The organism is Zhenpiania hominis, assembly GCF_014333425.1.
Classification (GTDB): domain Bacteria; phylum Bacillota; class Clostridia; order Peptostreptococcales; family Anaerovoracaceae; genus Hominibacterium; species Hominibacterium hominis.
The window spans coordinates 57,672-115,342 of record NZ_JACRYT010000003.1; the positions used below are offsets into that span (position 1 = coordinate 57,672).

Sequence of the window (57,671 nt, forward strand, 5' to 3'; positions counted from 1 at the left end):
CTTTACCGGGATAATGTGGAAACGATCTTTTTAATGACGAATCCCCAGTATTCGTTTATCAGTTCCAGTATGATTAAGGAAGTACATTCTCTGAACGGGTGCGTGGACGGACTGATCCCGGAAATCATTTTAGAATATATGGATAAGAAAAGAAAGGTTTAGGGGAGGACACGAATGAAGGTATTAGATCTGTTAGAAGAAATTGAAGAAATCGTAGATACCGCGTCAGGATTTCCGTTGACAGGAAAAATCATGGTCGATGCGCAGGAACTTTTGGAAATCGTAAGGGAAATCCGGCTGGAGCTGCCGGATGAAATTCAGCAGGCCCAGTGGATTAAAAACGAGAGAGAACGGATTATCGCGGAAGCGAAGAAGGAATATGAGGCGGTTATCGCCGATGCCAAGCGGCAGGCGGAAGCCCTGGTGGAAAATGACGATATCACCGTTAAGGCAAAGCTGAGAGCGGACGAGCTGATGCGGGTAACCGAGGAAACCGCCAAACAGCTTAAGATGAGTACCTATGATTATGTGGACAGCATCCTCTATAATTTCCAGGAAAAGATGGAGCATCTCAACGCTTTGTATTTCGGGGACATGTTCGGAACCATTGAGAAAACGTTCAACGATATTAACGAAACTCTTGCCAGCAATCGAAATGAAATTAAAGAAATGGCTTACCGCACCGAGAGTGGACAGGATGAGATCCTGCCGTCGGAAAATGAAGAGGATCCGGATTCGGAACGTGACTGAGCGGAAATCGTGAAAGGGTAAAAAAATAAAGATAGAGAAAAAAGGACATCGCTAATGATGTCCTTTTGCGCGTGGGGAATGGGAAAATGGGGAATTTGATTAACCTTAGTAAATAATTGCGGAAGAGGGATTTTATGAGGAAAAAAACAAGAAGAATATTGCTCATCATCATGGCAGCGATTTTAGCATTCGTATGCTTTTTTCTATACTCCACGACAGGAAAGAGAAGTGATATAAAAGAGAGAAATGAGATAAAAGCAACGGTAGAAAAAGCTTTGCGGATCAAGTATGGGTGGATGAGAAATGAAAATATAAAAGATATTGCCACAATACAATGCCAGAAACAGCTTAAAGAAGATGATTTTTATGAAAGATTGACCTTTTATATGATAAATAGAGATTTCATGGATACCTACTATGAGGAAGGCCCGAATAAAGTAAGAGTATGTGTGGAACTTTATGATCCGGATCTTTTATTCGCAATCTTTACGCTGGAAAAGACGAAAGAGGGGAAATATTTAATAACCCGTTATGAGTGTGATGTGTAAAATTTAATCTGTATATGGTCCTGATTTTGAAATAAAGCCCGGGGATTATATTTGATGAAGAAAACGCGGGCAAACATTCTGCCTTTTCCCCCGGCGCTGTTTGCCCGAAAGTCGTCTGAAGCTGATCTGCGGGCGAACATCCTCTGTTTTTTTCACGACTTGTTTGCCCACTTGCTTCCAATAAGGTGAATTTCGCGGAGAAAAGAGGGAGATTTTAAGTCTCCGGGCAAACAACCCACCTGTGTTTACACCAATGTTTGCCCCCAGACCTTCCTGCCAGAAGCCGTGGGCAACCATCTCCCTGATTTGGGCAGCAATGTTCGCCCGCGGTAGGGGCTTTCCAACAAAGGGGAGGGTAAATATGAAGCGTGAAATGAAGTATTATGTCTACAGGATTAAATCACTTTAAAAAGTCGGAAGGGTTCCTGGTAGAAGATGATGGGATGATTGTTGTCATTAAAGAAACATTTCTTGCAGAAGAAGAGATTGACTGCAACTACTTTTTAGAACTGTGGAATTTAGCAGAGGATGTTTGCGCATCTTTTGGACAGGAATTGAGAGAACTGAAAAATAATCAGAGAAAAAAACTTTAGGGGTTGCCAAATTAACGGAATTATCAGATAATATAAATGTGAAGAAAGTGAAAAGAATTTATGAAGTGAATGTGAAGCGATAGCAAAATAGGTACATAAAATATTGTAAGCAACAATATAAGCCCCTTTGCGAAATGAGAGGAGTGGCTTAATGAAAGCATGCTTGTTTTGGGGAATTCCGACAATAAATATAATTTTTATGAATATTTTTAAATATGCTGAAAATATATGCAGCTTCAGCGGAGCCTATAATTGGTGGGGCCAATTTTTATTGATTATTGTTGAGCTGATTTGCTATGGATTGCATTACCTTTTAGCCTTTTTAATGCCTGTTTTATTGTACAAACGCAAAAAAGAGCTTTGTTTTAAAAGTTGGTTGTTTGTTGTAATAGCTGTTTTAGCGGCGAATGTTATTATGTTGATTTTCGAGTTGCTTCAAGCAGGGATTGATCGTTTTCCTCAATACATGGTTGCGCCTGTGTGTATTACTATGGGTACAGTAATAATTGTATCCACCCTTGTCTGTAAAATGAGCAAAAGACAATTTACAGGAAAGGAAAGAGAAAATGAGAGTAAATAACTTTAGATTGGTAGGTATATCCTTATTGATAGGCAGCCTGCTGTCATTTGGGTTAACCTATTGGGAATTGGAACCTGTAATAATATATATGGAAGATCCGGCAATGTTGCCATTGTCAGCCTTATTCATTTCATGGTTTTGTAAGCTGATAGCAATTACAATGATGATACTCGCAATATTCCTAATAGGCGGAAAGATAAAAGAGTATAGAAAAGAGGGCGTCAAAATAAAGGCAGGAGAAAAAGCAGGGATTTTTCTCCAAATCCTTTCGATTCCTGTCATACTATTGACAGCCGGCGGAGTTTTGCCAAACTATATACTGACAGGAACAGGGATATTTCTGTTAGGCTTTGGGTTATTCCATTCTTTTCGACTAAAAAACAGGCTGGGAGGCCCCTTTATTATTGGGGGGATTGCGCTGATTGTATCAGCTATTAGTATTCCGTTGTCAGTTCAATCTGAAATGAGATGGGTAGGCGTATTTCAATTGATTCAGTGGTGCTAGAAGAATGCAATGGTGTTTATCATAAAGGGCAGATTGGCTGTAAGGGATATTAACTATAAATATATTGTAGTATGAGGAAAGAAGATGTACATTGAATTAAACATTGAGTTGAGAACGAAACAGGAGGAAGACTGGGAGGATGAAGAGTGGTATAGAACCGATCGATTTTCAAGCGAGGAAAGAAAAATCGTAGAACTTTTTGAAGGGAGTTTTCAGAAATATCATGTTCGCAGGAGACGGCAATACAGTTACAAGCTCACAACGAAAGATGAGGATTATGAGGAATTTTGGAACTTTCATGAGAAACATAAAAAGAAACTGAATATTGTTATCACAGGATATATCCTATATGAGCAGGAAGATTTGGAGGCTGCTGATGCATTTTTACTGACTTTTAAAAAAGGATGTTACTATTATGATGATTGGGATGAGGAAAAATACGATTGTATGGAGACGGTCAGTCCGGCACTGGGACAATGGCATCCGAAACCTCCCATTTATCTCAAGCTTCCAATAAAAACGAAAAGGTTATTTGTCCAAGGTATGGCTGGAGCAGATACTCCGGATGGAGAAAATTATATTTCACCGGCCTTACGCCAGTATCTGCTTTCCTGCGGTGTTGACAAAGAATTTTTCCGGCCGGCTTTTGCGAAAAGTAATCTGAATGAACCGATTGCGTGGCGGCTGTGGGGAGCGGATCATGTTTTACCGCAAGAAAGCTTCATGCCCTTTGAAAATCCGGAGGAAAAGATATGGCTACAGGATGCGGACACCGGTTATGTGAAGTGGATATGGAATGAATTGGATGAGAACGTGGATGAGGAGATACCGGATTGGGAGTTTTACATGAATGGAGACTTTAAACTATATAAAATGACATTGAATAAAGAGGGGATGGAAAGGCTTACTTATGTAAACGAAGCATACGAGTGTATAGGAAATATACGTCCTACGATTATTAACAAAGAGCTTTTCTGGATGATTGCCAAGCAGGTTCCTGAGATTAAAAAGTATTCAGAACCGATCTTTTTCTCTGAACATCCAAAAGGTGGATATAAAAAACTCCAGATTAGAGGGAAGTGTCATTGCTGCGACTAGAGGTGAAAGAAAAATGAGGTCGTGATAACATATATGTGGGCAATACCCATGATAGGTTAACGGAGAAACGGTGACAACCATAAAGGAAAACAAGGACGGAAAAGTGAAAGAATCCTATGGCTATACCTATGACAAGAACAGCAACATCCTTCAGGAGCGGCTTATCAGCCATTACGCGACAGCGGGCGGAAAGGAGCTGGACTGCACAAAAACTACACTTACGATAAGAACGGAAGGCTGACAAAAGCGGAAGTGATCAATCATACGGAAGGAGGGGCAGGCAGCGAAACGACTGAGTACACCTATGATTTGGCAGGGAACCGTGACAAGGAATTGACACCGGAAGGCCTGTTGTTGGATTACCATTATAACGGGCTGAATCAGCTGTTCCTGATAGAAACGGAGGAACAGGATGATACGGGAGAATGGCAGGTGCGCGCTACGGAAACCTATACCTATGACCGGAACGGCAATCAGACCGGAAAAACGAGCAGTGCGAGTGGAGAAACGATCTCCATGACCTATGACGCGGCGAATCGTTTGGCCGGCTACGAGAAGAAGAAAGACGGAGCCGCCCTCCTGAATCAGAAGAACCGATATAATGGAGAGGGACATCGGATTCGGAAAGAAGAGACGAAAGGGAAGGAAAGCAGCGTTCGGAACTACTATTATCAGGACGGCAAGGTGCTGTATACTACAGATGGAGAGAACCAGCGAAACAGTTTCAACCTGTTTGGCCGGGAAGGTAATGTAATCGCGACAGCCAGAGGCGCCGGAAGCAGTGAAACATGGTATCTGTATAACAAGGATGTTCGCGGGAGCACGTCCAGCCTGATCGATGATGGCGGAATTGCTGCTGCAGCTTATACATATGATGAATTCGGGAATACGACGATACGGGCTGGAGAGGATTTTGACAATGCCTTTTTGTCCAGCGCTTTAGCGGTGCCGACAAAACGGACAGCGTAGCAGACGAAGTCTGCGGAGGAGAGAGCGGAGCGAACGTTGAGATTTGCTATACCGGACAGGTGTATGACAAAGAGACGGGATTGTACTACTACAATGCCAGGTTTTATGATCCGGAAGACGGAAGATTTTTGGCACAGGATACGTATCGCGGGGAAAATATGGAACCGGATACGCTGCATCTGTATGCGTATTGTGCGAATAATCCGGTGAACTATGTGGATCCGAGTGGGCATAGTTCGGTTCCCACATGGCACAAAAAAACTATAACTTATAAAGTAAGAGGCAAAGGAACTTTAAAAGTAAAGTTTGAATGGTGGAAAAGTAAAAAAAGAAAGCAAGTAATTGTATATAAAGATGCCAAAGTTTCAAAAAAGAGTGCCTTTCTTCGAATTACTAAGATTTTTCGAAATGAAACAAAGCCACAGAGTAAGTATGTGAATGTGGTAAATATACAAGCTGCTTTAGCCATTTGGAAATGGCAGATTACGGGAGTTTCTAGTGGAATGTATCCATGGAGCGTTATGATATTGGATATAAATATTAGGGGGAATAAAAAACCTATGGTTAAGTATAGGAAAAAATCTGTAAGCTACAAGAAGTATAAAAAATGGAAATGGGGAGATTTTAACTAACCGACTTGCTGGGAAAAGAAGAAGGGCAGGTGTTGTATAGCATGAGTACGCCTAAAATTAACGGATGGAAAAGAATCATAACAATTAGAAGTATTGTAGGGGTAGCGGTTGGCTATCTTTGCATTGAATTGATATCCGAATATCTCCATTGGATACAGAGGTTGATAACGGTTCCGTATTTACTTGATATCATGAATGTAGTTGTGTACATTGTTTTATGTCTTATGATGTTTACAAATCTTTTGTTTGTGTTAACGGATCGGACGATAAGCGGAAAGAAGAAAGTACTGCAAGTTTTTTGTATAATTATAGTATTTGTGGTAACAGCATATATACCCGATATTATAACTAGAAACTTTATTTCTGCGGAAATCGTCTTAAGTTAAAATTGTAGGAAGGGAATAGATCTGTCGGAGAGCAAAAAAAATGTTCCTAGCTCAAACGAAGATTTCCATAATCTACGACGCGGCGAACCGTCTGACCGACTACGAGAAGGAGAAAGACGGAGCCACCCTCCTGAATCAGAAGAATCGGTATAACGGAGAGGGACATCGGATTCGGAAAGAAGAGACGAAAGGGAAGGAAAGCAGCGTTCGGAACTACTATTATCAGGACGGCAAGGTGTTGTATACGACAGATGGAGCGAACCAGCGAGACAGTTTCAACCTGCTGGGACTGGAAGACAATGTAATCGCGACAGCCAGAGGCACAGGAAGCAGCGAAGCCTGGTATCTATACAACAAGGATGTTCGCGGAAGTACGTCCAGTCTGATTGATGATAGCGGAACAGTCGTTGCGGCTTATGAATATGATGAATTCGGGAATACGACCGCTCGGATAGGGGAAAGCTTTGATAATGAGATTTGCTATACCGGACAGGTGTATGATAAAGAGACGGGGCTGTATTACTATAACGCCAGGTTCTATGATCCGGAAGATGGTCGATTCCTGACGCAAGATACATATCGCGGGGAACAGATGGAACCGGATACGCTGCATCTGTATGCGTACTGTGCGAATAATCCGGTGAATTATGTGGATCCGAGTGGACATGCATTTATTAGAACGTATACGAGAAATCAATGTAGAAACACATACTTTCTATTATTAGGAATTGACAAAACATTATCTGCCTTAGGGTGGATAAGCACGGGAAAAGCTTTTTGGAAAGTAAGAAAAAAAGGCAAGAAACAACTGATAAAAGTCCTTAAGAAGGAAATTAGAAGTGCGGGGCTATCCTATTTTATCAATACAATTATTAACTATCCCACATGGTTATACGGAAAATTGAAAAGGGGGTTTAAACTAGGAGGAACATCTTATATTAGAAATAGATATTATACGAAAAAAGGAAAATTTAGGGAAAGGTATGAAAAAATACTAAAAACTAAATTAGTTGGGTATGGCCCATCCAATTTTAATTTTTACTATTCAAGTAAACGAAAGAAGAACATTCCAATGGCAATAATTTAGATAGTAATGTCCGGGGGACGTATACTTTTCAAGAATACTTTCCCCCGGAGATGAAGAAAAGAATGTCTGAATTAAGAAAATGAGCCTTTTAGGAGGTACGCATGAAAGACATTAAAAAAGCATTTAACAGGAAACATGTATGTGCCTATTTATCAGCCGTGTCTGCATATATGGGAGTGTATATAGCCTTGTGCGTAATTGAATACTTTATTTCTAAAATACCAGAGATAGGTTCGTTTTTGTTTTACCCCTACTATGGGTATTCTGAAATAGGTTATCAAGGCTATATTTTTCCACCTATGTTTGCAACAGTGGCATCATACAGAGTGATATTCTTTTTTAAAAATATTAACTACGCAGGAGTTATAAGCGCGGTAGCAGCAACGGTTATAATCGTTGGCCTGATAAATTTACGTTTCCCTTTCAGACCGGAAGATGACGCTTTCCTGAGTGTACTTCTTATTTTGTCAGGGGTGGTGTTCTGGTGTTTAATCGATCTTGTGCCTACCCTGAAAAGAATCTTTGTCCATAGTAAGGAGAACGGCAAGAAACGATGACGAGAAAGAAATATCAAATGAATATCCCGGGACTGTCAGGTATAATTTCGTATAAGAGAAATTATCTGATTGTTGCAGAGGAATATAAAGTAGTGGTCTATGATTTGGAGACGCTAGAGCCAATCACAAAACTGAGTATAAGACATGTTCTGGGAATGGATCTGAATCTTTCAGAAGATATGGTATACTGCTACACAGTGGACGCAATTAAGATCTTTAGCCTGGAGACCTTTCGAGTTTTGAAGGTATTGGAACCGGAATTAACAGACGAGGAAGAGTGGGAAATCAAACAGTGTTATTCGGTAGGAATAAATTTACTTTTATTGGTCGTGCTGCTGTTCGGGGGTGATTATTTAGTAGTATTATGTGATACGGAAAATGGTGCGACAGAGACTATAATTACAGTAGAAGAGGACGATGCAATCCTTTTTGATAAAAAGCATGGGTTACAAATTGTAAAAGGAGATTTTTACCAACCGAGGAGCGAATCAAATGATTTGCAGATTGAACAGCGGCACTATCAGTCAGAACAATTTTTATTTAATACGGATATTGAAATTTTAAAATTATCAGCGGCTGAGACCAAAAAGTCGGGAAATTTATGCTATGGCGAACCGGAAGGGAAGTTCTTTCTGGCAATAGAATATGGGTTTTTTCAATCTTATTATCTTTTCCTGGATCAAGACTTCAGATTAATCGAAAGAATAAAGGCACCCATGAAAGACTACCCATCTGAAATTTGTTATTATGAGGACTACAACTTATTAATTTTGTTCTACGTTGATAAAAAAATTGTGGTCCTTGATACAAAAAATAACCGGTTTCAAATATGTACAATTTTGGATGCCGTACTCCCTTTTGGACATGTCCTGTTTAAAGAGACAAAGCAGCTGCTGATCTTTGAAGCAGAAAAGATCCAATGGGTAGATCTGGATCGATTTTCTTGAACCCGTAGAACCGGTATAATGGAGATGGACAGCGGAGCCGGGGGCGCTGCATCTGTATGCGTACTGTGCGAATGATCCGAGGATAGTATAGCATGCTTACATTACACGAAGAAAGGCACACAGAAAAGAAGCTATGAAAACAAAGTCGAGAAGCAACTCATCTGAGCGGATTTTCAAAAAATGGAATCCACTGACAATTATGCAATTTGTTTGGCTGTTTGGATGTAACAATATATTTTTCTGTAAAATTTTTGACGTGGGATTAATGACGGTAGAAGGAGATTACTGGGTATTTATTTTATGTGGAATACTTCCACCATTTTTACAGTTTAAAAGTATTGAGCGTGTAAAAGCAAGAGCTAAGAGGGAAAGCACTATGATAGCGGAACTTTACACAAGCAATCTGATTTGCATGGCGGCTCTTGTGGTGGGGGAACTTTTTCTATTGGGAGGGGAACTTAATATGGCAGAGTTCTTCCTGCGGGAAACGACAGTTCTGGTGTTTTGGTTCCTCTCCTTGTCATTGGTTTTGATTTACAATTATTTATGGTGGGCGGTTTGTGCGATTAATATTTTTATGGTTACGTTTTTATACAACCGGTTATGGAGTTGGTATCTGCAATCAGGAGGAGGGCAGAATTTGAACGCACGGTATGTTATGATAGGGGCCTTTCTTTGTGCTGCCGGACTGAGTTTTGTTTTCATAAGATACCGTATAAAAAAACTGTTTTGTGAAAAAGCAGACACAGGTAAGCAGAAATGAAGATGATAATTGAAAGTATAGTCTTATTGCTGTTAATTTCTTATTTGATGATTGATTTTATTTTAGAAGTCAAAAAGGTTAAAAAAGAAAAATATTCAGGGGACAAAAAGAATTTGATACGTTATATTTTAAAACGTGTGTTTGAGTTAAGTATACAAAATCCCCTGTTGACATGCCTATTGATCTTAGCGATTGTATTTTTTGTTATGCCTGATTGAGAATGAAAAAACGTACCAAACCGTCTGAACGGCTACGAGAAGAAGAAAGGCAGAACCGCCATTCTGAACCAGAAGAACCGATATGACGGAGGTAGACAGCGGAGCAGACGTGTCAGGACCCTATGTAGTAAAAAAGTAAAGAGAACTTCCCTGGGAGTTCACACTGAGAGGAGATGCGATGCATATTTGTCTTGATATTGAAATAAGACCCAGAGGCGTACTGGATGATGAAGAAATGGAAAATTTCTCACAATCGGATAGAAGAATTGTGGATGCATTTGATGAAGAATTTCAGAAATACCATGTATGGAGGAAACGGCCGCATGGTTATAAAATCACAAGCAAGGATGGGAAATATGAGGACTTCTGGCGATTCCATGAGAGGTATAAGGAACAGTTTGATATTGTAGTATATGGAAATATAGAATACGATGAGGAAGACTTTTTTAAAGCGGAGGCATTTATTCTGACGTTTATGAAACAGTGCTATTATTATGATGGATGGAATGAAGAAAAGTATGACTGTCTGGAAACGGTCAGTTCGGTATTGGGTCAATGGCATCCAAAAGCCCCTATTTATATCAAACTCCCGGCGAATACAGGGAAAGAATTTGCGATGCGGCCGGCCGGAGCGAATACGCCGGATTTTGAAAGCTATCTGTCACCACAACTATATGAGTATCTGATTTCCTGCGGAATAGAAAAAGAATTTTTTCGCCCGGCCTATGCAAAAAATAACCCTGACGATCCGATTGCCTGGAGATTATGGGGTGCGGATCATGTTCTGCCGCCGGAAAGCTTTATGCCTTTTGGCAACCCCGAGGAACATATATGGCTGCAGGATGCGGATACCGGCTATGTAAAGTGGGTGTGGGATGAGCCAGAAGACAGTGATATTGATGATGAGGAGGATGATGATGAGGGTGAAGATTACATGCCGGACTGGGAGTTTTATCTGAATGGAGACTTCGAAGTTTACCAGATGACATTAAATAAAGAGGGGATTGAACAACTTGCCTGGGTGAACGAAGCTTATGAATGTATTGGAAATATTCGACCAACATTGATAAAAAAAGAACTGTTTTGGCTGATCGAAGAAAAAGTTCCAAACATTAAACGACGCTCAACGCCTGTTTTTTTCTCAGAACATCCGAAAGGCGGATATAAAAAGCTCAGAATCCGGGAATAGTGCGTCTGTAATGGCTATAGAGAAAAGGCGTAATCAGGGCATGGAAGCATATGAATAGGATATGAGAAAAAATAATTTCTCATAGAAACAGACAGCTGCAAAGCATTATGAAGAGGAAAAGAAATGAAACGTTTGATAACAATTGCTCTTTCTGGAAGTGTGCTCCTTTTGTCCCTTACAAGCTGCGGGTTTCTGCAAAAAGAGGGACAAAAGTGGAAGATGTATGTAGCGGTAACGGGAAACAATCTGCAAGGTGTGCGGGAAGTGCTTCGTCAGGAGCCGGATTTGGATCTGGGAAAACTCGGTTATTCTGAAAGCACGCCTTTCAGAATCAAAGATGAGCGCGCTCTGGCGATTGCCTTCAGTGGCAGCGATGATCGGGTGATTCAAGAACTGCTGGAAAAGGGAAACGTGGAGATAGAGCAGGAAAAGGAGGAAGATTGGTTCTATCTGACAGAAGCAGTATGCAATCGAAGCCTGAGCGTAACAGAAGCACTGATAAAACGGGGAAGTAGCGCGAATATGGGGGAAGAGCCAGCGCTGGAAGAGTTTCTTGCTTTTGTACATCCCGGTGTGGCGGACGCGAAGCGCCGGGCTCAGTGTCTGCTTGCGGCCGGCGCGGAAGTCTCAGACAAGCTTATGCATGCTGTTTTAAACAATGAATGGAGGTACTGGTATGCTCCGCCGATGCTGGAATGGCTGACGAGTCAAAAGATATCAAGCGGGGAGAGTTCCGCGCTGGAAGCAGCGATTCGCGGTGAAGATCAAATCCTGCGGAAATCAGTTCAGGAGGGAAGGGTACCTGAGAAAGATAAAAAGGATGTAACCTTGTTTGCCGCCGCGTTTTGTAATGTGAAAACTTTAGAAACCATGCGAAAAGAAGGCTATTCGTTTCATATTCGAGATGATTATGGCATGACTCCGCTGCATATCGCGGCTCTTTGCAACTCAAAGGAAGCGGTGGAATTTTTTCTGGAACAGGGACTGGATCCGGAAAAAAAGGCTACAGAATCCAGATATAAGGCAGTAACCTATGCCGCGATTGGAGGAAAACAGGAGAACCTGAATCTTCTGATGCAGGGGAGAGAACGCCTTCCAAAATGGACCTGGAGCGCGGCCTGCAGTTTTGGAAGTCGGGAATCTGTGCAGTGTCTTCTCGCGGAAGGCTATCAGCCGACAGAATGGGATTGTTATTCAGCCTATACGGATTGTACCGAGAGTGTGTTTCAGGAATTATTGAAAAGAGACATACCCTATGATGTGAAAAATCAGGGAGACGGCGTTCTGGAAGAGGCATCCGAAGCGCATGTGGAGCGGCTGCTTGCGGAGGGGGCAAAACCGACTGTAACGACTCTGGAACGAGCCATTGAATGGAGGAATGACGCGTTAATCCGGCAGATTGTGAAGGAATTAAAAACACAGAAGGTGGATCTGAGCACGAAAGGATGTTCTGCTTTGGAAAATGCGATTGCGATTGGTGACTTGAAAAGTGTGCGGTATTTGGTAAAGCAGGGGGTTGCGATTAACGCTATTATAGCGGATGTGGATTGTGATTATACGCCTATGCATGTTGCCGCGCAAAGTCCAAGCGTTGATATTCTGAAATTTTTGATTGAAAATGGCGGAGACATTCAAATCAAGGATGGGGATGGAAAAACACCATATGATTATGCGAAAGAAATGGAACTGAAAGATAACATGGAGCTGTTGAAACCATAACCAACCTGATTACGAAAAAAGAGGATGCGAAAAAAATCCAGAATGCCTGTGAAAAATGGATTCAAACATGTCTGCCATAGAATGATAAAGCGTGAGGAGCCTGTAAAAATGTTAAAAAGAAAATTATTTTGTTGCATGGTGATTCTTGTCCTTCTGAGCGTAACTGCCTGTGCGGGAGGAGATACCAATGACGTTTGCAAAGGGATTCATATTTCCGCTACAGAACAGGAAGATTCCTGGGAAGAAGATGGACATCGCATTCTTATAAAAAAGGATGGCGTAATTCTATCACTTGTCGCCGAATCCGGAATCGAAAGAATTTCAAATCACAGTTCGTGGGGAAAACCGATTGCGGGAAATTGCAAGTGCCGGGAGCGTATTAATAAAGGGCGCAGATGCCGCAGCATCTTTAAACCTGGATGATGGAGTGAGAACCCATGAGGATCTTGTTATGCAAGATGTAGTTGTGAGAGGAGGATATTTTAAATCCTTTCGTAATATGGAAATCGTGGGGGATTCGCGATTATACGCGGAAAACAGCACAGAAGGAACGGATATTTCATTAACAGCAAAAATACAGGCAAGAAAAAAGCTTTCCATCAATCTGGCGGGCGAAGGCACGATTATTATTAACAACGCGGAAGGTCTGCTTCCCATTCATGCGTGTCCGATTGAACTCGGCAAAGACAATAATATTGTAGAACCTCGGAATGTAGTTTTAAAAAAGGAAGATTCCATTGACGGAGCTGATTCCTGTACTATTCAGAATAAGGATGGAAGCTTTGCGGAAGAAGTAAAAATTGTGCATCAGCAGAAGAAGTAGATGTGGACCTTATAGAGGAGGAAAAGCTGCGATGAAAAATAAATCTGTTGTTTTTAAGGAGTATTCTACGGCATTGCTTACAATCGGCAGTGTTATTGCCGGTACATTCAATTGCTTATTTTATTATGTATATGACATATGGATGTATGTTTACTTTCTCATGAACATTTTAATAATAAGCGCGTTGATTTATTTGTGCTGGCGTATACATGATAAATTCATGAAAGAAGATGGGCTTGGCATTCTTTACCTGGTAGCAATAACGGTTGTAATCCCATTTGCTCTGGGAAGCTTCCTGTCACTGGTTTTCGCAATCGAATAGGCGGCATATTGTCGCAGGGGGAAATCCAATGCATACATTTCATAGAAAAGTTGTACCGATTATTGTGCTCCTGAATTTCATTATTAGTTTCTGGATTATTTCTCAATTGAGATTTTCATTGCTATTCAAAGAAATGGGAAATTATGACCGGGCAGGATTAATGATAGGATTACTTTTGATAATTGTTATTAATGCAATCGTCATTGCGGCTGCGAAGAAAAGGTACGGTGATAAACTCTCCATTTCAGGCTATATCATCTTTGTCATCATCATTCTGAGTGCTTCTCCGGTTATTATGCACGGTTTGGTAGTGCTTATCAGTAAAATATTCCATATGTCAGGGGTTGGATTTAGTATGGTATAAATCATCATCAGAACTCAAGCAGGGAGGGATTTATGAGGAAAAAAACAAGAAGAATATTAATCATCATCATGGCAGTGATTTTAGCATTCGTATGCTTTTTCCTATACTCTACAACAGGAAAGAGAAGTGATATAAAAGAGAGAAATGAGATTAAAAAAACGGTAGAAAAAGCTTTGCGGATCAAGTATGGGTGGATGCGAAATGAAAATATAAAAGACATTGCCACAATACAATGCCAGAAACAGCTTAAAGAAGATGATTTTTATGAAAGATTGACCTTTTATATGATAAATAGAGATTTCATGGATACCTGCTATGAGGAAGGCCCGAATAAAGTAAGAGTATGTGTGGAACTTTATGATCCGGATCTTTTATTCGCAATCTTTACGCTGGAAAAGACGAAAGAGGGGAAATATTTAATAACCCGTTATGAGTGTGATGTGTAAAATTTAATCTGTATATGGTCCTGATTTTGAAATAAAGCCCGGGGATTATATTTGATGAAGAAAACGCGGGCAAACATCCTGCCTTTTCTCCCGGTGCTGTTTGCCCGGAAGTCGTCTGAAGCTGCCATGAGGGTAAACATCCTATGGTTTTTTTACGACTTGTTTGCCCGCTTGCTTCCAATAAGGTGAATTTCGCGGAGAAAAGAGGGAGATTTTAAGTCTCCGGGCAAACAACCCACCTGTGTTTACACCAATGTTTGCTCCCAGGCCTTCCTGCCAGCAGCTGTGGGCGAACAACCACTTGCTTTAGGCAGCAATGTTCGCCCGCGGTATGGGCTTTCAGCCAAGGTGTGGGTGAATATGGAGGGTGAACTGTGGCTTTCACACGAAGTGGATAACCGATAGTTTGTCGGAATTTACCATTGACAAGCAAAAAAAATCAGGATAAAATAAATTGGAATTTATATTTTCATAAAAATGAGGAGCTGTGTTATGGTATATATTGAACGTGCACTGGAAAGAAAGTTCCTGCATATGGCGGATTATTTTAAAGTAGTTCTTGTAACAGGCGCGCGTCAAGTAGGAAAAACGACGATGTTAAAGCATCTGGCTGAGGGAGAAGACAGAACTTATGTCACCATGGATCATACAATGTCCAGGATACTTGCCCAAACGGATCCGGTTCTGTTTTTTCAGACCTACAAGCCGCCGATTATCATTGATGAGATACAAAAAGCGCCGGAATTGTTCGAACAGATCAAAATTATGTGTGACGAAACGGAAGAACGGGGATTGTTCTGGCTGACCGGTTCTCAGCAGTACAATGTGATGAGGCAGATCCGTGAAACTCTGGCAGGAAGAGTTGGGATTTTAGAATTATACAGTCTTTCTAAATCGGAAGTCGATGGGGAGCGTTTTTCAAATAAGTTGGATTTTTCCCTTCCCTGTCTTTTGGAGCGACAGTCGGTTGCGAAGAAAAAGAATGATATTGAGGATGTGTTTGAGCATATATGGCGTGGGGGAATGCCGGATACATTGCAGGCCGATGCCGAACAACATCAGGAATATTTTAACTCCTATATTGAAACCTATCTAATGCGCGATGTGGCGGAGGAAGGAGGGATTACCGATACGGTACGGTTCCGAAAATTTCTCAATGCCTGTGCGGCACTAACGGCAGAACAGGTGAATTATAAGACGTTGGCGGAAGCCGCTGAAATTTCGCAGCCAGTCGCAAAGGAATGGGTGCGGATTCTGCAGGGTTTGGGGATTATCCGTCTTTTGCCGCCCTTTGCAAATAATGAACTGAAGCGGCTCTCCAAAACACCGAAGCTGTATTTTTGTGATACCGGCTTGTGTGCCAGTCTGTCTATGTGGCTTACCCGAGATACTCTGCTGCATGGAGCCGCAAGTGGACATTATTTTGAAAATTATGTAGTAATGGAACTGCTGAAGCATTTTGCCTATTCCCCAGATAAGGCCAACCTGACCTATTATCGGGATTCCAATGCCAAAGAAATTGATGTGATCGTGGAAGAAAACGGGTTTGTTCATCCGTTGGAAATTAAAAAGTCCGCGAATCCGGATCGCAGAGAGATTAAGAAATATGCGTTGCTTGATAAAACAAAACAGCAGCGCGGCTGCGGTGGGATTATCTGCATGTGCGAGGAAGTGATCCCAATTGATGAAAAAAACTGCTTTATTCCATGTAACCTGATATGAAAAAATAATTTCATCTTTCGAACATATCTCCATGATTTTGGGAATACCATGAATCATGGAGATGTTTATGAAGCGGAAAAAACGGAATTTCATAATCGCGGGCGCTCTTACATCGGCCTGCTGCCTTTTTATGGTGCTGTTTCCATCTGTGGCTGTCTATTCCGCGCAGAAGGGGATTTCCCTCTGGGTTACCAGCGTGCTTCCGGCGCTGCTGCCCTTTTTCATCTGCGCGAATTTTTTGAACTACATGGGGGCGGTCAGTCTGATAAGACCCAGTCTCTTTCCCTTTGCCATGAGCGTGCTGTCCGGCTATCCCATGGGAGCGAAGATCATCGGGGATATGAGGCGTGAGAATGTAATTTCTCCCCGGGAAGCCAAGCGGATGATCAGCTTTTGCAGCACGTCCGGCCCCACGTTTATGATTGGAGCAGTCGGGGTAGGGATGTTGGGTTCCGCTTCTGCCGGAGTATTAATCGCGGCGGCCCACTATCTGGGAGCGATGATCAACGGTGTTTTTTACTCGCTGCTGTTTTCCGGAGGAGAACGGTCATCTGCCCGTCCGATAAAACGAAAAAACAGTGATCTGCTGGAGCTGTTTACCGAAGCGATTCTGTCGGCCTTTAAATCTCTGGCTGTGATCTTGGCTTACATTGTTCTGTTTATGTTCCTGACGGATCTGCTTCATATGAGCGGAGCATTCTCATGGATTCCCTACCAGCCGGCAAAAGCGGCTGCCAAAGGATTCTTTGAAATGACCGTAGGCTGCGGCGCGCTGTCGGAGTGCGCGGGACTTTCTTTTGAATGGATCTGCATCCTGGCGGCCATGATTCTTTCCTGGGGAGGACTGTCCATCATCGGCCAGTCTATGAGTATGCTGTCCGGGTCGGGTGTGCCCCTGCCGTATTTTCTGCTTACCAAACTGACTCATAGTATTTTTGCCGGTCTGATCGCTTTCTTTCTGACCCTGTGTGTGGTATGATAATTCCATGAATATTGTAGGAATCATCGCGGAATATAATCCGTTTCACAACGGACATTTATATCATCTTAAGCAGTGCAAAAAGCTGGCGGAAGCGGAGGCCTGCGTCGTTGTTATGAGCGGAAATTTTACACAGCGGGGAGAGCCTGCTGTCTTCGATAAATGGACCAGGAGCCGGCTTGCTGTTCAGTGCGGAGCGGATCTGGTGCTGGAGCTGCCCTTTGCCTATGCGGTAAACAGCGCCGAAGCCTTTGCCAGAGGGGGCGTCGGAATTTTGGACAGGCTGGGATGCGTGACTCATATTGGATTTGGCGCGGAGCATGGCAGCCTGCCTGAGATGGAGCGCCTGGCGGGTTTTCTTGCGGAGGAAACTGCCGAATTTCGAGAATGTTTCAAGGAATTTCTGGCGGAAGGTTATTCCTATGCCCGGGCCAGAGAGCGCTCTGTGGAAGCCTGTTTGGGGCCGGATTTCGCGAATTTATCCAAAACGCCCAATAATATTCTTGCTCTGGAGTACCTGAAACAGTTAAAAAATCAAAAAAGTAACATAAAACCAATTATAGTAAATCGAAAGGGAACCGGATATTTTGACGCCAGACCGGCAGGAAACATTGCCAGCGCGTCGGCAATCCGTCATACACTGACGGCTGAGGAACGCAAAAACTGCGTACCGCCCCAGGTGGAGGAAGCTTTTGCCTGTCGGAGGGAAGTGAAGGGTTACTTTGAGCTGATCCGGAGCCTTGTGCTGCGAAGCTCTTCCGAAGAGCTTTCCCAGATCCTCTCTGTGGGTGAAGGCCTGGAAAACCGGATGAAATCACAGGTTCGTATCTGCCGCAGTCTGGAAGAATTTGTAGAGGGCATCGCGACAAAGAGGTATCCGAAAACTCGTATCCGCCGGATCCTGTGCCAGATGCTAATGGGCCTTTCCTCTTTTGAAGATTGTTTTTACGCCAGGGTGCTGGCTGCGGGCGAAAAGGGGAAGCAGGTGATCCGACAAATAAAGAAGCAGGGACAAATTCCCGTTTTTACCAATATTAATAAAGAAGCCTCTTTGCCGGAAATATTGAAGTACGATATCTTGGCGGGAGACATTTATAATATTCTGACAGGTATGGAACTATACAGGCACTGCGATTACGTGACGCGCCCTTATATGGAAAAAGCATAAGCCTTGGCAAACTGCCTGAAAATCCTTGAAAAACTGTGAAAAGAAGATTATAATAGATGGTGTTGTTTTGAACATGCAGGTTATGCAGAAAATATCATAAAAGTATGGAGGAAGATGGAATGAAAGTTTTAGTTATCAACTGTGGTAGTTCTTCGCTGAAATACCAGGTACTTGATATGACGAATGAAGTATTGGAAGCAAAGGGGCTCGTAGAGCGGATCGGTATGGAAGGATCTGTAATCACTCATGAAAAGATCGGAATGGACAAGTTTAAACTGGTTACTCCGATGGCAGATCATAAGGACGCAATCGGTCATGTGCTGGATGCCCTTGTTGACGCGGATCACGGCATAGTAAAAGATATGAGTGAAATCGGCGCTGTGGGACACCGGGTTGTACACGCAGGTGAAAAATACGCGGAATCCGTTGTAATCGACGACGCGGTACTGAAGACACTGGAAGAGTGCGTAGAACTTGCGCCGCTGCATAATCCGCCGAATCTTCTGGGAATCGCGGCGTGCAGAGAACTGATGCCGGATACTCCGATGGTAGCGGTATTCGATACGGCATTTCATCAGACTATGCCTCCAGAATCTTATATTTACGCAATCCCGTATGAGTATTATGAAAAGTACGGAATCAGAAGATACGGATTCCACGGCACCAGCCATAAATATGTTGCGGAAAGGGCTTCCGATATTCTGAACGTAAACATCAATGATCTGAAAATCATTACTTGCCATTTGGGTAACGGGGCTTCCGTATCCGCCATCAAGCGCGGTGTATGTATCGATACTTCCATGGGATTCACTCCGCTGGAAGGTCTGGTAATGGGAACAAGATCCGGAGATATCGACCCGGCAATCGTTACTTATATCAGAGAGAAAGAACATCTGGCGCAGGGTGAAGCCAACGAAATCCTGAACAAGAAATCCGGCGTACTGGGTATTTCCGGCGTATCCAGCGACTTCCGTGATCTGGAAGCCGCGGCTGCGGAAGGAAACGAAAGAGCGCTGCTGGCGATCAAAGTATTCGCTCATAAAGTAAGATTCTATATCGGCGCTTACATTGCGGAAATGAACGGCGTAGACGCGATTGTATTTACGGCCGGCGTTGGTGAAAATGACGTTTCCATGAGAGACATCATCTGTAACGACCTGGGTAACCTGGGAATTAAGCTGGACGTTGTAAAGAACAAAGTAAGAGGTAAGGAAATGATTATTTCCAGAGACGACTCCAGAGTAAAAATCATTCTGATCCCGACAAATGAAGAATTGATGATTGCCAGAGATACATACAGACTCTGCCAGCCGCGCGTGTAATTGCGTAAATTAACAGAAGGATTGAAAAGAATGGCAATTAAACGGTTGACATTTTGTCCGCCGGACTATATAATTGAGAAGTTGTAACTGAGTTTACACAAATGAGCAAAAAGGAGGTGTAGAAATGGCAGTACCTAAGAGGAAAACGTCAAAAGCAAGAAGAGACAAAAGAAGATCACAGAACATGAAGATGACTGCGCCGGGTCTTTCCATTTGCCCGCAGTGTCATGAGCCTAAACTTCCACATAGAGTTTGCCCAAATTGCAATTACTACAACGGCAAGGAAGTTGTTTCTTCCGAAGCTTAAAACGATATGAACGTAAAAAGAGGATCGAAAGATCCTCTTTTTTTCGTATAGAACGGCTCCTTAAAAGACCGCCTCCTACTTTATAAAATATCCTTACAGTGCTGTTTCAAGGCTTCAAAAGACTCATCGCTAATATGATGTTCAATCCTGCAGGCATCCTGACGGGCTGTTTCCGGACTGACCCCGAGACGGATGAGAACCTTAGTCAATGTATCGTGCCTCTCATAAATGGATTCCGCGATTTTTTGCCCTGGAGGCAGCAGAGAGATATGTCCAGCGGAATCCCGTTCAATATAACCATTTTGCTCCAATTGCTTCATTGCCACACTGACGCTGGGTTTGGAAAAATTCAGCCGGTTTACAATGTCAATGGAACGTACTTCCCCTTTTTCTTTTTTTATCATTAAGATGGCTTCCAGGTAGTTTTCAGCCGATTCCTGTATCTTCAATGAAGAATCCTCCTTTGTTTCGGTGTTGAATTTAGTATACCACAATTTGGAGGCGATGAAAACCGGGAAGTGGCGGTTGGGCTACAGATCGACAGCCATTTCTAATGCCAGCTCCATCATATCTGTAAAAGACTGCTGGCGCTCTTCCGAAGTGGAGCGTTCACCGGTTACAAAGTGATCGCTGATGGTCATCATAGCAAGCGCGTTGACCCGGTTATAAGCCGCGTTCATATAAAGGGCGGCAGCTTCCATTTCTACAGCTAAAATTCCCATGTCCGCCCATTTTTTCCACCAGTCTCCAAACTCATAAAAAACGTCGCAGGAAACGATGTTTCCCGCTTTAAACGGAATGTTCAGCTTTTCGGAAGCGTCCCGTACTTTAGACAGCAGCTTGTAGCTGGCACAAGGGGCGTAAGTCCCGGGAACATTAAACGCGTGAATGTAATTGGAATCCGTCGAAGCGGCCACTCCCACTACAAGGTCCTTAATTTTAATGTCCTCGTGAAAAGACCCTGCCGTGCCGATCCGAATCAGATTTTGAACCTTATACTCAGTAATCAGTTCCCAGGAATAAATACCCATGGAAGGCATTCCCATTCCTGTTCCCTGAACGGAAACCGGGACTCCTTTGTAAGTTCCTGTATATCCAAGCATTCCTCGAATTTCATTATAAAGTTTTGGACTTTCCAGATAGTTTTCCGCGATGAATTTTGCGCGGAGCGGATCGCCGGGAAGCAGGATCGTTTCCGCAATATCACCGAGTTTTGCCGCGTTGATATGTGTACTCATTTGTAATATCCTTTCTTTGCTGAATTTTATTTTCTTTATTATATCATTGGGTGGACTGTTATCAAAGAGGGGAATTTTGTGGAGTCGGAACCAGAAAAAGATTCTGTACACAGTCTCTTTTTCTGATATAATAAATTATTAGCGAAAAAGGGAATAAAGATAAATTAAAAGGAGCGGAATATGGAAAAGACCATTGTTATTATCGATGGAAACAGCTTGATCAACAGAGCGTATTATGCGATGCGGCAGCCGATGATCACAAAGGACGGTATCTATACGCAGGGGATTTTCGGATTTCTTAATATGCTTACGAAAATAGAAAAAGATTATGAACCGGGGTATCTTACGGTAGCCTTTGATTTGAAGGCGCCAACGTTCCGTCATCAAGAATATAAAGATTACAAAGCCGGCAGGAAAAAAATGCCGCCGGAGCTTGCTATGCAAATGCCGCTCCTGAAAGATATTCTGCAGGCTATGAATATCAAGATCCTGGAGATGGAAGGATTTGAAGCGGATGATATCATTGGGACTGTAGCCAGGGAGGCGGAAGAACAGGGGCTGGAACCACTGATTATCACCGGAGATAAAGATGAGCTGCAGCTTGCTACCGATAAAACAAAGGTGATTATCACCAAAAAGGGGATCAGCCAGTTTGAGACCTACGACAAGCAGGCGATGATTGACAAATATGGGTTTACGCCGCAGCAGTTTATTGATTTCAAGGGACTGATGGGAGACGCGTCGGATAATATTCCGGGAATTCCGGGAGTAGGAGAAAAGACTGCCCAAAAGTTGATTCTCGAATATGGCAGCGTGAATAACCTTCTGGCTAACACAGAGAAGATTTCCAGCCAAAAAATGAGAGAAAAAATTGAGGATAACGCGCAGCTTGCGGTAATGAGCCGGCGCCTTGCTACCATTAATACCCATGTGCCGCTGGAAATTAATTTTGACGAATTCCGCATGGAAGAGCCGGATTACGATCGTTTGATAGAGCTTTATACGAAGCTTGAGTTTAACAGCTTTCTGAAAAAAATGGACAAGTCGGCGGTACAGAAAGCGGCAACTGTGCCGGAAATCAACACAGAAGGAATTGAGCTTCAGATCCTTCGTACGCCGGAAGAATTGAATGAATTGGAATTTACAACGCCGATCTTTTTAAAGGTTTTGGGGGACCGCAGTCATATTGAAAAACCGGAAGTTTATGGAATCTGTATTTTGTCGACGAAAAAGAAGCTCTACTATATTAACTGTGAAGAGCCTAAAATGCTGGAAGAGACTGTGTCCTGCCTGAACAGGGAGCAGCCCGGCTTTGCGGGTCACGATTTGAAAGATGATTATTATATGCTGATGCGTCATGGCCTTACCGAGTGTAACACTTTCTTCGATACAGCTGTAGGACAATATGTGTTGGAATCCGGACGAAGCAATTATAACCTGAAAACCTTGGCGTATGAGTATTTTCATGAGAGTCTTGAAGACGAAAAAGATTTTTTCAGCGGGGAAAGCCAGGTGGATTTGTTCCAGGATCTGACAGCGGAGTATGCCAGGTACGGTCTTCGCTGGTGTGCGGTTGTTATGAACCTGGTGCCTATTCTGGAAGAAAAAATCAAGGAAGAAAATTTGGAACAGGTCCTCTATGAAGTAGAACTTCCGCTGATCGAGGTAATGGCCGCCATGGAACGGGATGGAGTGAAGGCAGATAAAAAGGAACTGACGGATCTGGGAGAAATTATTACAAAGCAGGTAGAAGTTGTGACACAAAAGATCTATGATCTTGCGGGCGAGGAATTCAACATCAACTCTCCGGCGCAGCTGGGTCCGATCCTCTTTGAAAAGCTGGGGCTGACGGCGGGAAAAAAGACGAAGCGTGGATATTCCACCAGCGCGGAAACTTTGGAACGGATTATAGACGAGCATGAGATTGTGCCGTGTATCCTTGAATACCGGACGCTGACGAAGCTCAACAGCACATATATCGAAGGGTTATTGCCTCTGATTGACAGAGAAGATCGGATTCACGCTCATTTTAATCAGACGGTAACGGCTACGGGGCGGATCAGTTGTACGGAGCCTAATTTGCAGAATATCCCAATTCGACAGGCATTTGGGAGGCAGCTCCGCCGGGCTTTTGTTCCGACAGACGCGCAGCATATTCTCATCGGCGCGGACTACTCTCAGATTGAACTTCGTGTTTTGGCCCATATGGCAGACGACCCGGTTTTGATAGAGGCTTTTAACAATGGAGAGGACATTCATCGGACCACGGCGGCGAATGTGCTTGGCGTGCCCCAGGAGAAAATTACACTGGAAGAACGCAGCAGAGCAAAAGCAGTCAATTTTGGCGTAATTTATGGAATGAGCGCCTTCGGTCTTTCTTCAGAACTCCATATTACAAGGAAAGACGCGGACGCGTATATTAAAGCCTATTTTGAAAAGCATACCGCGGTAAAAAGGTTCATGGATGAACAGGTGCGGCTTTGCAAGGAGCAGGGCTATGTTTCCACGATTATGGGACGAAAGCGGTATATCAATGAAATTTCCGCTTCGAATTATATGGTGCGCCAAGTGGGGGAACGACTGGCTATGAACAGTCCGATTCAGGGAAGCGCGGCGGATATTATTAAACTGGCGATGATCCGCGTTTATCGGCAGTTGAAGGAGCAGGGACTGAAATCCAGACTGATCCTTCAGGTACATGATGAATTGATTATTGACACCTGCAGAGATGAGCAGGAGACGGTGCAGAAGCTGTTGGTAGAGAATATGGAAAAGGCAATTGAGCTGAAAGCCCGTCTGACAGTGGACTTAAACCAGGGCGACAGTTGGTATGATTTAAAGTAGATCAGGAGAGTATAATGATGAGAGTTATTGGGCTGACAGGCGGAATCGGGACAGGAAAATCCACAGCTTCCGAATATCTTCGGAAGCAGGGGTTCTCAATTATTGACGCGGATCGGATTTCTCGTGAAATTGTAGAGCCGGGAACGCTTCTTCTAAAAGAACTTGAAAAGAATTTTGGCAGCGGAATCATAAAGGATGATGGGACGTTGGATCGAAAAGCTCTTGCCGCAATCGTTTTTTCAGACAAGGAAAAAAAGAGCCGATTGGACGGTCTTATGCACGGGCATATCCTTGATGAGATTGAAAGAAAAATCAGTGAATCTCAGAGCGGGGAAGGCAGGGGAATCATCGTGGATGCTCCTCTGCTCTTTGAAACCGGACTGGAAAAAAAATGCGACCAGGTCTGGCTGATTACAGCAGATGAAAAGCTTCGTATTCTCAGGGTATGTGAAAGGGACGGAATGGATCCGGAAGAGGTGAGAGCTAGGATCCAAAATCAGATGGCGGATGAAGAAAAAAAAGAAAGAGCCCATCGGATTGTGGATAATTCCGGAAGCAAAGAAGCGTTGCTTGCGCAGCTTGCGGAGCTGATAGAAGCGGAGAATCTTTAATTGCGAATACATAAATTCAAATTTTTAATAAGTTTCGATTGACAAAACAGGAAATTGCGATTAAAATAGTAAAAGTCAGCTGAAGAAAAGTGGCAGAAATAAGCGGCTGTGGCGGAATCGGCAGACGCGCACGGTTGAGGGCCGTGTGGGCAACCGTATGGGTTCAAGTCCCATCAGCCGCACCAAAGAAATAAAAGGTGAGATTGTTTTTGATAAGAAACGATCTTATCTTTTTTATTTTTTGTAAAAAAAGAAACCGAACGGATCTGGTCTGGCGCAATTTTTGCCTTATGGTTGACTGAAAAAGGAGTCAAATCGGTTACTTTTTGTACGCAGATATTGTAATTTTATTACATAATGTTGTATAATAGATCGAAATATATAATATATACAAAAAAATGTAAACCTATGGATACGTAGAGGATGAAGAAATGAAAGACGAACTGTCGGGGCTCTTGAGCAGTAAAGAAATTAAGTCCCGTATTAAAGCGTTTTTAGAAACAAAGGCTAACGATGAGGTCTGCGCGCTTTTTATGATCGATGTTGATAATTTCAGAGAAATACACGATACCCTTGGCGAAAAAACTGGAGAAGAGGTGATCCGCCGTGTAGGACAATCGATTCCTTCTTTTTTTCGCACAACGGACTTGGTTGGCAGAATCGGCGTAGATGAGTTTCTCGTATTTCTTTCTGGAGAAATTACAGAGGACATTGTCTGCGAAAAGGCCAGCATCCTTTGCAGTGAGCTGCAGTTTATAGAAAAAACAAAAGAGAATCAAACAATTCAAGTGACGATAGGCGTTGGGGCCTGCGTGTCCTCAAGGCGTAAGCCGGAGTTTAGAAAACTGTACAGCCGGGCGGAAGCCGCGCTGCTCGAAGCCAAAAAAAGAGGGGAACGGAACTTTTACATTCTTTCTGACGATTCCTCTCTGAACAAACAACTGGAAAGCGAGCTGCAGGTGCCGCCTAGCATTATCTCTCTTCGCACCCTGCTTGCCTATATGGAAGGCGGAGCCGCGCTGCTGGAGCTCGGCAGCCGGATACGAATTCTATACGCAAATCCTGGATTTTTTCGAATGTTCGGAATGGATAAAAGTCAGATGAAGCTTCCGTGCGATCTGAACAAAATCGGAATTTTCCCTGATCAAGAGGCGGAATATGAACGGAAACTTCGAAGCAAAGTTCAAAAATCCGGAGTAATTGAACATATGCACTGTGTTTCAACAGAAACAGGTTCTATCTGGCGCCGTGTCCGGGCCGTCAGGATCGCCTATCCTCTCAGTGACGCTCCGGTAGTACTGGAAATGTCTACCGATATTTCCGAGTTTGTGGAATCGGAAAAACAGCTAAGAGAGAGTAATGAACGTCTTCGGATTGCGTTTGGACAAACTCCCCATCTTTTATGGGAGCTCGATCTTATGTCAAAAACCTTCACCCTTTTTTCCATGGACGCGTACTCATCGGAAACAAGGTTGGTTCTGGAGAACTTCCCGGACGCCTTTTTTGAAAAGGGGCTTGTTCATCCCAGTTCGTTAAAAAAATTCCGCGGTTTCGCGGCAGAATTGCTGGATGGAAAGGCAGAGGGGTACGGAAATTTTATTATGCGAAATATGGGAAACGATCAGTATGGATGGATTTCCCTTTCCTACCGCATGATCTATGACACAGAGGGCGTTGCGGTGAAAGCGATCGGTATTCGGGAAAAGATGCCGGATACTTCCGGAATGCATTTTATCCCCTTTCCAAGGCGTCCCCTTCCGGAGGCGATCCGCCATGATCTCATTGTAAAACTTCGGGTAAACCTTACGACAGATGAGATAGAAGACCTCTGGGTAGGAGGAATGGATCGTACGAATCAAGGACAGAACTCATATATGGAACTTATCCGAAGCTGGAGTTCTTCTATTTTCCTGAGAGCAGAAGGCAGCGCTTTTCAGCGGGAGTTTGAGCGTGAAAATCTGCTGACTGCCTTTGAACAGGGAAAGCGCTGGTTTTCAAAAGAATGCAGGTGGGTTGATCCGGGAGGAAATATCCGCTGGATGATGTATACCGTGAATCTGGCTTGTAATCCAGATAGCCGGGACATTGGCATGTTTTGTTGCTTTGTAGATACGCAGAAGCGGCACGAATGGGAAAGAAAGCTGGAAACAGGCGTTGTGAGGGAGCCCGTCAGCGGATTTTATGATGCGCAGACAATGAAAGAACTTGCGGAATGCCTTATCCGTGAGAAAAACGGTGAGAGTTGCACTTTGGTGCTGATCCGTATGCAGGGAGCGGATAGTCTGTCTGCGGAAACGGATCAGGCAATTGGGCAGATCCGTCGTTCCTTTTCCGTCGCGTTATCCTTTGCTCTTGGAACACAGTGTATCGTGGGGGAATACAGGGAGGACGTTGCGGCGGTATTTTTCCCGGACTCTGCTTCTCGCTTTGAAGTGAAAAAAAGAGTTGAAGACGCTTTTTCCTATATCCGAATGGTTATGACTGAGATTCCAAAGCTGGACGCTGTCCGTTTTATAGCTGGAGCTGTTACGGAAAAGTTGGAAGACGCAAACTATGAGCGGATGATTCTACGGGCAAGCTATCTCTGTGAACTTTGGAAAACAGCCGCGATGGATACAGTTGCGTTCCCGGATGTTGAGGACGAATGGATTTATATGGGTTTGAGAAAAGAGTCTGAAGACAGCGCTTTCGTTCTTCCTGGAGAAACAGAGAGACCATTATCGGCAGAAGAACAGAAAGCTGCCTTTTATTGTGTTGCGGAGATGTTGCTTTCTTCCGATTCTGCGAAAGCCTCCATCGAAAGCGCGCTCCGTGGAATCGGGATGTATTATAAGGCAGAGAGAGTTTACATTTTGAAGCGATCGAAAGACCAAGATGTGGTTTCTATGTCCTTTGAATGGCTGGGACAGGGAAAGCACAGTATTCAATCTGTAATGACGGATGTCCAGATGAGGCGGATACCCCTGCTGCAGCGTTGTGTGAAAGAACGCGCTCCTGTTTTTATCCGAAGACAAAAAGAGGACATACCAGAGAAAGCAGAGTTTTGGAATTTTACGATTTTTCCGGTAAATCTGGGGGATGAGGACGAGCAGTTCATCTGTATTGAAAACGGGAGGGAACACTCGAAAGAAACTGTTTTGCTGGAAAAATTAACGCCGTACATCATCCAGGAGGAAAAACGCCTGTGGTCCGATCTGCACCAAATCGAAGAAAAGAAAAGCGCGGATGGAAAACTTCTTTTGGAAAAGATGCCGAATCTGCGCATTTATATGGAAACGATTCATTCTATGAATTCCGAAACTTACAGCTCAATGGGAGCCGTATCTTTGGATGTTCCTAACTTTTCGGCAATTAGCGCGGATAAAGGGTATTCTTATGGCAGTAAGCTGCTTTCTGAAATTGCGGAAGCGTTGGACTCGGTATTCGGAACAGCGTATCAGTTCCGGACCTGGGACGCGGAATTTGTAGTTCTTTACCCGGATTCGATTTTGGAAGCGTTTATCGGACGCTGCGGTAGGCTTCGAGCGATACTGGAGCGGCGCTGCCCTGGTGTATTCAGGCTTGGATATACTTGGTCGGAGGGGATCTTTTTCGGAGAAAATCTGGTACGCGAAGCACAGTCTATCATGCGAAGTGAAACCATTAAAACAGGAACAAATGAACGGAATGTCTTTTTAAATAACCTTGGGACGGTTCCCAAAACGTCTATCGAAAAAAGGAGCTTTATTGCTTATTTTCAGCCCAAAATCGATATGCGGGACGGCAGTCTTGCCGGGGCGGAGGCGCTTGTACGTGAAATTGAAGAGGACGGAACCTTGATTCCGCCGGCTACGTTTATTGAAGCTTTGGAAAATAACGGCAGGATCCGGGAATTGGATCTCTATATGCTGGAGCAGGTTTTATGGCAACTAAGTGAATGGAAGTCTCAGGGAATGCCTCCGATTCGAGTGTCTGTAAATATTTCACGGCATACTCTGCTGGATCCGAACGCGTTGGCTTCGATTTTGGCGATACAGAGCCATTATCCGGATATCCCTACAGATCGAATTTCCCTGGAAATCACGGAAACAGCAGGGGATATTGAGAAAACTACGCTATCTTCAATTATTGATCGATTCCGCGAGTTTGGAATACGTTTTGAACTGGATGATTTTGGATCCCATTATTCCAATATATCGATTTTCAGTAATATAAACTTTGACACGATTAAACTGGATAAAAGTCTGATCAGCGAACTGCCGGACAATGAAATCAGCCAGATTCTTGTAAAGGATATTGTGAATATATGCAGGGATTTTGGAATGTCCTGTGTCGCGGAAGGAGTTGAAAATAGCTGGCAGAAGGAGGCATTACTGAAAGCGGGGTGTATTTACGGACAGGGATATTACTACTCAAGACCGTTGTCTCCCGCTAAATTTGAAGAACAATATTTAAGAGAACCACAAAAGAAACACGAGAAAGGAGATTAAACGATGGCAGTTGTAAATGGCGCAGATGCGGTAAACCAAAGCAGTCAGAAGGGCGAGCCGCTGATTATCGGTATCGGAGCGTCAGCCGGCGGGCTCGAGGCTCTACAGCAGTTTTTTCAGCATATGCCAAGCAACAGCGGGCTGAGCTTTGTTGTCGTTCAGCATCTTTCCCCCGATTACCGCAGTCTTATGGCAGATATTTTGGGAAAACATACGGAAATGAAGGTAATGCAGGCGGAAAATGAGATGTCCATTCATAAGAATACCGTATATTTGATTCCACCGAAAAACAATATGACCCTGAAAGGTGGAAAGCTTCTGCTGACGGAGTTTGTAAACGGCACTCTCAATCATCCCATCGATGTGTTTTTTAGCTCCCTGGCCGAGGAACAGAAAGACAGGGCCATTGCCGTTGTTATGTCTGGAACCGGTTCGGATGGGACGGGAGGCATCAAAACGGTCAAAGAGCACGGCGGACTTGTGATTGTTCAGGAGCCAGAGACCGCTAAATTCGATGGAATGCCAAGAAGCGCGATTAATACCGGACTCGCGGATTTTGTACTGTCGCCGGATGACATTGTGGACGAGATTCTCAATTTCTCCAACTATCCCACGATTGTGAAGACGCAAGGCGAAGAGAACCTTTTCTCAGATGAGGAATCCTTTACGAGGATTTATACGATTATGAAAAAGGTCAGCGGCATTGATTTTACCAATTACAAGCGTACAACCGTATTGCGCAGAATTGAACGGAGAATGGTTGTAACGCATAGTAAGAGCCTTGCGGAGTACGTGAACCTTTTGGAAGCTGACACGGAAGAGGTAAGGGTGCTTGTAAAGGAAATTCTGATTGGCGTTACGAATTTTTTCCGCGATCCTTCCTTTTTTGAGAAGCTGAAATATAACGTAATTTATCCGATTGTGGAACACGCGGATGAAAAGGAGCCGATCCGCGTATGGAGCGCGGGGTGTTCTACAGGAGAGGAGGCTTATTCGATCGCGATCTTGTTCCATGAAGTACTGGAAGAACTGAACGCGCAGCGTGATATTAAAATTTTCGCGACCGATGTGGATACGAAAGCGATTGAGCAGGCGGGCAAGGGTGTTTTTTCAGAAAATATTCTCGATGATGTATCCAGTGAACGGCTGGCAAAATATTTTTCTAAGAAAAACGAACAGTATCATATTTCAAAAGAGATTCGGCGAATGATTATTTTCGCGCCCCATAATATGCTTTCGGATCCTCCGTTCGGAAAGCTGGATCTGATCAGCTGCAGAAACGTTATGATCTATTTTCAGCCGGTCCTGCAGAAATCTCTGTTTGCGATTTTCCACTCTGCTCTGAAAAAAGGAGGATATCTTTTCCTCGGAAAAAGCGAGACTGCCGGAGAGTATTCCAATGTATTTCAGGTGTTGTGCGGAGCGGAAAAAATATATGTACATAAAGGAGAGGGAAAAACGGATGAGTTCCGGCCGCCTGCTTTTAATATACCCAACATCCAGGCGATTTCTCCGAGGATGGTCAGCCTGCCGGATCGAAACGCCGGAAGCTACATGCCGGAGACCACCTATATGAACTTTTTAGAAGGGTTCCTTCCTGCTTCGATTGTGGTAAACGGATCCAATAATGTAATTCATTTTTTTGGAAACTATTCGGACTATATTTCGATTGCGCCGGGCAGGGCGACTTTTAATCTGTTTAGCATTATCAACAAGGATCTGAGTTTGGTTGTCTCTACCGCGCTGAACCGGTGCAGGACAGAGCAGAAAGCGGTAACCTATACGGGCATTGTGGTAGACTGTCCGGCTGGGCGCAGAGTCATTGATCTGACCGTAAGCCCGGTTTCGGGACGTGGAAAAGACGACTCCGGACTGATCGCGGTGCTTTTTGTAGAAAACAAAAAGATGGAAATAGACGGGGTAACAGAAAAGTATGATGTGGATACGACGGCTGCCCGGCGTATCGCCGATTTGGAGCAGGAGCTGCAGGAATCGCAGAACGATTTAAAATCCACGATTGGGGAACTGGAGACGGTAAACGAAGAACTGCAGGCGGCGAACGAAGAATTGTTAACCGCCAATGAAGAGCTGCAGAGCTCGAACGAAGAACTGCAGTCAGTCAATGAAGAATTGTATACGGTTAATACCGAATATCAGCAAAAGCTGGATGAGCTGACGATGCTCACCAATGATCTGTCCAACTTCCTTTCCTCCACCATGATCGGGATTTTGTTTGTAGACAGCGACCTTAATATACGAAAGTTTACCGAATATGTAGGCAGAGAGTTTCAGCTGATGGAGCATGATGTAGGCCGCTCGTTTCAGATTTTTGCCCATAGCTTCCCCGAAGAGGATATTATTAGTGATTCCAAGGAGGTGCTGAAAAATTTAGCACCGATCGATCGTGAGGTAACTTCCATGAATGGACGCCACTATACACTTCGTATCGCGCCGTACCGGACGACGGAAAACAGTATTCGGGGGCTTGTTATTACCATTATTGACAGTCTGGGTGTGAACGCGAAGGACTAAACATTTCCAGTTTTCATTTGCTTCCGGATGGGGTATGATTACCACAGGACCCGCGGATGGATGGGAGAATGAAAACGAAAGGAAGAGTGGAAATGTTGAAACGGATTGGGAGTTTTGTAATACTGCTGCTGCTTTTTCTGGGACAGACTGTTTTTTCTTTTTATGGAGAGGGAACTGCTTTTGCCGCGGAAAAAGAGCTAAGGGGAATATGGGTTTCTGTCTTTGATTTTCCAAAGCTTGGATTGAACGCGTCTTCCGAAAGTGGTTTTGTAAAAAACGCGCAGAAATTTCTGGATAAGGCAGAGGAAAACGGCGTGAATACGGTGTTTCTTCATGTTAGAGCTTTTGATGACGCCATTTATCCATCAAAGGTTTTTCGGAGAAATCAATATGTTTCTTCCGCTTATGATCCTCTGAAGCTGATGGTGCGGGAGGCGCATAAAAGAGGGATGGAGCTTCATGCCTGGATGAATCCTTATCGTCTGGACTATGAATATTATCTGGATCCGGCGAAGGCTTCCTCGACCGAACGGGTTAAAACCGCGGTTTCGGAAGTGATGGCGTATGATATTGACGGAATCCATTTTGACGATTATTTCTACAACGCGAAAACAGGGTATAAAGATGTGTCCGGCGCGATTACGGTTCAGGGAGGGCAGGAACCATCCGCGGAACGAAAGAAAAGCTACGTGAACACTATGGTTCGCGCGGTTTACCGTGAGGTGAAAAGCAAAAAGGCGTCGGTGGATTTCGGCATCAGCCCTCAGGGGACTACAGAAAACTGCCGGCTTTCCGGCGCGGATATTGATACGTGGATGTCACAAAAAGGATATGTGGACTATCTGATGCCGCAGATTTACTGGTCAAACCAATATGGAAGCGCGGGAAACCGCGCGATGTTTTCGGATCGAGTAAGGGAGTGGAGCTCTCTTAATTCGGGAAAGGTTACACTATATGCCGGGTTGGCTCTTTACCGTACGGGAACCGCGATCAGCGATGATCCGGGATGGAAGAAGAAATCTACAAATCTGAAAGAACAGGTTCAGATATTGCGAAACAGCGGATGGGCGGGATATACGCTGTTCAGCGCTCAGGATCTGGCAAGAGATACCGCCCAGGCGGAGCTTTCCGGATTGCGGACGCTTCTGGGAAGCGTACAGAATACCGCAAAGCCGAAGCTTGCCGCGCCAAAGCTTTCTGTTTCAGCGGGAAAGAAAAGGGCTGTGCTGAAATGGAATAAGATTGCCGGCGCGAGTGGGTATCAGATTTACCGGGCGGATAAAGCCAAAGGAAGCTTTAAACGGATTTCCACGGTAAAAAAAGGAGCGACGACAAAATATATCAATGCAAAACTGAAAAAAGGGAAGAAGTACACATTCCGGATTCGGGCTTATCGCAGTCAGAATGGAAAGAAGCTTTACGGCGGCTATAGCTCGCGGATTACGGTGAAAATAAAATAAATCAGCAGATTAAGCATTTTTTCGCCGAGAATTTGGAAACAACTTCTTGTCTAATGCCGAAAGCTATGCTATAATGACATCATTGCGCCGGCGTGATGGAATTGGCAGACGTGCGGGACTCAAAATCCCGTGGTGGCAACACCGTATGGGTTCGACCCCCATCGCCGGCACCATTTAATGGATGATACAAAATGAAGTAAATTATTTTAAGGAGGCTCTGTTTTTATGAATGGAAACATGTTAGCAACGTTACTGCCTTTAGTTCTGCTGCTGGTCATCATGTATTTCCTGCTGATCCGTCCTCAGAAAAAACGGGAAAAGCAGGTCAATGAGATGCGAAGCAATGTCCGCGTAGGAGATGAAATTATCACAATTGGCGGAATTTGCGGAAAGGTCGTAAAGACAAAGGATGAATCTCTGGTGATTCAGGTTGGAGCTGACAAAGTGAAATTTGAAATCATGAGATGGTCTGTTTCCAAAGTAGTGGAAAACGCGAAACCGACAAAGAAAGTAAGCGTTTCCTCCTCCGCGAAAGAAGAGGAGGAAGAATCTCCAAAGAAGGCAATGCCGAGAAGGCTGAAGAAAAAGGCTGCGGCTGAGGAAGAGGCGCCGGCTGAAGAAGATAAGAAGCCGGAAGAAAAAGCGGCAGAAGAACCACCAAAGGAAGAAACTCCAACGGAGCAGCCGGAGAATGGTTCCGATGAAGCGGCAGAAAATGCTGACGAAGAGAAAAAATAGGCCTGATAGAGATAGGAAGAAAAACACATCATTTCGCATGGTGTGTTTTTTATATTTTTGGATGAGTTCTTGATTTGTTTCTACCTTCATATACTGATGAAAGAAAGAAGAAGGAGGTTATCCGATGGACAAATTGATGCGGATCTGCAAGGGAGGCCTGATCAGCCTTCTGCTGTTTGGTCTTCTGACCGGAGCCGGGGCTGTAATTTTAAGATTTACACCGTTTCCGGAAAGGTGGAATTTTTACTGGCTGGTGGCGGCGATATCGATCGCTTGTTTTTTCATGGGACTTTATACTGCCGGCACCTTTCGGAAAGCCGGGCTGATCAGCGGAATTTCCGTTTCAGTGGTTCTGATATGCGTAATTCTGGCAGCTGTATGCGCTGCTTTTTCCGTGATGCCGACAGTCGGAATGCTGCGTCCGGCATACCTGATTCCCATCGCGGCAGGGGCCCTGGGCGGAATCTTTGGCGCCAACATAAAAAAATAAGAGAGAAAGGCGGAAAACCTTAGAAAAGCGGATGCTTTGCCCTTGTGAAAACAGTAAAAAAGTAGTAAAATATTATGACTGTAGTTTAAAATGGCAGAAATGTTGTCAAATAAAAGAATACATAAGGTAACACTGGAGGACAAAATGAACACTACGCTTAAAAGAGTTTTAGCTATTCTGGTTATTCTGCTGATTGCGTTCGGATGGTATGTGACCCTTTTCGGACTGGGATCGGTGATGGAACCGACAAAAGACAAGATTAAACTGGGTCTGGACATCAAAGGCGGCGTTTATGTCGTAATGGAAGCGCAGACCGACTTAAAAGGAGAGGAACTGACGGATCTGATGAACCAGACTCAGGCGGTCATTGAGCAACGTGTCAACGAAATGGGGCTGGCGGAGCCAGTTGTTACGGTAGAGGGACAGAAGCGGATTCGTGTCGAATTGCCGGGGGCAGAGGACGCGGAGGAAGCCATCGAACAGATCGGACGGACCGCGCAGCTGCAGTTCGCTTTGGCTGACGGAACGATTGTTCTGGACGGAAGCAATGTAAAAGACGCGAACACGGGAACCGCGGATGACGGAGGCTACGCGGTAAATCTGGAGTTTGACAGTGAAGGTGCGGATCTGTTCGCGGAGGCTACGCAGACTGCTTACAGCGGATCGGTTACATCCGCGACAGAGGGTGTCAGCAACAAGGCGATCATGATTATCTTAGACGATCAGATTATTTCCGCGCCGGTTGTTGACGAACCGATTTCCGGCGGTGTCTGCCAGATTTCCGGCGGCTTCTCCCAGGAGGAGGCTCAGAATCTGGCGGCGCTGATTCGAGGCGGATCTCTTCCTGTCGAGCTGGTTGAGGTTAACTCTTCCGTGCAGAGCGCCAGAATCGGATTTAATGCTCTGGAACAGAGTGTTCTGGCGGGAGCCATCGGCGTTGTCCTGATCTTTATTGTCATGTTCGTAGGATACCGGATTATGGGACTTGCCGCGAATATCGCCCTGATGCTGTACATCCTTATCATGCTGAATGTAATGGCGCTCATGGGCAGCGTACTGACGCTCCCCGGAATCGCGGGTATCATATTGGGCATCGGTATGGCTGTAGACGCGAATGTCGTGATCTTCTCACGAATCAGGGAGGAAATGACAGAAGGAAAGAGCATCCGATCCGCGGTACAGAGCGGATTCAAGCGCGCTATGAGTACAATCATCGACTCTCAGGTAACAACCTTTATCGCGGCGATTATCCTGTATCAGATTGGAACCAGCACCGTCAAAGGTTTTGCGTGGACCTTGATGATCGGTATCTTAGCCAGCATCTTTACCGCGGTTCTGATTACTCACCTTTATATGGCGATTATTTCCGAAAGCAAGCATTTCCAGAAACGCGGACTTTACGGAGTGAAGCCGGACAATACGACGACCTTCCAGATTAAGCGTGACCTTCATTTTATAAAACACAGGAAAATTTTCTACATTGTAACAGTCGCTATTATGGTAGTTGGACTGGCATTCGGAGTAGTGCGGGGACTGAATTACGGAATTGATTTCACCGGAGGAACCATGATTCAGGTGGATATGGGAAAACAGGTAGCGGTTTCGGATGTGGAAAAGTCCATTGAAAAATACAATCTGGATCCGGAGATTATTTACTCAGGGGAGAATAACCAGGAAATTGTCATTCGTACGATGGAAGCTTTGAACTCCGATGAGCGGACAGAAGTTCTGGACACGCTGAAAGCGGACTTTGAAATAACCGACGATGATGTCATCGCGCAGGAGCTGTTCGGCCCGTCTGTCGGGAAAGAACTGCGCAACAACGCGATTTTAGCGATTCTGCTTTCCGCGCTGTGTATGCTGATCTATATACGAATCCGGTTTTCAGAATGGAAATTCGGCGGCGCGGCTCTGCTGGGCGTGTTGAACGACGTGCTTCTCGTGGTGGCGTTTTACGCGATTTTCCATGTACAGGTAAATAACCCGTTCATTGCGGGCATACTTACGGTAGTGGGATATTCCATCAATGATACGATTGTAGTCTTTGACCGTATCCGGGAGAATCTGAGGTATTCCAGAAAAGGCGGCACAGAAGAACTGATCGACCGGAGTATTACCCAGACTCTGGGACGTTCTCTGATGACCTCTTTTACGACGTTAATCGTTATGGTGCCGCTGATGATTCTGACCGGAGAGGCGGTGCGGGAATTCACTCTGCCGCTGATGGTCGGCGTACTGGCGGGAGCATGTTCTTCCATCACAATCTGCAGCCCGCTGTACTATGAGTTCTCAAAAAGGGCGAGGAAGCGCAGTCCAAAGAACGGAGCTAAGAAGAAAGAAGAGAAAAAGAAAAAAGAACAGGCCAATAAATATCCGGATGGAGCGCAGGTATAATAATTATGATGTTGTGAGGAAAAAAGACGGTACATGAAGAGCAGAGAAGAGTTTTTACAAACCATTGCCGATTATAATCCGAAGTATGATTTGGAGTTGATCGGCAGGGCCTATGACAAGGCAAAAGAAATGCACGAAGGGCAGCTTAGAAAATCAGGTGAACCTTATTTGATTCATCCGCTGGCTGTAGCGGAAATTCTTGCTGACCTGGGTATGGACGAGGATACCATTGTCGCGGGATTGATGCATGATGTTGTGGAAGACACCCCTTACACTTCGGAAGAATTAAGAGAAGAATTCGGCGAAGAGGTGGAACTTCTGGTGGACGGCGTCACAAAACTGGGGTCTCTAAAATTCGAAAGTAAAGAACAGCGCCAGGCGGAAAATCTGCGAAAAATGTTTCTTGCGATGTCCAAGGATATTCGTGTGCTCATCATTAAGCTGGCTGACCGCCTGCACAACATGCGGACGATCAATTACATGACCGAGCAGAAGATGATCGACAAATGCAAGGAGACGCTGGAAATTTACGCGCCTCTGGCTGCCCGGCTGGGAATCTACGCCATGAAGTTCGAACTTGAGGACATTGCTCTCAAATACCTGGATCCGGAAGCCTATTACGGGCTGGTGGAGAAAGTCAGCGAACGAAAAGAAAAGCGGGAGGACGCGATACGCCAAGTAATTGATGAAATTAAAGAAGCGCTGGAGGATCTGCATATCCACTATGATATTATGGGACGCTCCAAGCATTTTTACAGCATTTATAAGAAAATGAAATACCAGCACAAACAGCTGGATGAGATTTTTGATCTGACGGCAGTGCGCATTATCGTAGAAAATGTGCGGGACTGCTACGCGGTGCTGGGAATTGTCCATACTCTGTGGACGCCGATTCCCGGCCGCTTTAAAGACTATATCGCCATGCCCAAGCCGAATATGTACCAGTCTCTGCATACGACGGTAATCGGCGATACAGGGAACCCCTTCGAGATCCAGATCCGGACCTATGAAATGCATAAAATCGCGGAATACGGTATCGCGGCCCATTGGAAATACAAAGAGGGAATCACTCACGATAAAGAAGAGGTCAAGTTGGCGTGGCTGAGGCAGACGCTGGAATGGCAGAAGGATATGAACGATCCCAAAGAGTTTATGGAAACTCTGAAAGTCGATCTTTTCGCGAGCCAGGTGTTTGTGTTTACCCCTCAGGGGGATGTCATCGAGCTTCCCGCGGGATCCACGCCGCTGGATTTTGCCTTTAAAATCCATTCGGATATCGGCTGCAAGTGTGTAGGCGCCAAGGTGAACGGCAAAATGGTGACCATCGACCATACCCTGGAAAACGGAAATATCGTAGAGATCGTCACTTCCCCCAACGCGGCGGGTCCGAGCATTGACTGGCTGAAAATCGCCAAGAGCAGTACGGCGAGAAACAAGATCCGACAGTGGCTGAAAAAAGAGAATAAGTCAGACGCGGTGGATCGGGGAAAGGATACGATTGACAAATATGTCCGCAAAAAAGGATATGAGCCGAAAGATGTCCTCAAAAATTCCTTTGTCAACCGGGCAGTAAAGGAATTGAATCTGAACAACCAGGATGAACTTTACAGCCAGCTGAGCCATGGAGGCGCTTTCCAGAGCAAGGTGGGGACACTGCTTTTCAAATATTACAATGAAGAAAAGCAGGAACAGATGGAACGGGAACAGCACGAACAGATCGCCAGCAAAGAACCGGATGAGCGCAGGATAAAAGAAGATCGAAAGCGCAGAGAAAACGCGGGGATCGTTGTGGAAGGCGTGGATAATCTGATGATCCGCATTGCCAGGTGCTGCAACCCGGTGCCGGGAGATGATATTATCGGCTTTATCACAAAGGGCAGGGGAATTTCGGTTCACAGAACCGACTGTCCGAATATTACGTCCCTTCCGGAATCAGAGAAAGCCCGCTTTATTCAGGTGCGCTGGGACGGGGACAAGCTGGATCAGACTTATACGGCAGATGTCAGCGTGATCGCCAGAGACAGAAAGGGACTCTTCTCGGCGGTCTCCAGAGTCTGTGAAGATATGGACGTGCATATTGATGGCGTAAACGCCAAGAGCAGTAAAGATGAGACCATCAATGTCACGCTGACTCTTTCCATATCAAGCCGGGATCAGATCGAGAAGGTTCTGCGGGCTCTGCGGAGCGTACCGGGCGTTTCGGATGTGTTCCGGACAAAGCCGTAGAAATCAGCGGGAAATATAAAAGCAGGAGTATAAAGATGAGAGCAGTTGTGCAGAGAGTTACAGAAGGAGATGTCACGGTAGACGGAAACGTAACGGGCGCGATCCGGAACGGACTTGTCGTCCTTCTCGGAGTGGCGGAGGACGATATAGACGCGGACGCGGAATACATCGCGGGAAAAGTGGCAGGGCTCCGCGTATTTGAGGATGAAGACGGAAAGATGAATCGTTCGGTACAGGATATAGGCGGACAGATTCTGGCAATCTCCCAGTTCACGCTGCTGGGAGATGTGCGAAAAGGCAAACGCCCCAGCTTTACGAAAGCGGCGCCTCCCGAGGAGGCGGATCGCCTGTATCAGAAATTTATGGAGCTTCTGAAGCAGCAGGGACTTCCTGTGGAAGCCGGCGTCTTTCAGGCAGACATGCTCGTTCGAATTTATAACGATGGTCCGGTAACCATTTTGCTGGACAGCAAAAAAACATTCTAAGGAGAAGGAGATTTATGAAGATCATCAATATGCCCAGCGGACCGCTGGCAGTAAACACCTATCTGGCCTTTGACGAAGATACGAAAAAAGGATTTATTGTAGATCCGGGCGGATATAATCCGCAGCTGACACAGAGAATCGCAAGCGAAGGGCTTGACATTGAATATATTATACTGACCCATGGTCACAGTGACCATATCGGAGGCGTAAAGCAGCATAAGGAAGAGCTGCCTCACGCAAAGCTGGTCGCCGATGCCGCGGAAGTGCCGATGCTGGCGGACGCGGCAGCGAATATGAGTACTATGATGGGCGGGGCAGTCACCTTGACCCCGGACATTACGGTAAACGATGGAGATACGCTGCAGGTGGGGAACATGGAACTGAAATTCCTTCATACACCGGGCCATTCTCCGGGGGGTATGTGCATCGTGACCGGCAATGTCGTATTCAGCGGCGATACGCTCTTCTGCGCTTCCATCGGAAGAACGGATTTCCCGGGATGCTCCTTTAACGATCTGGCGGAGGCTATCCGCACAAAGCTGTATGTCCTGCCGGATGACACCCAGGTTCTGCCGGGCCACATGGGACCGACCACAATCGGCTATGAAAAGGAGAATAACCCATTTGTACGCCCTTAAACTGGAAAATGTAAAAAATCGGAATCTTTACGAGGAACTGATTAAACTGTTTCTCCCTCCTTCCCGGTACCGGATCTTTACGGACAGCGACGCGGAGATCCCGGAAGACGCGGTTATTTTCCGGGAAGAAGGCGATAAAGATGAGGTCAAGCGGCAGATTTACCAGTATCTGAACCAGCAGACCGGACTACGGCCAAAGTGGGGCATTCTCACAGGCATCCGTCCCGTAAAACTGGCTGGAGAGCTGTGCCGGAAGCTGGGAAGCGAAGAGGCCGCGGAAAACTATTTACAAGAAAAATATTATGTAAACAAGAAAAAGACAGAGCTTCTGCTGCGGCTTTACCGCGATCAGCAAAGGGAGCTTGGGGTTCCGGAGGAAAAATCGGCGGGAATCTATATCGGCATTCCTTTCTGCCCCACCAGATGTCTCTATTGTTCCTTTACGTCAAATCAGGCAGATCCGGAAGAGATGGAGCGATATCTGGAGGCGCTGTTTTCGGAAATCGCGTTTGTCGGGAGGAATATGCGCCGGGATGGGATTTTCGCGGAGTCGATCTACATAGGAGGTGGAACGCCTACTTCCCTGGACGCCGGACAGCTGGAAAGGCTGCTTTCCCAGATCCGGACCCACTTTGATCTGTCGCGGCTTCGGGAGTTTACTGTGGAAGCGGGAAGACCCGATACGGTGACGCAGGAAAAGCTGGAAGTCCTGCGTTCCTTCGGCGTGGATCGGATCAGTATTAATCCGCAGTCCATGCACGATAAAACCCTCGAAACCATTGGACGTTCCCACAGTACCCGGGATACCCTGCGGGCCTTCACGGCCGCGAGGAAAACAGGCGGCTTTCTCATCAATATGGATCTGATTGCCGGCCTTCCGGGAGAAACCACAGAGGATTTCGAAGACTCTCTGCGGAAGACAGCGGAGCTTATGCCGGATAATATCACTCTCCACACCCTGGCGGTCAAACGTTCCTCCAGGCTGAAAGAGATGGATGAGCATTTTCATTACCGGTTTCAGGAGCAGACCGAAGAAATGCTGGAAAAGGCAAGAGCCTTTCTTACGGAAAAGGGCTGGCGCCCCTATTATCTGTACCGCCAGAAGCATACGGCGGGAAGTACGGAAAATCTGGGATACTGCCGGGATCATTCCATGAGCGTGTATAATGTCCGCATTATGGAGGAGGCGCAGAGCATTATCGCCCTGGGCGCCGGAGGAATCACAAAAGTGTATTACCCGCGGGAAAACCGGCTGGAGCGGGTGCCGAACGTGTCAAATTATGAGATTTATATAGAACGCATTGAGGAAATGCTGGAGCGAAAGAGAAAGAATTTATTCAGGAGGTAAATCATGTTAACGAGCGCACCAAAAGGTACAAAGGATATATTACCGTCACAGGTGTACAAATGGCATTATGTCGAAAAAGCCTTCGCGGATCTTTGCGGCAGGTATGGATTTTCGGAAATCCGCACCCCGAGTTTTGAGCATACGGAACTGTTCGCCAGAGGCGTAGGCGATACCACCGATATTGTACAGAAGGAAATGTATACCTTTGAGGACTACGGAAAGAGAAGCATTACACTGAAACCGGAAGGGACTTCTCCGGTAGCCCGCGCCTTTGTGGAGCACAAAGCCTATGCCGATGTGCAGCCCACCAAATATTATTACAACACCCCTTGCTTCCGTTATGAAAAGCCTCAGTCCGGCCGTCTGCGGGCCTTTCACCAGTTCGGCGTGGAAGTGTTCGGCACCAGCGATATGATCGCGGACGCGGAAGTCATCTGCCTTGCCAACGATTTTCTGCAGGAACTGGGGATCAAAAACGTGGAATTGCAAATCAACAGTGTAGGATGTCCGGAATGCAGGAAAGCTCACAGAAAAGCTCTGCGGGATTTTCTGCGTCCAAAATACGATGAACTCTGCGACACCTGCAAAGACAGGTATGAAAGAAATCCGCTGCGGATTTTGGATTGTAAATCTCCGGTCTGCCAGGAGCTTGTAAAGGGCGCGCCGCTGATGATCGATTATCTGTGCGATGACTGTAAACAATCCTTTGAGCAGGTTCAGAAAAATCTTACCAGCATGGGGGTTGAATTTGTTGTTAATCCGGGAATCGTAAGAGGGCTGGATTATTATACAAAGACTGCCTTTGAATTTGTTACGACCAGTATCGGGGCACAGGGAACCGTCTGTGGAGGCGGCAGATACGATCATTTGATGGAGGAGCTGGGAGGACCGCCAATTCCCGGCGTAGGATTCGGTCTGGGAATCGAGCGTCTGCTCCTTACCATGGAGGCAAACGGAATCGAGATTCCTGAGCCGGACACGACGGAAGTGTTCATCGCGGTCATGGGAGATGAAGCAAAGGCCTTCGGGCTTAAGCTGCTGCACCAGCTGCGGCAGAAGGGCGTGCGGGCGGAAATGGACTCCCTTGCCCGAAATATCAAGGGACAGTTCAAATACGCCAACCGGATTCACGCCAAGAAAACCGTTGTAATCGGAGAAAACGAGCTGGCGGAAAAGAAAGTGTCCATCAAGGATATGGCGACCTCGGAGCAGAGGGAAGTGGATATGGACAATATTTTGCAGGAACTGATAAATTAGGAGACAAGAATGAGCGATATTTACAAGAAGACCCACATGTGCGGGGTTCTGACGGAAAAAAACATTGAGGAACAGGTTGTGCTGAACGGCTGGGTACAGAAAAGAAGAAACCTGGGAGGCCTGATTTTCTGCGACATCCGGGATAAAACCGGAATCGTGCAGGTTGTGTTCAACGATAAAATTCCTCAGGAGCTGTTTGAAAAGGCGGACCGGCTGCGCAGCGAGTACGTTGTGGGAGTAAAGGGGATCGTAAAAGAGCGGGAATCCAAAAATCCGGATCTTGCTACCGGCGGGATTGAAGTGTTCGCGGAGGATCTGGTAATCTACTCGGAAGCGGATACGCCGCCGATTTACATTAAAGACGATGATAACGTAGATGACAATCTGCGTCTGAAATATCGGTATCTGGATCTGAGAAAGCATAAAATGCAGCAGAACCTGACCTTCCGCCACAAGCTGACCAAGCTGGCGAGAGATTATTTTGACAGCCAGGGATTTACGGAAGTGGAAACGCCTATGATGATCAAATCCACGCCGGAAGGGGCGAGAGACTATCTGGTTCCCAGCCGGGTAAGCCCGGGAAGCTTTTACGCGCTGCCTCAGTCACCGCAGATGTACAAGCAGCTGCTGATGGTTGCGGGTACGGATCGGTATATGCAGATCGTAAAATGCTTCCGTGACGAGGATCTGCGCGCGGATCGGCAGCCGGAATTTACGCAGATCGACCTGGAAATGTCCTTTGTGGATCAGGACGATGTCATCGAGATTCAGGAAGGCTTTCTGAAACGGGTTTTTAAAGAACTGATGAACATTGAGATTGAAACGCCCTTTCCGCGGATTTCCTATCAGGAAGCCATGGAACGCTACGGGAGCGATAAACCGGACACCCGGTTCGGCTTTGAGCTTAAGAAATTAAACGATATTGTTTCCGGATGCGAATTCAAAGTCTTTACCGACGCCCTGGCGGCGGGAGGCGATGTGCGGGGAATCTGTATTACCGGAGGCGCGTCTCAGTATACGAGAAAGAAAATCGACAAACTGACGGAAGCGGTAAAAAGTTACGGCGCCAAAGGCATGGTATGGATCAAGATAGAAGAAGATAAGATCGCTTCTTCCGTAAACAAGTTCTTCTCCCCGGAAGAACTGGGAAAGATCGCGAATGTCTTTGAGGCGAAGGCAGGAGATCTGATTCTGATCATTTCTGATAAAAAACAAGTGGTTTTCGACAGCTTAGGATTCCTGCGCCGCCACATTGCCGGGGAAATGGGACTTTTAGACGATCACCAGTACAACCTTCTCTGGGTAGTGGACTTTCCACTCTATGAGTACGATGAGGAAACAGGCGAGTATCACGCGAAGCATCATCCGTTTACGTCTCCGAATCCGGAGGATCTGGATCGGCTGGAAAGCGATCCCGGAAGTGTCAAGGCGCAGGCCTATGACATTGTGTTAAACGGCGTGGAGCTGGGCGGAGGCAGTATCCGTATCCATGATCGGAATCTGCAGGAGAGAATGTTCAGAGTGCTGGGATTATCCCAGGAAGAAATTGACGAAAAGTTCGGGTTCCTTGTGGAAGCCTTCAAATACGGCGCGCCGCCTCACGGCGGACTTGCTTACGGCCTCGACCGGCTGGTAATGCTGCTGACTCACCAGAGCAGCATTCGGGAAGTCATCGCCTTCCCAAAGAATCAGGCGGCTCAGTGCATGGTAAGCCAGGCGCCTTCGCCGGTCAGCGAAGAGCAGCTGGCGGAACTGGGAATCCGGCTTGAAAAGACAGAGGAATGAAACGAATCGGAATTTTAGGCGGGACCTTTGATCCCATACACAACGGACATATTGGTCTGGCGGAGGATGCCATGGAGCAGGCGGGGCTTGCTAAGGTCATTCTCATTCCCGCCAGGCTGCAGCCTTTCAAATTAGATAAACAGATAACCGAAGGGAATTACAGGCTGGAAATGGCGAAGCTTGCGGCAGCCCCGATAAAAGGCTTGGAGGTCTCTGACTACGAGCTGCGGCATGATAGTATTTCCTACACTTATAAAACATTGCGGGCTATGGTTTTGGAGGAAGGGCTGGAAAAAAAATCCTGTCTGTATTTTATCACCGGAACAGACGCGTTTTTGAAGGTTTCCACTTGGAAACACGCAGAAGAGATGCTCCGAAATTATTCCTTCGCGGTAGGCTCACGTCCTGGGTACCGGGACGCGGAACTCGACCAGTGTATAGAGCGTCTTAAAACCGTCTATAATACAGATATTGTAAAAATCGAAAACCGGAAGCGGGATATTTCCGCCACCGAAATCCGGCATCGGCTGGAAGGAGGAAAGAGTCTGTCCGGTCTGGTTCCGGAAGCAGTAGAAAGGTACATTGAAGAACATGGACTCTATTGAGACTTATATTAAAAAGAATCTGTCGGAGAAACGCAGAAAACATGTATACGGGGTCGTCCATACGGCTCAGAAGCTGGCAGGGCAGTACGGATGCGATCGGGAAAAAGCAAAGCTCGCGGCCTTGTTTCACGATATGTTCCGCAGTACGCCTGTCGATGTGCTGAATATGTACGTACGGCAGCTGGAGATGGATCCGGTTTATCTGGACAACGCTAATCTGGCTCACGGACCGATTGCGGCAAAGATTATGAAACGGGATTACGGTATTACCGATCCGGATCTGTTGAACGCGGTAAGGTATCATACCACCGGAAGGGCAGGAATGTCTCTTTTGGAAAAGGTGCTTTATCTTGCCGACGCTATCGAGCCGGGGAGGAATTATCCGGGGGTGGAAGAGATAAGAAAACGAGCGGAAACCTCGCTGGATGACGCCTGTCTGCTTTCGATGGAACGTTCCATCCGGTATATAGAAGAAAGGGGATTGTTTCTCCACGAAGATACGATAAAAGCGCGAGAGGATTTAAAAAAGAAGGGAGAAAAAAATGGATTGTAAGGACATGGCACTTTTTGCGGCAAACGTCCTGGACAACAAGAAAGCCAGAGATATTGTAGCGATTCATATCGGCAGCAAGGCAGCCTTTGCCGATTATATGGTACTCGCTTCCGGCGGAAGCGAGCGGCAGGTCGGTACTTTGTGCGACGAACTGGAAGAGCAGTTTGAAAAAGAGGGCGTCTTTGTAAAAAGCATTGAGGGAAAGAAGACCTCCGGCTGGATATTGATGGACTACGGTGATATTATTGTAAACCTGCTGACCGTCGAGATGCGGGAAAAATATAATATCGAAAAAGTCTGGGGAGACTGCGAATTTTTAAACCTGGAGGATTAAGATGATAGAAAAATACGATTTTGCTGAGATTGAAAAGAAATGGCAGAAAAAATGGAAGGATGCCGATATCTTCAAGACAACAGAAGATGAGAGCAAAGAAAAATACTATGTTCTGGAAATGTTCCCATACCCGTCCGGAAAATTACATATGGGGCATGTGCGGAACTATTCCATCGGTGATGTCATTGCCAGATTTAAAACCATGAAGGGTTTTAATGTACTGCATCCTATGGGATGGGACTCTTTCGGCCTTCCCGCGGAAAACGCTGCCATCAAGCACGGCGCCGCTCCCAGCGAATGGACCTGGAACAACATCAACGAAATGCGGGATCAGCTGGCGGAGCTGGGGCTTTCCTATGACTGGGACCGGGAAGTGGCTACCTGTCACCCGGATTATTACAAATGGATGCAGTGGATCTTTATCCAGTTTTACAACAAGGGCCTTGCCTATAAAAAGGAAAACCCGGTAAACTGGTGTCCGAGCTGCCAGACGGTGCTTGCCAACGAACAGGTAGTAGACGGAAAATGCGAACGCTGCGGCGCGGAAGTAGGGAAAAAAGAACTTTCCCAGTGGTACTTTAAAATTACCGATTATGCCGAACGTCTGCTTTCCAACCTGGAAAAGCTGCCGGGCTGGCCGGACAAGGTCAAGACTATGCAGAAGAATTGGATCGGCAAGAGCATCGGCGCGGAAGTCACCTTTGAGATTGAGGGATTTGACAAGGGTCTGGATATTTTCACAACCCGCCCGGATACCCTCTATGGGGTAACCTACATGGTTCTGGCGCCGGAGCACCCGTATGTGAAGGAACTGACCGCGGGAACACAGTACGAGCCGGCAGTGGCCGCGTATCTGGATAGGGTGCAGCACATGACCGACATTGAACGGACTTCCACGACAAATGAAAAGACCGGTGAATTTATCGGAAGATACGCGATCAATCCGGTGAACGGAAAGAAAGTGCCGATCTATATTTCCGACTATGTTCTGATGGATTACGGAACGGGAGCCATTATGGCGGTACCGGCCCATGACCAGAGAGACTTTGAGTTCGCCAAAAAGTTCGGACTGGATATCATTCCTGTTGTGGATACGGACGATCCGGAGATCGACGTTTACAACCTGAAAGAAGCCTTTGCTGCCGAAGGCAATATGATCAACTCGGAAATGTTTACCGGCATGAACAACAAAGAAGCGATCGTCAAAATCATCGATTATCTGGAGGAAAAGGGAATCGGCAAAAAGTCCATTAATTACCGCCTTCGCGACTGGCTGATTTCCAGACAGCGGTACTGGGGAACTCCGATTCCGATGATCTACTGCGACTCCTGCGGCTGGGTTCCGGAAAAAGAAGAAAACCTTCCGGTTCTGCTGCCGACGGACGTAGAGTTTACCGGAAAGGGTGAATCTCCGCTGACCACCAGCAAGACCTTTGCCCACGCGGTCTGCCCGAAGTGCGGAAAGCCTGCGAGAAGGGAAATGGATACCATGGATACCTTCCTGGACTCTTCCTGGTATTTTCTGCGCTACTGCGACGCTAAAAATGACAAGGAAGCCTTTAATCTGGACAAGGTGAAATACTGGATGAGTGTGGATCAGTACATCGGCGGCGTGGAGCACGCGATTCTGCATCTGATGTACGCCCGGTTCTTCCAGATGGCTCTTTACGATCTGGGACTTGTCAATACCGAGGAACCGTTTATCAACCTGCTGACCCAGGGCATGGTAATCAAAGATGGCAAGAAGATGTCCAAATCCATCGGAAACGTCGTAAGCCCAGCGGAAATCATTGAAAAATATGGCGCGGACACGGCGAGGCTTTTCATTTTGTTCGCGGCTCCTCCGGAAAGGGAACTGGATTGGTCCGACAAGGGCGTAGAGGGAAGCTACCGCTTCTTAAACCGCGTACACAGGCTGGTCTTTGAATTCGCGGAACAATGCAAAAACGCGCCTGCGGAATACAAGTTGGAAAACAAGGCGGATAAGGAGCTTGCCTACGCTATGAACTATACCATCAAAAAGGTATCCGATGATGTGGGCGGAAGATTTAATTTTAATACCGCCATCAGCTCGATTATGGAGCTGGTAAACGAAATGTATAAATACAAAGAAGGAACCATCAACCAGGGGCTCTTTAAGGCAGCGATCGAAAACCTGGTGCTGGTACTGTCTCCGTTTACTCCTCATATCTGCGAAGAAATGTGGGAGCATCTGGGACACGACACCTTTATCTATAGCGAAGCCTGGCCGGTATGCGACGAAAGCGCGCTGGTGCGCGATACCATTGAAATCGTCGTGCAGATTAACGGAAAAGTAAAAGAAAAGATGGATATACCGGCAGGACTTGGAAAAGACGAACTGGAAAAGCTGGCTATGGAAAATGAAAAAGTACAGAAATTAACGAGCGGCAAGAACGTTGTAAAAGTAATTGCAGTGCCAGGAAAACTTGTTAATATTGTCGTAAAATAACATTTCTCAGCTTTTCTTGAAAAACGAAAAGAAAGAAGAGAGAACGAAAATAAATGAGAACGAAACAACAGAATAAAAACAATAACCGGGGCGGGGCGCCGATTAAAATCATCCCACTTGGCGGATTAAAAGAGATCGGAAAAAACATGACGGTTTTAGAGTACAGGGATGAGATCCTGATTATCGACTGCGGTCTGTCTTTTCCGGATGACGATATGTTCGGCATTGATATGGTTATTCCGGATTTTGACTATCTGATTCAGAACCGCAAAAAGATCAAGGGAATGGTTATCACTCACGGACACGAAGATCATATCGGGGCGATTCCTTATCTTCTGAAAGAACTGAATGTCCCGATTTACGGAACGCGTTTTCCTCTGGGTCTGATCGAAAACAAACTCAAGGAGCATGGTCTGAAGGGAAGGCTTCATCCAATCAAAGCGGGACAGAAATTCAGGCTCGGAGTATTTGAAGTGGAAACCATCCGCATCACCCACTCTATCGCGGATTCTATCTGCCTGTGCATCAATACGCCGGCAGGTCGGATTTTCCACACCGGCGACTTTAAGATCGACTATACGCCGGTAGACGGCGAGACCCTGGACTTCGCCAGGCTGGCGGAGCTGGGCTCAAAGGGCGTGCTGCTGATGATGGCAGACAGCACCAACGCGACGAGAAAAGGCTACACAGAATCAGAACGGGTGGTAGGGCGCACCCTGGAAGGAATTTTCCGTCGTTCCCAGACGAGAATCATCATTGCTACTTTTTCTTCCAATGTTCACAGACTGCAGAAGATCATTGACATCGCGGTTCTGTGCAAACGAAAAGTAGCGGTTTCGGGCCGCAGTATGGTCAATGTGGTGGAACTGGCACAGCAGCTGGGATACATTAAAATCCCCGCCAACGTACTGGTAGACATTAACAAGATCCGCAGCATCCCGGACAAGGAACTGGTTATTATCACCACAGGAAGCCAGGGAGAGCCTATGTCGGCTCTGGCGCGGATGGCAACCTCGGAGCATAAGGCTGTGAAAATAAAGAAAGGGGACATGGTAATCCTTTCGTCAACGCCGGTACCGGGAAATGAAAAAACCGTATCCAATGTTGTCAACCGCCTCTTTGAAAAGGGAGCGGAGGTCATTTATTCGGATATCGCCGATACTCACGTATCCGGTCATGCTTGCCAGGAAGAACTGAAGCTGATGCATTCGCTGATCCGGCCGCAGTTTTTCATGCCGGTACACGGAGAATACCGGCATCTGAAACGGCACGCGGAAATCGCTCAGTCCCTGGGTATGCCGGAAAATCGGATTTTCATCCTGGAAAACGGAGACGAACTGGATGTCAACCGCAGACAGGCGAAGATTGTAAAAGGCGTTGCCGACGCGGAAGGTGTCATGGTAGACGGCCTTGGGGTCGGAGATGTGGGGAATATCGTCCTGCGGGACAGAAGGCTCCTTTCCGAATCCGGACTGATCATCGTGGTTGCCGCCATCGACCGGGCAAACAACCGGGTTTCCTCCGGACCGGATATTATATCCAGAGGATTTGTCTATGTGCGTGAAAACGAAAAGCTGATTGATGAAGCCTGCGATCTGGCCGCTGATATTCTGGAGCGGTGCTGCAGGAAGAATGTACGAGACTGGAACGCGATGAAAACCGCGGTAAGAGACGGGCTGAAAACCTTTATTTACAATAAGACTATGAGAAGCCCGGTCATTCTGCCGATATTTTTGGAGGTATAAGAAATGAATGTATATGATGAAGCCCACAAGCTGACTCAGGCGATTCGGGAATCGGAAGAGTACAAGCAGTATCAGGCGATCAAAGAAAAAGTAAAGGAAAATCCTCAGTTGGAAGCGAGTCTCAATGACTTTAAATCCAAGCAGCTTGCCCTGCAGGCGGGACAGATGATGGGACAGCAGATGGATCAGGAGGCAATGGCGCAGATCCAGAGCCTTTACACCATCCTGGCGCAGGACCCGTTGGCAGCGGAATATTTGCAGTGTGAAATGCGATTTTCCCTGATGATCAATGATGTATATCAGATTCTGTCAGAAGTAATCGACCTGGGGATTAAAGGAATGGGCGGTGATGCTGCAAATGGCAACTAATATGATAAAGACTCCGGAAGAACTTTTAAAAATCATGAAGGCGGAAGCCATGGGAGACATCTGTTTCTCCCATATCCTGGAGTTTATGAAGGTGGGGATGACGGAAATTCAGGTAGCGGACGAAATCGAGAGGGTGCTTTTGGCGCTGGGCGCGGAAGGGCTGTCTTTTCCTACCATCTGTGTATCCGGAAGCCGTACGGAATTCCCCCACGGAGAGCCTACGGATAAGGTCATTGAGGAAGGCGATCTGGTGACCATTGATATGGGGGCGGTAGTGGAAGGCTACTGCGGCGATATGACTAGAACCGTAGCCATGGGCGCGGTTACCGATGAGCAGATGGAAGTCTACGATATTGTTCTGCGTTCGCAGAAAGCGGGACTTGAGGCGGTAAAGGCGGGAGTACGCTGTTTTGACGTAGACAAGGTATGCCGCGATATCATCGAAGAGGCCGGATATGGAGCGTATTATATTCACGGCACCGGTCACGGAGTGGGAACGGAAGTTCACGAATCGCCGACGCTGAACACAAAGAGTGAGGAAGTACTGGCGGAATACATGCCGGTCACCGTCGAACCGGGTATTTATCTTCCGGGAAAATTCGGAGTACGCATTGAGGACTTGGCAATCGTAACAGACTTTGGTATAATAAATACAACTAAGTCTGAAAAAGAATTAATAATACTATAATAAGAAAGGTCGAAATTTATGATTTACGCAGGTGATTTTAAAAAAGGCATTACATTTGAAATTAACGGAGAGCCGCATGTTGTTTTAGACTTTCAGCATGTAAAGCCGGGAAAGGGTGCCGCTTTTGTAAGAACTAAATACAAGAACATTCTTACCGGAGCTACCAGGGAAGAAGCGTTCAATCCGAACGACAAGTTCCCGAAGGCGCATATCGAAACCAAGACCATGCAGTACCTCTATAATGACGGAGAACTTTACTACTTCATGGATCCGGAAACCTATGATCAGATTCCGCTTTCCTACGAACAGGTAGAGGACGCCATGAAATATCTGAGAGAAAATGATGAAGCAACCATTAAATTTTATAAAGGAAACGCCTTCCTTGTGGAAGCTCCCAACTTTGTGGACTTAAAGGTTATCGAAACGGAGCCGGGCGTAAAAGGCGACACCGCTACGAATGTAACCAAAGCCGCCACCGTGGAAACCGGAGCGGTCGTTCACGTTCCTATTTTCATTGAAGAAGGCGAAACCATCCAGATTGACACAAGAACCGGAGAGTATCTGGGACGATCCAAATAAGGGCACTGAAGGCAGAGGGACGTGGCAGCGTCCCTTTGTATGTATCCAGTAACGATTGCAGAAGAAAGGAAACTAAATGAGCGAAACGAGCCAGAAAAAGAAGCGGGGAATGAAGACGCTTCTTCTGATTCTGCTCCTGGTAGTGATTGTTCTGGCCGGAGCATTGTTTTTTTATGTACATGGCATTTCCGCGGCTGATCCGGGGAATAAGGAAAAAATTCAGATCACGGTTGAGCCGGGAACCGGCGCGCTGCAGATTCTGAATCAGCTGGATGAGGCGGGGCTTGTCAACAATACCATGTGCGGGAAAATTTTTGTCCGCCTTTCCTCGCCGGAAGAGATTCAGGCGAATACCTATATTCTGAACAAAAGCATGACGCTGACAGAAATCTTCGACGCTATGAATACGGGAAACCCCAAATATATTTCCCAGTCAAAGTTCACTGTAATTGAGGGCGCTACGATTCCGCAGGCTGCGGAGGCCATTGCCAAAGAATCCGGCCTTTCAGAGGAGGAAATTCTTGAAAAATGGTCCGATCGCGATTATTTGAATAAGCTGATCGATCAGTACTGGTTCCTGACCGATGATATTTTGAATAAAGACATTAAATACCCGCTGGAAGGATATCTTTATCCGGAAACGTATTTCCTGGACAGCGAAGATCCGGATATCGAGGAGATTACCGCCTCCATGCTGGACAAGACCGATGAGGTTCTGACTCCACTGAAGGATGAAATCTCCAACAAACTGGATATGAGCGTTCATGAGTTCCTCTCTTTCGCGTCGATTGTGGAGCGGGAATCCCTCTTTGAGGATGACCGTCCTATGATCGCGGGCGTGTTTAAAAACCGTCTGGATCAGAATATGGCGCTCCAGAGCGACATTACGGTAAACTACGCGCTGGATAAAACCGGCGTAAACGTTTCAATTGCCGATACACAGGTGGACTCCAAATATAATACGTATAAGTACAAGGGACTTCCGGTAGGGCCAATCTGCGCGGTGCCGGAACGGACTATGGAGGACTGTATCAATTATGAACCAAATGACTATCTGTTTTTCTTCGCGACGGAAGACGGAGACGTTCTGTATTCAAAAACCTACGAAGAACATCAGAAAGTCGTAGAAGAAAACAGATGGTATTAAAGCAATATCCATGAATATTATAAATGACAAAGTTACAGATTATATCAACGGGTTGTACCGGCCTCTGAATGGGGAACTGGAGGCGATCCGGGAAGCCGCGGAACGGGAGCATGTTCCGATTATCCTGCGGGATACGGAGACGCTGCTCCTTTCCCTTATCCGGCTGAAACGGCCATCCAGAATCCTGGAAATCGGCACCGCGGTCGGATATTCGGCAGCTTGTATGGCCCTGGCCTGTGAAAACTGCCGGGTTGTAACCATCGAATCCGATTCCGGGATGGAGCGGCGCGCGCGGAGCAATATTCGTAGGCTGGGACTGGACGAAAGAATTCAGGTTCTGCAGGGAAAGGCTCAGGAACTTTTAGACGGGGAACTTTTCAGGAATGCTCCGGAACCTTACGATTTAGTTTTTATCGACGCGGCAAAGAGCCATTACCGGACCTTCTGGGAAAAAACGGTTCCTTTATGCGGCGCCGGAGCCATCATCCTTTGTGATAATGTTTTGATGAGAGGCACGACGGTTTCCGAAGAATATGATCCAAAGAATAAATTCAGGACCAGTATCCGCAGAATGCGGGAATTCCTCGCTTTTCTGTCGGAAACACAAATCGCGGACACTTCGATCCTCCCAGTGGGGGACGGGGTTTCCATCAGTATTTTGAAAGGATAGAATGGATAAAATAGAATTACTCGCTCCGGCAGGAGACTTGGAAAAACTGAAAACAGCCGTGGATTACGGAGCGGACGCCGTTTATTTTGGCGGCGAGCTGTTCAGCCTGCGGGCAGGCGCGGGAAATCTGACAATCCCGCAGATGGAGGAGGGGATTGCCTACGCCCACGCGCGGAATGTCCGCTGTTATCTGACGCTGAACATCTTTGCGCATAATGAGGATATTCTTCCTCTGGAGGATTATCTGATTAAAATCAAGGCCCTGGATATAGACGCGTTCATCGTGTCGGATCCAGGTATTATGCTGATGATCCGGGAGGTAATGCCTCAGGCGGAAATTCACCTTTCCACCCAGGCCAATATGACCAATTATAAGACGGCCCGGTTCTGGCAGCAGCAGGGCGTAAAAAGGATCGTTTTGGCAAGAGAGCTGACCTTTGAAGAAATCCGTCTGCTGCGGCAAAAGCTGCCGGAGGAAATGGAGCTTGAGGCTTTCGTGCAGGGGGCGATGTGTATTTCCTATTCCGGGAGATGTCTTTTGAGCAATTTTATGATCGAGAGGGACGCCAACCGGGGACAGTGCGCCCATCCCTGCCGCTGGAAATACGCTCTGGTGGAAGAACAGCGACCGGGCGAATATTACCCGGTGGAGGAAGACGAGCGCGGCACCTATATTCTCAATTCCCGGGATCTGTGCATGATTGAGCACATTCCGGAGTTGGTATCCGCAGGGGTAGCCTCTGCCAAGATCGAAGGAAGGATGAAAAGCAGCTTTTATGTCGCGACGATTGTAGGCGCGTACCGGAAAGCCATTGACGCTTATTACGAAGATCCACAGCGCTATGTATTCCGGGAGGAATGGATGCGCGAACTGAAAAAAGTCAGCCACCGGGAATTTACAACCGGATTTTACTTTAATCAGCCGACCAACAAAGATCAGAACTACCAGACCAGCGCATATACGAGAGAGTATAGCTTTATCGGCGTAGTCAGGAGTTATGATCCGGATACAAAGATGGCGGTTGTGGAACAGAGGAATAAGATGACCGTAGGGGAGGAAATTGAAGTGTTCGGCCCTTACACAGATTATTTTTCTCAAAAACTGGAGGTGCTTTTAGATGAGGAAGGAAATCCCATCGAGTCGGCGCCTCATCCGCAGCAGATTCTCCAGATTAAAATGGAACGTCCTGTTTCGGAAAATTTTATGTTACGAAAACGAAAGGAGCAATAAAGAATGTCAGGTTCTGACCCCGGGTCGCCGTTAGCGGTCCAATTTATACTGTTATTTGTCTTAATTTTAATCAATGCCTTTTTCGCGGCCGCGGAAATGGCTGTCGTTTCTGTCAATAAAAATAAAATTAAAGTTCTGGCGCAGGAAGGAAACAAAAAAGCCGCCGCTGTGCAGAAACTCTTGGAAGATTCTAATTCCTTTCTATCAACGATCCAAATCGCTATTACGCTGGCGGGATTTCTATCCAGCGCGGCGGCGGCGGTAGGTCTGTCGGATCGGATGGCGGGCGTGCTGATCCGCATCGGAATTGCCGAGTCCGTAGCAACGGAAGTGGCAGTTGTAGTTGTAACCATAATCTTGTCTTATGTAACCCTGGTGCTGGGAGAACTGTACCCGAAGAGACTCGCGCTTCAACATTCGGAAAGCATCGCCATGTTTGTGGTTCGTCCGATTAACGCCATCGCGTTTATCTCAAAACCTTTCGTATGGTTTCTTTCCGCTTCGGTCAACGCGGTGCTGAAGCTTACAAGACAGAAGGTGGATATGGATGATGAGGAGTTTTCCGAGGATGAAGTGATGTCTATGCTGGAGGTGGGCCGGGAAAGCGGCGTGCTGAAGGAAGAAGGACAGAAGATGATCAACAGTATCTTTGAATTTGACGACAAGCTGGCCTATGAAATTATGACGCCGAGAACGGAAGTGTTCTCCATTGATATCAACGATCCCATGGAAGAATATATCGATCAGCTGATGGAACTGCGCTACTCCCGGATCCCGGTTTACGATGACGACAGTGATAAGATCATCGGAATTCTCAACATCAAGGATTATCTGATCAAGGCAAGGGAGGAGGGCTTTGATAATGTGGACATTGCCAGCATTATCCGCAAACCGTTCTTTGTGCCGGAGACGAAAAATATTGACGCCCTCTTTTACGAGCTGCAGAAGACCCGGCAGCAGATCGCGATCCTCATCGACGAATACGGAGGCTTTTCCGGTATTGTTACCATGGAAGACATTGTGGAAGAGGTCATGGGCGATATTGATGACGAATACGACGAGGAAGAGCCGGAAATCGAGAAGATCGACGATCATACCTATATCGTGGACGGCGCTACGGATCTGGATGATTTGAACGAGGAACTGGGAACAGATCTGGAATCGGAAAACAGTGAAACCATCGGCGGCTTTATCATCGACATTCTGGGAGAAATTCCGGATGAGGACGAGGATGAGGAACGGGTGGTAGAGTATGAAAACTATGTGTTCCGCATTGAATCCGTAAAAGATCGCCGGATTGAAAAGGTCAAGCTGTATATTATGCCGAAAAAAGAGGAGCCGGAGGAAGACGAAAGCGAAGAGAAAGAATCGCGAAAAGAAAGACGGGAAAAAGAGAAGAAAGAGAAAGAAAAGGCTGAGGAAGCGTCAGAAGACTAAAAAGCGCGGGACACAAAGACGCCAGAAAGGAACGGGCCAATGAAAAAAATGATCCCTCCTGTAGGTTACGAGGATTTAAAAGAAATTATTGAAAAGGGTCTTTATTATGTGGACAAAAGCCTGATGATCCGGGAGTTGTTGGACAGCGCGGGGAAGGTGACGCTGCTGACCCGTCCCCGTCGGTTTGGTAAAACCCTGAATTTAAGTATGATCCGCCGTTTTTTTGAGGATGAACGCAATATACATGGTGAGAGAATCGACAACCGCCAGGTTTTCAAAAACCTGGCGATTTCCCGTTGCAGGGAATCCTATCAGAAGCATCAGCAGCAATATCCTGTAATTTCACTGTCGCTGAAATCTGCCAAACAGAAAAAATTTGAAGACGCCTATGCCATGCTGAAAAAACAGATCTCCGAAGAGTTTCGGAGACATTCCTATGTGTTAGACGGAAATCGCATTTCAAAAGAGGAAAAAGACAGTTACTGGCGGATTATGGAACGAACCTGCGGAAACGAAGAATATCTTGACGCGCTGCACTTCCTGTGCAAGTGTTTGAACAACTGGCACGGAAAAAAGGCGATTATCCTTATTGATGAATACGACGTACCTCTGGAAAACGCCTATATGGAAGGATTTTATGAAGAAATGGTCGCTTTTTTGCGATCCATTTTTGAATCAGCGCTGAAGACGAATAACTTCCTGGAATTCGCAGTCATCACCGGTTGTCTGCGGATCAGCAGGGAAAGCATTTTTACCGGACTGAATAATCTGGAAATCCACTCCGTTCTCAGCCATCGGTACGACTCCTGTTTCGGTTTTACAGAAGACGAGGTGAAAGCCATGCTGCATTCCTGCGGTCTATCGGAAAAATATCCGGAACTGAAAGCATGGTACGACGGCTACTGCTTCGGATCGCGGGAAATCTATAATCCGTGGAGTATTGTCAATTATGTAAAAAACGCAGAAGCAGATTCAAGGGCTTTTCCGCGCCCGTACTGGTCAAATACATCCTCAAATGATATTATCCGGCAGATGATTGAAAACGCGGATGAAGAGACCAGAAGTGAGATTGAACGCCTTATGGAAGGAGATACGGTTGAAAAACCGATCCATGAAGAGATTACTTATGATGAGATACACAGTTCGAGGGATAACCTCTGGAATTTTTTGTTTTTTACCGGCTATCTGAAATCCTGCGGACAAAGACAGGATGACAGCGGCCTTTATCTTCAAATGGCAATTCCAAACAATGAAGTCAGGGGAATTTACAGGCAGAGTATCTTGAAATGGTTTGAGCATAAAGTTGCGGATCTGGATCGGGGCGTCCTGATAAA

55 protein-coding genes and 2 tRNA genes (2 of these 57 cut by a window edge) are annotated in these 57,671 nt (G+C 46.0%); 55 read left to right on the top strand and 2 right to left on the bottom strand.

Annotation, left to right across the window (positions count from 1 at the left end):
- The 26 genes from coaD to rpmF all read left to right on the top strand — a co-directional run.
- Window positions 1-162: the end of a pantetheine-phosphate adenylyltransferase gene (coaD, locus tag H9L42_RS04585; protein WP_187302210.1), read on the top strand. 324 nt of this gene lie to the left of the window's left edge; the window shows 162 of its 486 coding nt (coding positions 325-486); its start codon lies beyond the left edge, outside the window; it ends in the stop codon at window positions 160-162.
- Window positions 163-174: 12 nt separating this feature from the next.
- Window positions 175-750, top strand: coding sequence for a hypothetical protein (locus H9L42_RS04590; protein WP_187302211.1), 576 nt, complete (start codon window positions 175-177; stop codon window positions 748-750).
- A 134-nt stretch (window positions 751-884) separates the two neighbouring features.
- A complete protein-coding gene (locus H9L42_RS04595) occupies window positions 885-1,298 on the top strand; it encodes a hypothetical protein (protein ID WP_187302212.1) in 414 nt (137 codons plus the stop codon).
- A gap of 383 nt (window positions 1,299-1,681) precedes the next feature.
- Window positions 1,682-1,891 (top strand): hypothetical protein, encoded by a 210-nt coding sequence (locus H9L42_RS04600; RefSeq protein WP_187302213.1) that lies wholly within the window; start codon window positions 1,682-1,684, stop codon window positions 1,889-1,891.
- 151 nt (window positions 1,892-2,042) lie between these two features.
- Window positions 2,043-2,471: a hypothetical protein gene (locus H9L42_RS04605; protein ID WP_187302214.1), complete on the top strand. Its 429-nt coding sequence runs from the start codon at window positions 2,043-2,045 to the stop codon at window positions 2,469-2,471.
- Window positions 2,458-2,976 carry a hypothetical protein gene (locus H9L42_RS04610; RefSeq protein ID WP_187302215.1) on the top strand — a complete coding sequence of 173 codons (519 nt, stop codon included), beginning with the start codon at window positions 2,458-2,460 and terminating at the stop codon, window positions 2,974-2,976. Before H9L42_RS04605 ends, H9L42_RS04610 begins: the two co-directional genes overlap by 14 nt.
- A gap of 84 nt (window positions 2,977-3,060) precedes the next feature.
- The gene (locus H9L42_RS04615; RefSeq protein WP_187302216.1) at window positions 3,061-4,074 is read left to right on the top strand and encodes a hypothetical protein; all 1,014 of its coding nucleotides are present in this window, start codon (window positions 3,061-3,063) and stop codon (window positions 4,072-4,074) included.
- Window positions 4,075-4,144: 70 nt separating this feature from the next.
- Window positions 4,145-4,315, top strand: a complete 171-nt coding sequence (locus tag H9L42_RS04620) for a hypothetical protein (protein WP_187302217.1) — start codon at window positions 4,145-4,147, stop codon at window positions 4,313-4,315.
- 11 nt (window positions 4,316-4,326) lie between these two features.
- A complete protein-coding gene (locus H9L42_RS04625; protein ID WP_187302218.1) occupies window positions 4,327-5,043 on the top strand; it encodes a hypothetical protein in 717 nt (238 codons plus the stop codon).
- 41 nt (window positions 5,044-5,084) lie between these two features.
- Window positions 5,085-5,675, top strand: coding sequence for an RHS repeat-associated core domain-containing protein (locus tag H9L42_RS04630; protein ID WP_187302412.1), 591 nt, complete (start codon window positions 5,085-5,087; stop codon window positions 5,673-5,675).
- Between the two features lie 426 nt (window positions 5,676-6,101).
- A complete protein-coding gene (locus H9L42_RS04635; protein ID WP_187302219.1) occupies window positions 6,102-7,148 on the top strand; it encodes an RHS repeat domain-containing protein in 1,047 nt (348 codons plus the stop codon).
- A 101-nt stretch (window positions 7,149-7,249) separates the two neighbouring features.
- The gene (locus H9L42_RS04640; RefSeq protein ID WP_187302220.1) at window positions 7,250-7,705 is read left to right on the top strand and encodes a hypothetical protein; all 456 of its coding nucleotides are present in this window, start codon (window positions 7,250-7,252) and stop codon (window positions 7,703-7,705) included.
- On the top strand, window positions 7,702-8,652 hold the full coding sequence (locus tag H9L42_RS04645) for a hypothetical protein (RefSeq protein ID WP_187302221.1): 951 nt from the start codon (window positions 7,702-7,704) through the stop codon (window positions 8,650-8,652). Before H9L42_RS04640 ends, H9L42_RS04645 begins: the two co-directional genes overlap by 4 nt.
- Window positions 8,653-8,785: 133 nt before the next feature.
- Window positions 8,786-9,415 carry a hypothetical protein gene (locus tag H9L42_RS04650; protein ID WP_187302222.1) on the top strand — a complete coding sequence of 210 codons (630 nt, stop codon included), beginning with the start codon at window positions 8,786-8,788 and terminating at the stop codon, window positions 9,413-9,415.
- Between the two features lie 396 nt (window positions 9,416-9,811).
- Window positions 9,812-10,822, top strand: coding sequence for a hypothetical protein (locus H9L42_RS04655; RefSeq protein WP_187302223.1), 1,011 nt, complete (start codon window positions 9,812-9,814; stop codon window positions 10,820-10,822).
- Window positions 10,823-10,945: 123 nt separating this feature from the next.
- Window positions 10,946-12,541 (top strand): ankyrin repeat domain-containing protein, encoded by a 1,596-nt coding sequence (locus H9L42_RS04660; RefSeq protein ID WP_187302224.1) that lies wholly within the window; start codon window positions 10,946-10,948, stop codon window positions 12,539-12,541.
- A gap of 108 nt (window positions 12,542-12,649) precedes the next feature.
- Window positions 12,650-12,964 carry a hypothetical protein gene (locus tag H9L42_RS04665; RefSeq protein WP_187302225.1) on the top strand — a complete coding sequence of 105 codons (315 nt, stop codon included), beginning with the start codon at window positions 12,650-12,652 and terminating at the stop codon, window positions 12,962-12,964.
- A 28-nt stretch (window positions 12,965-12,992) separates the two neighbouring features.
- The gene (locus H9L42_RS04670; RefSeq protein ID WP_187302226.1) at window positions 12,993-13,364 is read left to right on the top strand and encodes a hypothetical protein; all 372 of its coding nucleotides are present in this window, start codon (window positions 12,993-12,995) and stop codon (window positions 13,362-13,364) included.
- Window positions 13,365-13,395: 31 nt separating this feature from the next.
- Window positions 13,396-13,686 (top strand): hypothetical protein, encoded by a 291-nt coding sequence (locus tag H9L42_RS04675; protein WP_187302227.1) that lies wholly within the window; start codon window positions 13,396-13,398, stop codon window positions 13,684-13,686.
- Between the two features lie 28 nt (window positions 13,687-13,714).
- Complete coding sequence (locus tag H9L42_RS04680; protein WP_187302228.1) at window positions 13,715-14,050, top strand: hypothetical protein; 336 nt, start codon at window positions 13,715-13,717, stop codon at window positions 14,048-14,050.
- Window positions 14,051-14,082: 32 nt separating this feature from the next.
- Complete coding sequence (locus tag H9L42_RS04685; protein ID WP_187302229.1) at window positions 14,083-14,496, top strand: hypothetical protein; 414 nt, start codon at window positions 14,083-14,085, stop codon at window positions 14,494-14,496.
- A 492-nt stretch (window positions 14,497-14,988) separates the two neighbouring features.
- Window positions 14,989-16,218 carry an ATP-binding protein gene (locus H9L42_RS04690; RefSeq protein WP_187302230.1) on the top strand — a complete coding sequence of 410 codons (1,230 nt, stop codon included), beginning with the start codon at window positions 14,989-14,991 and terminating at the stop codon, window positions 16,216-16,218.
- Between the two features lie 67 nt (window positions 16,219-16,285).
- The gene (locus H9L42_RS04695; protein WP_187302231.1) at window positions 16,286-17,197 is read left to right on the top strand and encodes a hypothetical protein; all 912 of its coding nucleotides are present in this window, start codon (window positions 16,286-16,288) and stop codon (window positions 17,195-17,197) included.
- A 7-nt stretch (window positions 17,198-17,204) separates the two neighbouring features.
- Complete coding sequence (locus H9L42_RS04700; RefSeq protein WP_187302232.1) at window positions 17,205-18,365, top strand: nucleotidyltransferase; 1,161 nt, start codon at window positions 17,205-17,207, stop codon at window positions 18,363-18,365.
- Window positions 18,366-18,484: 119 nt separating this feature from the next.
- Window positions 18,485-19,687: an acetate/propionate family kinase gene (locus H9L42_RS04705; protein WP_187302233.1), complete on the top strand. Its 1,203-nt coding sequence runs from the start codon at window positions 18,485-18,487 to the stop codon at window positions 19,685-19,687.
- Window positions 19,688-19,811: 124 nt separating this feature from the next.
- The gene (rpmF, locus tag H9L42_RS04710) at window positions 19,812-19,994 is read left to right on the top strand and encodes a 50S ribosomal protein L32 (protein WP_187302234.1); all 183 of its coding nucleotides are present in this window, start codon (window positions 19,812-19,814) and stop codon (window positions 19,992-19,994) included.
- An 80-nt stretch (window positions 19,995-20,074) separates the two neighbouring features.
- Here the strand turns inward: rpmF and H9L42_RS04715 are convergent, their stop codons facing one another.
- Complete coding sequence (locus H9L42_RS04715) at window positions 20,075-20,443, bottom strand: metal-dependent transcriptional regulator (RefSeq protein ID WP_187302235.1); 369 nt, start codon at window positions 20,441-20,443, stop codon at window positions 20,075-20,077.
- Between the two features lie 81 nt (window positions 20,444-20,524).
- Complete coding sequence (gene deoD, locus H9L42_RS04720; protein WP_187302236.1) at window positions 20,525-21,232, bottom strand: purine-nucleoside phosphorylase; 708 nt, start codon at window positions 21,230-21,232, stop codon at window positions 20,525-20,527.
- 180 nt (window positions 21,233-21,412) lie between these two features.
- On the opposite strand from deoD, the gene polA reads away from it, so the two are divergent.
- The 29 genes from polA to H9L42_RS04865 all read left to right on the top strand — a co-directional run.
- A complete protein-coding gene (gene polA, locus H9L42_RS04725; RefSeq protein WP_187302237.1) occupies window positions 21,413-24,076 on the top strand; it encodes a DNA polymerase I in 2,664 nt (887 codons plus the stop codon).
- 14 nt (window positions 24,077-24,090) lie between these two features.
- Entirely contained in the window at window positions 24,091-24,687 is a 597-nt protein-coding gene (gene coaE, locus H9L42_RS04730; protein ID WP_187302238.1) for a dephospho-CoA kinase, read from the top strand.
- A 102-nt stretch (window positions 24,688-24,789) separates the two neighbouring features.
- Window positions 24,790-24,872 (top strand) — tRNA-Leu (locus H9L42_RS04735).
- Window positions 24,873-25,118: 246 nt separating this feature from the next.
- Complete coding sequence (locus H9L42_RS04740; protein ID WP_187302239.1) at window positions 25,119-29,156, top strand: EAL domain-containing protein; 4,038 nt, start codon at window positions 25,119-25,121, stop codon at window positions 29,154-29,156.
- 3 nt (window positions 29,157-29,159) lie between these two features.
- Complete coding sequence (locus H9L42_RS04745) at window positions 29,160-31,688, top strand: chemotaxis protein CheB (RefSeq protein WP_187302240.1); 2,529 nt, start codon at window positions 29,160-29,162, stop codon at window positions 31,686-31,688.
- A 68-nt stretch (window positions 31,689-31,756) separates the two neighbouring features.
- Window positions 31,757-33,148 (top strand): glycoside hydrolase family 10-like protein, encoded by a 1,392-nt coding sequence (locus tag H9L42_RS04750; RefSeq protein ID WP_187302241.1) that lies wholly within the window; start codon window positions 31,757-31,759, stop codon window positions 33,146-33,148.
- A gap of 86 nt (window positions 33,149-33,234) precedes the next feature.
- Window positions 33,235-33,321, top strand: a tRNA-Leu gene (locus tag H9L42_RS04755).
- 52 nt (window positions 33,322-33,373) lie between these two features.
- Window positions 33,374-33,886, top strand: a complete 513-nt coding sequence (gene yajC, locus H9L42_RS04760) for a preprotein translocase subunit YajC (RefSeq protein WP_187302242.1) — start codon at window positions 33,374-33,376, stop codon at window positions 33,884-33,886.
- 124 nt (window positions 33,887-34,010) lie between these two features.
- Window positions 34,011-34,376: a TIGR04086 family membrane protein gene (locus H9L42_RS04765; RefSeq protein ID WP_187302243.1), complete on the top strand. Its 366-nt coding sequence runs from the start codon at window positions 34,011-34,013 to the stop codon at window positions 34,374-34,376.
- A gap of 144 nt (window positions 34,377-34,520) precedes the next feature.
- The gene (gene secD / locus H9L42_RS04770) at window positions 34,521-36,770 is read left to right on the top strand and encodes a protein translocase subunit SecD (RefSeq protein ID WP_187302244.1); all 2,250 of its coding nucleotides are present in this window, start codon (window positions 34,521-34,523) and stop codon (window positions 36,768-36,770) included.
- Window positions 36,771-36,803: 33 nt separating this feature from the next.
- The gene (locus H9L42_RS04775; RefSeq protein ID WP_187302245.1) at window positions 36,804-38,996 is read left to right on the top strand and encodes a RelA/SpoT family protein; all 2,193 of its coding nucleotides are present in this window, start codon (window positions 36,804-36,806) and stop codon (window positions 38,994-38,996) included.
- A 35-nt stretch (window positions 38,997-39,031) separates the two neighbouring features.
- Window positions 39,032-39,481: a D-aminoacyl-tRNA deacylase gene (gene dtd, locus H9L42_RS04780; protein ID WP_187302246.1), complete on the top strand. Its 450-nt coding sequence runs from the start codon at window positions 39,032-39,034 to the stop codon at window positions 39,479-39,481.
- 14 nt (window positions 39,482-39,495) lie between these two features.
- A complete protein-coding gene (locus H9L42_RS04785; RefSeq protein ID WP_187302247.1) occupies window positions 39,496-40,119 on the top strand; it encodes an MBL fold metallo-hydrolase in 624 nt (207 codons plus the stop codon).
- Complete coding sequence (gene hemZ / locus H9L42_RS04790; RefSeq protein WP_187302248.1) at window positions 40,106-41,467, top strand: coproporphyrinogen dehydrogenase HemZ; 1,362 nt, start codon at window positions 40,106-40,108, stop codon at window positions 41,465-41,467. Before H9L42_RS04785 ends, hemZ begins: the two co-directional genes overlap by 14 nt.
- A 3-nt stretch (window positions 41,468-41,470) precedes the next feature.
- Window positions 41,471-42,724, top strand: coding sequence for a histidine--tRNA ligase (gene hisS / locus H9L42_RS04795; RefSeq protein WP_187302249.1), 1,254 nt, complete (start codon window positions 41,471-41,473; stop codon window positions 42,722-42,724).
- Between the two features lie 9 nt (window positions 42,725-42,733).
- Entirely contained in the window at window positions 42,734-44,509 is a 1,776-nt protein-coding gene (gene aspS, locus H9L42_RS04800; protein WP_187302250.1) for an aspartate--tRNA ligase, read from the top strand.
- A complete protein-coding gene (gene nadD / locus H9L42_RS04805) occupies window positions 44,506-45,114 on the top strand; it encodes a nicotinate-nucleotide adenylyltransferase (protein ID WP_187302251.1) in 609 nt (202 codons plus the stop codon). Before aspS ends, nadD begins: the two co-directional genes overlap by 4 nt.
- Window positions 45,101-45,667 (top strand): bis(5'-nucleosyl)-tetraphosphatase (symmetrical) YqeK, encoded by a 567-nt coding sequence (yqeK, locus tag H9L42_RS04810; protein WP_187302413.1) that lies wholly within the window; start codon window positions 45,101-45,103, stop codon window positions 45,665-45,667. Before nadD ends, yqeK begins: the two co-directional genes overlap by 14 nt.
- Entirely contained in the window at window positions 45,657-46,001 is a 345-nt protein-coding gene (rsfS, locus tag H9L42_RS04815) for a ribosome silencing factor (protein ID WP_187302252.1), read from the top strand. Before yqeK ends, rsfS begins: the two co-directional genes overlap by 11 nt.
- A 4-nt stretch (window positions 46,002-46,005) precedes the next feature.
- Window positions 46,006-48,471, top strand: coding sequence for a leucine--tRNA ligase (gene leuS, locus H9L42_RS04820; protein ID WP_465270648.1), 2,466 nt, complete (start codon window positions 46,006-46,008; stop codon window positions 48,469-48,471).
- Window positions 48,472-48,524: 53 nt separating this feature from the next.
- Complete coding sequence (locus H9L42_RS04825) at window positions 48,525-50,216, top strand: ribonuclease J (protein ID WP_187302254.1); 1,692 nt, start codon at window positions 48,525-48,527, stop codon at window positions 50,214-50,216.
- Between the two features lie 3 nt (window positions 50,217-50,219).
- Window positions 50,220-50,585: a YlbF/YmcA family competence regulator gene (locus H9L42_RS04830; protein WP_187302255.1), complete on the top strand. Its 366-nt coding sequence runs from the start codon at window positions 50,220-50,222 to the stop codon at window positions 50,583-50,585.
- Entirely contained in the window at window positions 50,575-51,273 is a 699-nt protein-coding gene (locus tag H9L42_RS04835) for a M24 family metallopeptidase (RefSeq protein WP_187302256.1), read from the top strand. Before H9L42_RS04830 ends, H9L42_RS04835 begins: the two co-directional genes overlap by 11 nt.
- An 18-nt stretch (window positions 51,274-51,291) precedes the next feature.
- Entirely contained in the window at window positions 51,292-51,852 is a 561-nt protein-coding gene (gene efp / locus H9L42_RS04840) for an elongation factor P (protein ID WP_187302257.1), read from the top strand.
- A 76-nt stretch (window positions 51,853-51,928) separates the two neighbouring features.
- Window positions 51,929-52,999, top strand: coding sequence for an endolytic transglycosylase MltG (gene mltG / locus H9L42_RS04845; protein WP_207734918.1), 1,071 nt, complete (start codon window positions 51,929-51,931; stop codon window positions 52,997-52,999).
- A gap of 10 nt (window positions 53,000-53,009) precedes the next feature.
- Window positions 53,010-53,669: an O-methyltransferase gene (locus H9L42_RS04850; protein WP_187302258.1), complete on the top strand. Its 660-nt coding sequence runs from the start codon at window positions 53,010-53,012 to the stop codon at window positions 53,667-53,669.
- A 1-nt stretch (window position 53,670) separates the two neighbouring features.
- Window positions 53,671-54,900: a peptidase U32 family protein gene (locus tag H9L42_RS04855; RefSeq protein WP_187302259.1), complete on the top strand. Its 1,230-nt coding sequence runs from the start codon at window positions 53,671-53,673 to the stop codon at window positions 54,898-54,900.
- A 3-nt stretch (window positions 54,901-54,903) separates the two neighbouring features.
- On the top strand, window positions 54,904-56,337 hold the full coding sequence (locus H9L42_RS04860) for a hemolysin family protein (protein WP_187302260.1): 1,434 nt from the start codon (window positions 54,904-54,906) through the stop codon (window positions 56,335-56,337).
- 39 nt (window positions 56,338-56,376) lie between these two features.
- On the top strand, window positions 56,377-57,671 hold the 5' portion of the coding sequence (locus tag H9L42_RS04865) for an AAA family ATPase (protein ID WP_187302261.1). Its footprint extends 415 nt past the window's final position; only the first 1,295 of its 1,710 coding nucleotides appear in the window; it begins with the start codon at window positions 56,377-56,379; the stop codon falls past the right edge of the window.

What these genes read in the sequence shown, in the direction of transcription:
- H9L42_RS04590 (WP_187302211.1), top strand. Translation starts at nt 175, where the DNA reads ATGAAGGTATTAGATCTGTTAGAAGAAATTGAAGAAATCGTAGATACC.
- H9L42_RS04595 (WP_187302212.1), top strand. Translation starts at nt 885, where the DNA reads ATGAGGAAAAAAACAAGAAGAATATTGCTCATCATCATGGCAGCGATT.
- H9L42_RS04600 (WP_187302213.1), top strand. Translation starts at nt 1,682, where the DNA reads ATGTCTACAGGATTAAATCACTTTAAAAAGTCGGAAGGGTTCCTGGTA.
- H9L42_RS04605 (WP_187302214.1), top strand. Translation starts at nt 2,043, where the DNA reads ATGAAAGCATGCTTGTTTTGGGGAATTCCGACAATAAATATAATTTTT.
- H9L42_RS04610 (WP_187302215.1), top strand. Translation starts at nt 2,458, where the DNA reads ATGAGAGTAAATAACTTTAGATTGGTAGGTATATCCTTATTGATAGGC.
- H9L42_RS04615 (WP_187302216.1), top strand. Translation starts at nt 3,061, where the DNA reads ATGTACATTGAATTAAACATTGAGTTGAGAACGAAACAGGAGGAAGAC.
- H9L42_RS04635 (WP_187302219.1), top strand. Translation starts at nt 6,102, where the DNA reads ATGTTCCTAGCTCAAACGAAGATTTCCATAATCTACGACGCGGCGAAC.
- H9L42_RS04640 (WP_187302220.1), top strand. Translation starts at nt 7,250, where the DNA reads ATGAAAGACATTAAAAAAGCATTTAACAGGAAACATGTATGTGCCTAT.
- H9L42_RS04645 (WP_187302221.1), top strand. Translation starts at nt 7,702, where the DNA reads ATGACGAGAAAGAAATATCAAATGAATATCCCGGGACTGTCAGGTATA.
- H9L42_RS04650 (WP_187302222.1), top strand. Translation starts at nt 8,786, where the DNA reads ATGAAAACAAAGTCGAGAAGCAACTCATCTGAGCGGATTTTCAAAAAA.
- H9L42_RS04655 (WP_187302223.1), top strand. Translation starts at nt 9,812, where the DNA reads ATGCATATTTGTCTTGATATTGAAATAAGACCCAGAGGCGTACTGGAT.
- H9L42_RS04660 (WP_187302224.1), top strand. Translation starts at nt 10,946, where the DNA reads ATGAAACGTTTGATAACAATTGCTCTTTCTGGAAGTGTGCTCCTTTTG.
- H9L42_RS04665 (WP_187302225.1), top strand. Translation starts at nt 12,650, where the DNA reads ATGTTAAAAAGAAAATTATTTTGTTGCATGGTGATTCTTGTCCTTCTG.
- H9L42_RS04670 (WP_187302226.1), top strand. Translation starts at nt 12,993, where the DNA reads ATGCAAGATGTAGTTGTGAGAGGAGGATATTTTAAATCCTTTCGTAAT.
- H9L42_RS04675 (WP_187302227.1), top strand. Translation starts at nt 13,396, where the DNA reads ATGAAAAATAAATCTGTTGTTTTTAAGGAGTATTCTACGGCATTGCTT.
- H9L42_RS04680 (WP_187302228.1), top strand. Translation starts at nt 13,715, where the DNA reads ATGCATACATTTCATAGAAAAGTTGTACCGATTATTGTGCTCCTGAAT.
- H9L42_RS04685 (WP_187302229.1), top strand. Translation starts at nt 14,083, where the DNA reads ATGAGGAAAAAAACAAGAAGAATATTAATCATCATCATGGCAGTGATT.
- H9L42_RS04690 (WP_187302230.1), top strand. Translation starts at nt 14,989, where the DNA reads ATGGTATATATTGAACGTGCACTGGAAAGAAAGTTCCTGCATATGGCG.
- H9L42_RS04695 (WP_187302231.1), top strand. Translation starts at nt 16,286, where the DNA reads ATGAAGCGGAAAAAACGGAATTTCATAATCGCGGGCGCTCTTACATCG.
- H9L42_RS04700 (WP_187302232.1), top strand. Translation starts at nt 17,205, where the DNA reads ATGAATATTGTAGGAATCATCGCGGAATATAATCCGTTTCACAACGGA.
- H9L42_RS04705 (WP_187302233.1), top strand. Translation starts at nt 18,485, where the DNA reads ATGAAAGTTTTAGTTATCAACTGTGGTAGTTCTTCGCTGAAATACCAG.
- rpmF (WP_187302234.1), top strand. Translation starts at nt 19,812, where the DNA reads ATGGCAGTACCTAAGAGGAAAACGTCAAAAGCAAGAAGAGACAAAAGA.
- deoD (WP_187302236.1), bottom strand. Translation starts at nt 21,232, where the DNA reads ATGAGTACACATATCAACGCGGCAAAACTCGGTGATATTGCGGAAACG.
- polA (WP_187302237.1), top strand. Translation starts at nt 21,413, where the DNA reads ATGGAAAAGACCATTGTTATTATCGATGGAAACAGCTTGATCAACAGA.
- coaE (WP_187302238.1), top strand. Translation starts at nt 24,091, where the DNA reads ATGATGAGAGTTATTGGGCTGACAGGCGGAATCGGGACAGGAAAATCC.
- H9L42_RS04740 (WP_187302239.1), top strand. Translation starts at nt 25,119, where the DNA reads ATGAAAGACGAACTGTCGGGGCTCTTGAGCAGTAAAGAAATTAAGTCC.
- H9L42_RS04745 (WP_187302240.1), top strand. Translation starts at nt 29,160, where the DNA reads ATGGCAGTTGTAAATGGCGCAGATGCGGTAAACCAAAGCAGTCAGAAG.
- H9L42_RS04750 (WP_187302241.1), top strand. Translation starts at nt 31,757, where the DNA reads ATGAAAACGAAAGGAAGAGTGGAAATGTTGAAACGGATTGGGAGTTTT.
- yajC (WP_187302242.1), top strand. Translation starts at nt 33,374, where the DNA reads ATGAATGGAAACATGTTAGCAACGTTACTGCCTTTAGTTCTGCTGCTG.
- H9L42_RS04765 (WP_187302243.1), top strand. Translation starts at nt 34,011, where the DNA reads ATGGACAAATTGATGCGGATCTGCAAGGGAGGCCTGATCAGCCTTCTG.
- secD (WP_187302244.1), top strand. Translation starts at nt 34,521, where the DNA reads ATGAACACTACGCTTAAAAGAGTTTTAGCTATTCTGGTTATTCTGCTG.
- H9L42_RS04775 (WP_187302245.1), top strand. Translation starts at nt 36,804, where the DNA reads ATGAAGAGCAGAGAAGAGTTTTTACAAACCATTGCCGATTATAATCCG.
- dtd (WP_187302246.1), top strand. Translation starts at nt 39,032, where the DNA reads ATGAGAGCAGTTGTGCAGAGAGTTACAGAAGGAGATGTCACGGTAGAC.
- H9L42_RS04785 (WP_187302247.1), top strand. Translation starts at nt 39,496, where the DNA reads ATGAAGATCATCAATATGCCCAGCGGACCGCTGGCAGTAAACACCTAT.
- hisS (WP_187302249.1), top strand. Translation starts at nt 41,471, where the DNA reads ATGTTAACGAGCGCACCAAAAGGTACAAAGGATATATTACCGTCACAG.
- aspS (WP_187302250.1), top strand. Translation starts at nt 42,734, where the DNA reads ATGAGCGATATTTACAAGAAGACCCACATGTGCGGGGTTCTGACGGAA.
- nadD (WP_187302251.1), top strand. Translation starts at nt 44,506, where the DNA reads ATGAAACGAATCGGAATTTTAGGCGGGACCTTTGATCCCATACACAAC.
- yqeK (WP_187302413.1), top strand. Translation starts at nt 45,101, where the DNA reads ATGGACTCTATTGAGACTTATATTAAAAAGAATCTGTCGGAGAAACGC.
- rsfS (WP_187302252.1), top strand. Translation starts at nt 45,657, where the DNA reads ATGGATTGTAAGGACATGGCACTTTTTGCGGCAAACGTCCTGGACAAC.
- H9L42_RS04825 (WP_187302254.1), top strand. Translation starts at nt 48,525, where the DNA reads ATGAGAACGAAACAACAGAATAAAAACAATAACCGGGGCGGGGCGCCG.
- H9L42_RS04830 (WP_187302255.1), top strand. Translation starts at nt 50,220, where the DNA reads ATGAATGTATATGATGAAGCCCACAAGCTGACTCAGGCGATTCGGGAA.
- H9L42_RS04835 (WP_187302256.1), top strand. Translation starts at nt 50,575, where the DNA reads ATGGCAACTAATATGATAAAGACTCCGGAAGAACTTTTAAAAATCATG.
- efp (WP_187302257.1), top strand. Translation starts at nt 51,292, where the DNA reads ATGATTTACGCAGGTGATTTTAAAAAAGGCATTACATTTGAAATTAAC.
- mltG (WP_207734918.1), top strand. Translation starts at nt 51,929, where the DNA reads ATGAGCGAAACGAGCCAGAAAAAGAAGCGGGGAATGAAGACGCTTCTT.
- H9L42_RS04850 (WP_187302258.1), top strand. Translation starts at nt 53,010, where the DNA reads ATGAATATTATAAATGACAAAGTTACAGATTATATCAACGGGTTGTAC.
- H9L42_RS04855 (WP_187302259.1), top strand. Translation starts at nt 53,671, where the DNA reads ATGGATAAAATAGAATTACTCGCTCCGGCAGGAGACTTGGAAAAACTG.
- H9L42_RS04860 (WP_187302260.1), top strand. Translation starts at nt 54,904, where the DNA reads ATGTCAGGTTCTGACCCCGGGTCGCCGTTAGCGGTCCAATTTATACTG.